Source organism: Streptomyces sp. NPDC002403 (assembly GCF_053593015.1).
In genome coordinates this window covers 1-52428 of the sequence record NZ_JBSFBQ010000026.1, presented here as the reverse complement: position 1 = coordinate 52428, position 52428 = coordinate 1, and the positions used below count along the sequence as shown (strand labels likewise).

Genomic DNA, 52428 nt, shown 5'->3' with positions numbered 1-52428 from the left:
CCGAGCAGAACGCCCACGCCCCGGAGAGGAGCGCCGCCTGATGAACGCACTGACCCCCGCAGCTGAAAAGCTGCTCCGCGCTCTCGCCCGCGCTGACAAGGGGGATGGCGTGCACGTCCGCTATCTCTCCCGTGGTCGTTACTACTGGGATGCGAGCGGCGCCGCGTACAACCGGGCCAGCTTCTATCCCCTGTACGACGCCAAGCTGTTGGCCGGCTGGGACGGCGACGGTGGCTTCGTTCGCGTCACTGAAGCCGGCCGGCAGCTGCTGACCGATCTCGACGCCGCGGCCAAGCCGAAGCGCGAGAAGAAGCCCCCGAACCCCGAGTCGCCGGCAGCAATCCGCGCCCTTCGTGTCATCGCCGCCCTGCCGCAGCCCGTCCGCCCGTACAGCGGCGCGCGGCGCGGCCTGTGGGCCCTTGGCTCCCGCGACGGACACGGCACCACCGAGGTGCTGATCTACGCCATGGGGAAAGCCGGCTACGTGCGGATCATCCACGGCCCGCACCTCAGCACGTCCATCGAAATCACCGACGCCGGCAGAGCCCGGCTCAAGTGACCGCTAGCTCTACCTGAGCACCTGATCCACCGGCCGGTCCCATTCGGGGCCGGCCGCAGCCTTCTGCACACCTGCCCATCTGGCGCCCCGACGAGGAGGAGGCGATGTCCGTGTACCCGATAGCCGTAGCCGTGTTCGCCGTCCTGACCGCGGGCGCCTGCCTGGCGTGGTGGCGGCTGCGCAACCTGCAGCGTCTGATCCGACTGGAGAGGGCCGCGGTCCGCCTGACGGAGGCCGCTCACCACCGAGACGCCGAGGCGTTCAAGCGCCGGATCCGGGCCGCGGTCGCCGAACAGCGGGCCGCCGAACTGCGCGAGCAGCTTCTCGCCGACGCCGAGCAGATCATCGCCGCCGAGTACGCCCGCACCACACGCCACAACCCGCAGGAGGGGGACACCACACCATGACGGATCCGATCGCAGCCCGGCAGCAGCTAACCGACGACCGGCACTACAAGTACCGGGGGTGCGCCCCCGACGAGGACAACCCGACCATGTCGGCCGCGGACCCGGACGTGCCTTTGGACGCGTGGGGCCCGTACACCGGTGACGGTGCCGAGCCGCAGAAGACCCGGATCGACCGGGAGAAAGCCGCCATGGCGATCTGCACGCGGTGCCCGGTCCTGGCCCTGTGCCGCACCTACGCCAACACCACGGTGGTCGACACGGAGGGTGTCGAGCACCTGGTCGAGCCGGAAGGGGTCATGGGCGGGGAGCTGGCCCTGACCCGGCACCGCGCGCTGATCGCCCGCCGGCACGCCGCTACCGTCGGCACCGCCCCGGCGGCAGAAGCGCTGGCCGTGCCGGTGGCCCGGGACCTGTCCGAGGGCCGCACCTCGCAGAAGCGCGCCGTCCTAGTCGCCCTTGCCCGCGAGACCGATCCCGAACTTGTCGCCTACCAGGCCGGGATGGACCTGCGCACCGCGAACTGGCACCGCAGCGCACTCGTCACGATGCTCGGCCTGGACAAGGAACGCGCGACCCGCGACCAGCTCCTGACCGCGGCTGTCGACCAGGGGCTACTGCCCCGCTCGACCCGGATTCGCCCGGACGGGCCGTGGGCGTACGCCGCGGCGCCGACGACGGACGGGGCCCGGCAGCGCCGCATCGCCCCCGGCCGCCCCGTCCAGCTGATCCTGCCCGGCCTGGAGGGCATGCCTCGCGGCGGCCGCACCCCGGCTCGTCCCGGCCGGCCGCCCGCACGCCGGGCCCCTGCTTCCCTGCCGCACCGTCCCGCGCTGCGCCGCCTCACCCCTGTGCGGACCGTTCTACAGACCCATATCCCGCTCGTCCCGACCACCGTGCTGGAGCCCGCCGCATGACCACCCACCACACCCCCGCCCCGGCCGCCCCCGTCACGGACCTTACGGCCGGGCCCGATGGCGACCAGGCCCTCGCCGACCGGTGCCAGTCCTCCGGGGACTACCTCGCCGGACTCATCGCCGCCGGGACCCTCGAAGCTGCGGGCACCGTCCGTAAACTGCCCGCCGACCTCTTCCCCGACTGGGACCCCGTCATGGTCGAGGCGGTGTGGCAGGCTGCCCTCCCGGTCGGGTTCCGCGCCGGCCAACTCTCCGTCCGCCCATCCTGGACACCCGACGCCCTGAACCGGCTCCGCGCCGAACTGGCGAACGCCGGATACACGGCCATGGGCAACCTGGCCGCACGCTCCGCCGCCATCCACCCACCCCGGCACCCCGCCGACCACGAACTCGACGCCGCAGCCAGTGCCATGCGGGACGGAGGCCACCCGTGACGTACACCGCCACCAACCGGGACCTCTTCGACGACAAGAAGCGGCTCCGGTACCTCGAAGCCGTAGCCGCCGGCATGACCCTCGCCGACGCGGCCGCCACCGCGGGCATCCACCACAACGTCCCGCCCCGCCACGCCCGCACCAACCCCGCCTTTGGCCGGGCCCTCGTCGACGCGAAGGCCGTGGGGAAGAAGGTGCGGCAGGAGAACGTGGAGCACGGCGAGTACCGGTACAACTGCCTCCAGTGCCGGTGTGATGTGTGCTGCACCGCCGCCACCAAAGGCCGCGCCAAGCGACGGGCCGCCGCCCAACCCGCAGAGGCTGACGGGCAGCCCGAGGCGGTGGGGCAGGTCCGGGAAATCCGGCCCGAGCCCAAGCCTTTCTCTTCCTTTTTGCTGGCCAGGGCTTCTTGAAGGGGTACCGGGCCACCCGAGCAAGATCACGTTACTTGGTGTGAATTTTTATTGGACAGAGATCGCCGCCCGCACAGCCGTGCGATGAGCTGCCTATCTGATGACAAGTCCGATCAACGACACGATTAGCAAGGGGTGAGACAAGTGGAGCGCGGAACGGGTAGGCTCAGCCTGGCGCCAGACGACCACTCAGAAATGGGAACGGCCGGACGGGGTCACCAAGACAATAGGAAAGCCCCCGCAGTACCCCAGATGTTTGCCGCATCTGGTGCGGGGGCGGACCGACACCACACTCCACTAAAAGAAGGTGCCAGTTCTATGGCGAAGCTTACCCGGGGATCCGGGCTATCAGACAGTGGGACCTCGCACTCCGGCGTGAACATCACACCGCCGTCGCAGCGTAGGGGCCCTGTCACCGCTACTTCACCCACCGCGTGACCGCCGTCGTCCGGCAGCTCCGTCGGACCGCGACCGCTCAGGGCACCCCCATGGTGTATCCCGAGCCGCTGGACTACTGCGAGTGCAACCGAGGCCCGGTCATCGGCGCCGTGATTGCCTACGCCGACCGGCTCCAGTTCTTCCCGCTCAGCAACAAGAAGGCCGAGTTCCCGGACAACGTGGCGTACCTCCGGTGCGTCGACTGCGTTGCCGACATCTCGATGGACATCGCCAACGGCGTCATCGAGGAGCGGATGAAGGAGATGGCCAGCCAGCGCGCCACAGAGATGGACGCCCTGATGCGCCAGAACGTGATGCGCAAGGAAGCCGGTCTTCCGATCGTCCCGTCGATCCCTTCCAGGGACTACGGCTGGACGGAGGGCGAGCGATGAGCCTCGACCGCGCCACGAAGCTGCGCTATCAGAAGCTCGAAGCCCAAATTGCCGCCCTCGGTGGCAATGACGTCCCGATGACCACCGAGGAACTGCGCGACCTCCTCGGTGCGATCATCCACGGCCACAGCCGCAAGGACTCCACGGACTGGGACCTGAACCTCGCGATGATCGGCGTCGAGAAGCACGTCGAGCTCCGCATCCAAGACTTCCTGGCCAAGCAGGCGCAGGGGCAGACCTCACCCAGTAAGGGAGATCAGGTGACGTAGCGACGTTCTAAGCGGGAGGTCCTGTGCCCTTTGACGGGGGCACTTCCTCTACCGCCGGCCGCTGGTGTTGACGCACCATGCGCGGCCACTTCCTACGGCTCGAAGTTGACGCTTCGAGCTAAGGCCCGACTCTCAGATCCGGTTTGACGACCGGGACCGAGCAGGTCGAGCGAACAACAGGTTCGTCCAGAACCACTTCACCTTCACCAGCAGTGAGAGCCCCTTCGGCGTTCTCGCGTTCAGTGAAAGCAGGTACATAGTGCCGTACGCGCACACCGCTTGTCAGCTTCCGCACGCCCGGACGGGCGATTCACCCCAAAAGTCCCCCGCTTCCGGCGGCATCCCGTGCCAGCAAACTCATGGCGACACGAACACCCCGCATGACACGTTCGAACGCGTGTGCGAGTACAGTGCGGGGTCCGGTCGTGGTGCCAGCCTGCGGGTGATCGCAGCCAGCCAGTGGCTGAACACCACGACCGGGCGCATCGCGACCTGCCCCTACTCCTGGATGCAGGCCGTCCACTGGGTAGGCGGCTCCGGCCTCTACACCCCGTCCCGCACGCACGGACCGAAATGGGGGCCGACGACCGTGCTCATCGCACAGGAGATCTCCGCCCTCGCCGAGTGCCGGCCGAGCGTCGCCTACCTCGCCCGAAAGCTCAAGCTCTCCGAACGGACCGTGCAGTACCACCTCGACATGCTCCGCGAGGCCGGGCTGCTCGTGTATCGCAGTAAGGGCACCCGGCTCACCGGTCGCATCAACCAGGCCTCCGTGTTCGAGCGGACCGTCCCCGTCGAGTTCGACGAAGCACTCGGCATCCGCACGGTCGGCGAAGGCCCCGAGCGGCGCCCTGTAGGCATCGCCGAAGAAGGCCGGAAGCTCATCGGGAAGCTCGCCAAGAAGGCCGCCCGGAAGGTACGTCGCCGCCGCTCGAAGACCCGTGCTTCGGGTAGGTCGCGTTGCACCCCAATGCAGGGTGGTACCTCAGCGTCTTCTACTGCCGGTACTTCCACATCTCCCTCTGAGACAAAGCTCGCTAGCGGGAGCCACAGTCACCCCACCCAGAAGAAGACCAGCCGCGGGCCGCAGAAGCTCAACAAGATCGGTCGCCGCTACCAGCTCGGGCAGGAACTCGTCACCAACGTGCCGTGGCTGCAGAAGGCATCCGCCCCCCGCATCTCGTGGATTGCCCGGCACTGCGCCGACGCCGGATGGACCTGGCGAGAGGTTCAGGCCGCTGCCGAGGAGCACAGCCCGATCGATCCCGCAGACACCCGCCGACCGTCCGGTCTCCTCGCCCACCGCATCAAGGGCGTCCACCTGCTTTACGCCACGCCCGGGGCCCGCCAGCAGATGGTGCTGGCATGGCAGGAGTCCACCGCGCAGGAACACTTCCGGCACTCCGGCTACGACGCACCTGCCCCGCACGCAGCCCCGGACGACGTTGAGGTCAGTGAGGCACAGGCCGCGTTCGGTGCCGCTATGCGCGCCGCGAATGCCACCCGCACTACGAGCACCGGCGGCAATGACGGGCTCATCCCAGCCGGAGAAATCGACCTTCACGCGCTCAGCCCGCACGAGATCGGCATGCACCGTGCCTTCGCCGCCGATGACCCCACCTACGTTCGCTCGTTGCTGGACACGCTGAGCGAGACCGCAGTCCGGCAGCTTCTCACCAGCAAGCTCGTCGACCAGGCCCTGGTCGCGCTTCGTCTCACCACCCCGACCCCGACCCCTGCCCCGGCGTTCTGAGGAGGACCCGATGCCAGACACCACATCCCAGCAGCCGGCCCCCGGCCGGGACCTGGCCCGTCTCGCTCTCGCCCAGTACAAGGCCAGCACCAGAACCACAAAGACCACAGGCCCAGCTCGCCGTCTCCGCCCTGCCGCACGCACAGGCAGCCGCCGGGATCCTGCAGGACTCGGCGCAGTCCTCGCCACCATGACCGGCGAACTCGGCTGGAAGCCCGGCGTCGAAGGCGGCGACATCCTCGAGAGGTGGTCAGAGCTTTGTCCGCAGTACGTCGGGAGGGTCGAGCCCGTCCACTACGACACCGAACGCCGCGTCCTGGAACTCCGGCCCTGCTCCCCCGCCTACGCCGCCCAGCTTCGGCTCCTCGGCGGGCAGCTCGCCAAGCAGATCAATGACAAGCTGGGCTCCGAGGTCGTCCGCGCAATCCGACCCCTGCCCGTCGGTCAGATTGGCGCCGCGTCCATGGATCGGCCGGCCGCCAATCCGGAAGCGGCTACTGCGGCGCCGGTGAAAACCCGGGCCACCGCCTCCCCCGGATACCAGGCCGCGCTTGCTGCGATCCAGCCAAGTGCTCTTCGAACCGTCGACCCCCGCGTCGTGGCAGCAATGGAGCGGCAGGCCCACGCCATACTCCGCGAGCCTGAAGACGCGTTCACCGACGCTGTCGTGGCCCGCCAGGAAGTCGAGGAGAGCTCCAAGGGAACAGCCGATCTACTGCTGGCCAGCATCGAGGCCGCCCTCACGTACAAGTACGGCGGCGCAGGCCAGCCTGTCCGCCGCGCCTTCGACGTTGCGTGACTACCCGTACATCCCCACCCCAGGAGCCACACCATGTCTGAACCCCGGCAGCAACAAACCGTGGAACTAACGAAGCCGGCCTACGCGAACCTATTTCGTGAGCCGATATTCGAACCTGCCGCCGAGGCGGAGCAGAGCACTGACGAGCGGCTGCACGGCGAAGACGACGCCCGCTGAGTTTTACGGCCGTAAAACAGCTCCCTCGCTCACGCACGGGCCCGTGCACGGTTCGGGCGCCCTGACGTTTTTACGGCCGTAAAACTTGGCCCCGCCCGCCCGCCGTCTCCGAAGCACGCCCGATGGTCTGAGAGACTGCCAGCAGTCCGGAGTACCGGAACATCGGGAAGTAATCGGAGACAGCAAGATGCCATACATCACCGTGCTCTTGAACAGGAAGGGCGGGGTGGGCAAATCGCTCATCACGGTCAACCTGGCCGCGGTCTATGCAGAGATCCTCGGCAGCAGCGGAGCCGGCGGCGAGAACCCGTCCGTGGCGGTCGTGTCGATAGACCCCCAGGCCACCAGCGTTGAACACGCCGAAGAGGTCAGGAAAGCCGGCCGCGACGTTCCCTTCCGAGTGGTGAACGCCCACAACAACGTTGCGCAGCTTCGCCGCCTTCGCCGTGCCAAGGCCGACTTCATCATCGTCGACACCCCTGGCTTCATGCCCCTCAACGAAGAGGATGAGAACGACGAGTCGATCGACCCACTGGGCGACGGCACCGTAGGTGACGCCCTGCGCGCCATCCTCGATGTCGCAGACGACGTCATCGTCCCCCTCGAGGCCGAAGGCGCCGCGTTCAGACCGACGAAGACCACCATCGAACGGGTACTCATCCCGCGCCAGATCCCCTACGGCGTTCTCGTCAACAACTGGGACCCGCGAGACGGCGAAGCGGACCGCGACCGGACCATCAGCATGGTCGAGCGCCGCGGCTGGAACCGCTACAACACGACGATCCGCCACTACAAGCCGCACGCACGCGGCATCATCAACGGGCGATTCTGCACCCAGTACGAGTCGAACCACACCTCGACCAAGGCCAAGCAAGACTTCATGGCCCTCGCTCTTGAGCACCAGATCCGCCGCCAGAAGCAGGCGGCCCTGTGACGATGTCCAAGCACGACGAGTTCGACGACTTTCTCGACGACGACGAAGAAGCCCCGATTGTCGACACACGGGCTGACGGCCGGCTCCTTCGTGTTCCCTTGCCGCGCCTGTCCCCCAACAGGGTCAACCCGCGGAAGGACTTTGGTTCCCTGGAAGAGCTGGAAGACTTCGGCCGTAGCTTGAAGCGTCGCCAGATTCAGGCCCTGCCTGTGGTGACGCGTACCGCCTACCTGAAGCTGTGGCCCGAGCACGAAGAGAAGGTCGGCAACGTCGACTTCGTCATCGTCAGCGGGGAGCGCCGCTTCCGGGGCGCCTCTGCGATCGGTCTTCCGACGCTCGAGTGCGTCATCAACGACGACGTGGCCGAGACCCGAAAGACGTTCCTCGACGCTGTCGTGTCGGAGAACATCGACCGCCAGAACTTCGACGCAATCGAAGAGGCAAACGCAGTCGATGTTCTGGTCGAGGCGTTTGGCACAGCAAGGGCGGTAGCCGAGCACTACGAGCGCGGTGACGCGTGGGTGTCTCAGCGCCGCGTCCTGCTCCGGCTCGCCCCCGCCGCTCAGGACCTGGTTCGCCGGCGTGAGCTTCCGCTGGAGTACGCGCGGAAACTGGGAAAGCTGGTCAAGGACCACGGCTGGGAGCAAGCGGAGCAGCTGGCCTGGTGGGAGAAGGAGCAGCAGCGGCAGCGGGAAAGGAAGAGCGCTGCCGCCGAGGCCCGGCGGACTCCTCCCGCCAAGGCTGCGGTGGCGCCAAGTTTTACGGCCGTAAAAACGCAGCCCGACGTAGGCCGGACGTCCGCCGACTCTGCCGCGGTAGAACCCGCGAACGCATCGGCTAAGCAGCCGGTCAAGGAGCAGCCGGCACGGAAGGCAGATACGGAAGCGCGCGAGTCGGAGCCGACTGAGGCATCGCTGCCGGAACCTCGACAGGGCGGCACGGCCGAGTCTCCGGCTACAGGTACACAGCCGGCAGAACTGGGCGAGACCGGTACGGACGCGGACTGGGTGCTACCGCCCGGCCTCGGGTGGGAGCCGGTGCTCCACGGGCTGATGGCGGGGATGGGGGAGCTCGACCGGCACATGCTGACACGACGGCTAGCCAAGGTCATGGAAGAGGAGCTCGCGACGGCTCCACAGCCGAGCAGCTCGTGACCATGATGCTCTGACAGAACTGCGGCCCCGTTCTTCCGCCCGGTGGCGGGAAGCGGGGCCGTTGTCGTGTGCGGTCGGAACCGGTCGAAAAGTCTCGCTGCGCCAGGGTTTTTCAGTCACCCGACCGAGTGATAAGACGTCACACCCCTTCCCCGTGCACACACCACCGACTTGGCTGGATCTGTCGCCGCCCCACGAGGTGGCCGGCCGCAGGGGCGGAGGTCTCCCCTTGCCGGGATCGCAGCGCCTCCGCCCCCGCACCCCACCCACCACCAGGTTCGTGCAGCCCCTCCCAGCGTGGAGCGAGCCCGGACTACAATCACCGTCATCTGACGGGCGTGCCCGTGAGGTCTCAGGCCCTCGGCTCGAGGCGGGTCGTTGTCGGCAAAACTCCAACCCCCACGGTCCGGGGGCTTCCTCATGCCCCGACCCAGTCCCCAAGACGGAAGTGGCCGGGAGAGTACCCCGGCAGGGGTCACGACCGGATCAAAACTCAGGCACGGCTTACCGACATGGCGACATTGGTGCCACAGTGGGCACTCCCTGGTAGGCCACCGGCAGCCGAACCGGGGGAGACCCGCGGACTGCACCCACGGGTCGCCCTTCCCGATGCCGGAGGAGCGGAGACGCCCCATGCCCTCATCCGCCAAGCCCGTGCACCCCGACGGCCCCCCAGGCCCCGCGAGCAGTCACGGCACGGTCATCCGGTTCGACAGGCGCACCGCACGTAGCGGACGTGGCCGGCGCGCACCCCAGCCCGCCCCGTCCGAACCTGTGGCGGCCCGCTCACCGCTGGAGGAGCTGGCTATCACCCTTGAGGCAATGTTCCTGCACAACGGCCGGACCCTGTCCGACGAGGCGACCGCGGACGCGTTCCGTCTCACGCTCGACACTGTTCTCCTCATGCTCGACGGATCCCGCGCAGAGCACCTGGTAGGGGAGGAGGAGTACCGGCACCTCGCCGGGATGATCGACGGGATGCGGGGCGCACCCGAAGCCCTGTGAATATGCCGAGCACTAATGCAGGTTGATCTGTGACAAGTTGGCAACAGCCCCATACGCACCGTTGATCACTTACCACTTTCAGTTCAACTCGCGACCAACTCATGCCAGACTGGGGCGTCCGGAATAACCCGGAGTAACAGCCTCCGGCCCCCGGCGCGCGCTCCCCGGCACATACACCGTCACGCACCGCGCCCCCGGGCCGGCATACGGGACGGGGACAGCATGAGTTCGGGAGCAGACGACACCACCGCCCAGCGGCTCCGCCTCCTCCAGGCGGAGTTCACCGAGCATCCCCGCACCGGACCCGGCGACGGACGATCATCCCGCCCCGCCCACGCCCCCGCCCCGATCAACCTCGGTGTCGTCGACCGGATCCGCGCCGCCGTTTACGAAGTCGAGACGCACACCCGGGCCGCCTTCCCCCAAGCCCTCCCGTTCACCGGTGAGGCCGACCGCGTCTACGACTGGGCCCGCCAGCACACCGCCCACCTTGAGACCGAGCAGCAGAACGCCCGCGAGGCGATCATCTACCGGCAGGGTCTCGAGCACGCCATCGCCGCGGGTGACACCAGCGTGATCCGCCGCCACCCCTGCCCCCAGTGCGGATGCTACGGCCTGTACTGGCGGGCGAAGGCCCAGCGCGCGGTGTGTGTGAACCACTTCTGCACCGACGACGACGGTGTCTCCCACATGTGGGAGCTGAAGCAGCTCGCCCAGGAGCACGTCGCCCAGAACAGCGCCGTAGCCCGCCGTGCAACCTGACCGCCCCCTCGGCGGTCTACCCACCGGAACCACAGCTTCATCACGCAACACTCGCAAGCGGATTTGCTGAATCCATCCACCCTGTATCGGCCGCCGGAGCTGCGAACGACGGCCAGCCGACACCGGGAGCACACCGTGGCCATACAGACGATCGTCCCGTACACGGTCGCCAGCGACATGATGACCCTCGAGGAGATCAGCGACCAGCTCAAAGCAACCGGGCATCCTGCCTCTGTCTCCACGATCCGCCGATGGATCGAGAGAGATGACCTGTACACCGAGCGGCATCACCGCCGGGACTACGTCAGCTTCAGCGACATCCTGATGGCCCACCAGGAGGCCGTGGCCCGCCGGGACTGACCCGCCGGCCACCGTCCGACGACGCCCCCGCCCAGAACGACTTGGGCGGGGGTTTCTTCATGCCTACCTAAATATCCATTGTGATCACCATGGAAATGTGGGTAGAGTGGCTATGCCGACAACGAGACGCACAAGCGTCCCGGAGTACCCCATCCCTGGAGGCCACCATGGCCAACGCCGTGATGACGCACGCCCCGGCCCACCCCACCACCGTCAACTACGCCACCCTCACTCCGGCAGCACAGGACACCTTCGACCGGCTGATGGAGCAGGCAGACATCACCGCCTCCGCCACCGAGTACGAGGCGCTCATGACCGCCGCCATCGCCATCACCGGCATCGGCAGGCCCCGGTACAACGAGATCTTCAGGTGCGCCTGCCCGTGCACCTGCCCCGTCATCTTCGACGCCGACGACCCGGACGCCCACGTCATTGAGGAGTCCGGCGGCTACAACCTCGGTCGTCTCCAGTGCCCCACCTGCGCCGACCAGCACCCCACCCCCGAAGAGCAGTAACCCCAGCTCCCCGGCCCCGAGTCGAGCACCACACCCGAAGGGGTGCGCAGTAGCTCCCGGGGCCGGGTGCCCACCCACACCGCGCACTCACCGGGAGACCGCCATGGACCTGCCCCGCACCAGCACCGGCACCATCCTCGACGTCACCGCCCAGCACCTCAGCTACTACGGCCTTGAGCGCACCGACCTCATCAACACCGGCCAGGACGCCCTCAGCATCGAGGCCGCCGTGTTCCGTGCCGTCACCGGCCGCATCCCGGACGCCTTCACCCGGGACCCGAAGACGGCCGAGCTCCTCCTCGAGACGAGCGAGCCCACGCAGGAAGCACTCGCCTGGATCTCCGCCGTGCTCCCCACCGACGCCCCGCACGACCCGGACACCGGCATCGACGACCACCTCGAGCACATCCGCACCTGGGTCAGCACCACCGACTTCTTCACCGGCGCCGTCCCGACCGTGCCCGAGGTCATCGGCATCGTCCTCCGCGCTCAGCAGACCGCCGAGAGCCTCGCCGCGGTCCCCGCCCAGCGCATCGCCGCCTGACCACCCGTCCTCCGCACCACCGCCCAGAACGGACCCACGCCATGACCACCATGACCATCGCCCCCGCCATCACCGGCGGCCACGACCCTGCGTTCTACGCCGGCCGCGCCGACGCCTACGACGACCACCGCGCCGGAACCAACCTGGACACCCTCATCGTCCGCCTCGGCTACCTCATCGACGACCACCCCGTCACCCAGTACGCCGCCGGGTACGCCGCCCGCGTCTGGGAGATCGACCGGGAGCAGCGCGCCGTAACGGTCGCCGAGCTCGAGCTGGCCCACATCCTTCCGGGCGGTGCCCGATGAGCCGAATCGCCGACGACCTGAACCGCATCGGATACGGCCTTATGGAGCGCCGGATGCGAGCCGCTGAAGCTGTTGCCTGGCAGGCGCTCAACATCACGCCCTACGCCAATGAGACCGCCACCGAACTGCTCGCCCGCATCCGGTTCTCTGCAGAACGGAACCACCCCGAACTGATCCTGCGGTTCGAGCACTCCCGCCAGGAGATCCTTCTGCGCGCCGAGGACTGCGGTTGCAACCCCGACAGTGACGGCTACGACGACGACCACTGCGAGTCCGACGAGGGCGGCGAGTACCTGTGCGCCCGCCAGCACCTCGGCTGGATCTGCGGGGACTGCGTCAACGAGGACGACAGCGGTCCCACCTGGCGGCCTGATCGGTACGAATGGCCCTGCCCGGCGGTGGCCGCGCTGGATCAGACCGCCCAGTGACCTGTCCCACCGCGCCCGAACTCATCGCGCTCGTGCTGGGAGCCGTAGCCATCGCCATGATCTGCGCCTCCCAGCACGGCATCGGCACCACCAACCCGCAAGACCCGCCGGACCCGGACGGAGAACTCCCGTGAGCAGGAAGACCAGCACCAAGCAGCGCCCCAGCTCCGCACCGAAGAAGACCGCAGCCCCCACCCGCGCGGTCCTCCCCGTCCGGCCCCACACCGACGCCGAGTTCATCACCGAAGCCCAGATCGCCGCCGCCTACACGGCCCGTCTCGCCGAACTCTCCCTCATCCCCATAACCGCCTGGACCCCGCAGCCCGACGGCAGCGTCCGCGCCGTATTCCCCTCCGGCGCCAGCCTCACCCACACAACCGGCACCCCCGGCTTCGACGCCCTCACCCCCTGCCCCCAAGGCGCCGTACACCACAACCACATCACCACCGGCACCCAGCTCCGTGAGGCTGCCGCAGCCGCCGCCCACTGCACCCAGCTCCACGGCCGGACCCGCACCCTCACCCTCGCCCAAGCCGCCACCACCACCGCCGACACCCAAGCCCTCACCCGCAACGACATCGACACCGGCCTCGCCGCACGCAACGCCGACAACGAGAAGCCGAAGGGACACCCCCAGTCATGACCACCCCGCCGTACACCAACGCAGACCTCCGCGCCGAAGCCGCCCGCCAGCACGCCGATCTCGCCAAGAACTCCGACAAGGGGTGCGTGGGCGACGGCATGGAGCGCGGCCGGGTGCCGTCCGTAGAGACCGAGAAGGACGGGAGCGCCCGCACCTGGGCCGAACTCCTGGACCCGGAAGGCGATGACACCGACGAGTTCCGTGCCGCGCAGCAGGAGATCCACACTCTGATCACCAGCGCCGCCGACGTGTCCACGTGGGCCATCCAGCTCGGCGCAGCAGGACTCACCCCGCACCCCGCCATGGGCTGGTACTGCACCACCAGCGGATGGGACACCGCCGTGCAGATCGCCACCCACCCGGACCTCCGCCCTGACCTGGTGGCAGAGATCCAGGCAGCGGTACGAGCCGCCATCGACAACGTGATGGCGAGCACCGGCTGCACGGTTACCCACGCCAAGGAGCCGACCCGGTGAGCACGCACCCCGACCAGACGTACATCGCGATCCTCGGCGCCGCCCTCGCCCAGGCCAACATCAACGCCCTCATCCTCGCCGAGAACGGCCCAACCCAGCTCGGCCGCCCCCACCCGCACCACCCCGGCTACCGCATCTGGAACGGCAACCTCTGCCGCGTCGGCCACCACGACCACGGACCGTTCGTCCTCGAGGTCAACGCCATTCTCCCCGGCCGCATGTACGCCGACATGGCCCACCACCGCCACGCCCACCTCAACCAGGCCGGCGAATGGGTCCGCTGCCACGCAGACGCCGACGGAGCCGTCCCCATCACCCTCACCATCACCCAGGTACGCGACCAGGACGACCCCGGTGACTGAGTACGAGATCGCCTGCCTCGGCAAAACCCGGTTCACCACCCGCCGCTTCGCCCGCAAAACAGCCAGCCGCATACGCCGCACTGGCGGCCCCGCCTTCCGCGCCTACCGATGCGACTACTGCGGCCTCCACCACCTCGGCCACCGAGCTGGCCATGCCACGTACCGCCGACACACCCCGGAGCTCACCCAATGACCCTCACCGCCCCCGACCTCACCGGCGCCTACCCCTGGAACCCCACCCCGCGCGTCTGTGTCGCCGTCTACGGCATCGCCGGACCGCAGGGCAGCAAGTCCCCCGCCGGATGGGGCAAGAGCCGCAAGACCGGCAAGACCATCCCCCTCATGCGGGAGTCCTCCACCAAGGTCAAACCCTGGCGCGACAAAGTCCAGGCCGCCATCCAAGCCGCCCTCCTCACCGGGGAAGCCCAGTACCTCGCCGGCCCCGTCCGCGCCGACATCACCTTCACCATGCCCAAGCCGCTTAGCGCCCCCAAGCGCCGCCGGACCTACCCCGCCGTCTACCCCGACATCGACAAGATCGAGCGCTCGACTTACGACGCCATCACGAAAGCCGCGGCGTGGGAAGACGACGGACGCGTCATCGAGAACCACAACCGCAAGGTCTACCCCGGCGAACACCCCGACGCCCTCGACCGCCCCGGCGCCATCATCCGCCTCTACACCCTCACCGGAGACCCGTCATGACCATTCTCAACGCGGACACGCGCCGCAGTAGGAGTTACGCCGCGCCCGCATCCCCGGACTGGAAGACCCGAAGCGTCTGCCGCGGCGAGCTCGCCGACGACTTCTACAGCACGGTCAAGTCGCGCAAGGAGCGCGCGCGTGCCCTGTGTGTCGGGTGCCCCGTCATCGTCGAGTGCCTGAACAACCAGCGGCAGTCGGACGATGCGATCTACCGGTGGGGTGTTGGTGGCGGGCTCGACCCGGAGCAGCGGCGGGCGCTGGAGTTGGAGGAGTTGCTGGGGCACGTTCCGAACTTGGCCATGGCCAGGGTGCTGGTGTCCCCGCGGTGGCTGTGGCGGCTGTGGCAGCTGAAGGCCGGCTGCCGGTCCCTGGAGGGCATGACGGCTGCGCTTCGCAAGGACGGCTTGTTCGTCGATGAGGTGACCGTGCGGGTTGCGGTGTGGTGGTCGGGCGGCGAAGGGTCGCGTATGGCCCGCCTGGCGCCCGGTGACAAGCGGACGTGGAGGGCGCAGCTCAGGGACGACTACGCGGACGTGGTCGTGGCTCTGCATGAACTGGGGGCGAGGCGTGTCGATATTGCCGCGTACCTGGGGATCCCGGGCACGAACGGCGCGAAGGGCGTCTGGGGCGTTCTGAAGGCTGCGGCGGAGACGGAGGTCGCGGCATGAGCGCCCTGACTGCCAAGCAGCGCGGCGACCTTGCCGAGGACATGCTGCCTGTGGCCGCGCACCTGGCCGTCCTGGTCCACGGAGATGGTGGCCCCGAGGACATTCGCGATGTTGTCACCGGGCTGGACGATGCGCAGCGCAACGCGCTCATCGTTGTCCTGGCCGGCCTGGTCGATCCGGAGCAGCCGATGGGGCGTGCGCTGGGCTGGCTGGACTTCAACGAGGACGGGGCGTTGACGGTCCCGCACTGGGGTGAGAACCGGCCGGTCCGTGACCTGGCTGCGGTGCCTGATCCCGACTGTGGCAGTGAGTACGTCGACCCTGTGGCTGTGCAGCGCTTCGTCGAGGGGCTGCCGGTGGATGTTTCGGACGCCGAGCTGCTGGTTGCGCTGGAGAAGTGCTTGGGCCGCGGCATGACTCTGCGCCAGGTTGACCAGTTGCGCCGTGTCCCGAAGGGGACGACGGAGAACGCGGTGAACCGGCTGCGGAAGGCGTACACGCGGGCTGGCCGGGAGCTTCCCCCGGTGTTGCGGAGTGGCGAGAAGCAGGCCGGTTTCACCAATGCTCAGGTCGTCGAGATCCGTGAGAAGTACGCGGCGGGTGGGGTGACGGACCTGGAGCTGTCGATGCAGTACGGCCGGCCCCGGAGGGTGATCACGTCTCTGCTGTCTGGGGCGAGTTACCGGCACGTGGGTGGGCCGATCAGGGTGCCGCGCAGCGTGGCACGAGCAAGCTGACGAGAGAAAAGGGACAGGACATGGCAGGCGAGACAGTGATCACGGTGGTCGGGAACCTCGTGGCGGATCCGGAGTTGCGGTTCACTCCGGCCGGCGCGGGCGTCGCGAAGTTCACGGTGGCGTCGACACCGCGGGTGTTCGACCGGCAGACGAACGAGTGGAAGGACGGCGAGAGCCTGTTCCTGCCGTGCTCGGTGTGGCGTCAGCAGGCTGAGCATGCTGCGGAGTCGCTGCAGAAGGGCATGCGGGTCATCGTGCAGGGCCGGCTGAAGCAGCGGTCGTACGAAGACCGTGAGGGCGTCAAGCGGACCGTGTTCGAGATGGATGTTGAGGAAGTGGCCCCGTCGTTGCTCCGGGCGACCGCGGTGGTGACTAGGGCGGCGGGGAAGGGTGCGCCGGAGGTTCAGCAGGCGCGGCGTCAGCAGGGTGCGGTGTCGGCGGAGGATCCGTGGGCGCAGGGGACGCCGGGTACGGGCCGGCCTTCGGGTGGCGGTGGCGGGTGGGGGAGCGGCGCGGACGAGCCTCCACCGTTCTGACGGTGCAGGTGTGTGGCTGAGGGTCCGGTTCCCGGTTCGGGGGTCGGGCCCTTTGTCGTGGGTGGGCACAGTCCCGCCATTCCTATTGTGTTCACCATGGGAATGTGGGTAGTCTGGCTATGCCGACAACGACCCACCCAGCTACAAGGGGGACCAATGATCGACAGCCTCGGCTTCAACACCGACCGCGACCTCGACGCCGAACTCGACACCCTCAACCGAGAGATCAACGCCCTCACCGGCCAGATCGCCATCAACAACTTCCACAGCCCCGAGGCCGCGTGGAACACCTCCGCCCAGCTCACCAACTACCTCGGCCGCGCGGAGCGCCTCGCCGAGGAGCTCGCCACCGAGCAGGCCGAGCTGGGCCGCCTGGCCGCCGCGATCCGCGCCGTCGGCAACCCGCACCTCGGGTTCATCGCCTACGTCGTGTTCGGTCCCGCCGCGCTGCCTACGGCGCCCCTGTACGAGGTGCGCGTCATCGAGCGTGTCGGCGGATACACGGTGCCGGGCCTGGTTCGCCGCCGGGTGGCTGCCGAGGACGTCGTCGAGACGCAGCGCGAGCTGCTGGCCGCGGTCGTGAAGCGGGGCGGTCACGCCGAGGTGTGGGGTCGCACGATCCGCGGCTACCGCACCCAGGTCACCGCGTACTGACCCCCTGACAGCCGCCCCTCCCTGGAGGGTGCGGCAAATCCGGCCGGCAGCCCACCGGCCGATGAACCACCGGTCCGACGCCTGCACCCCCGGCGGGCGCGGGCCGGTGGCCCCACACCAGTGCCCGTTTCTGAACTCCAAGATCGATCCATCGTTAGGAGCGCCGTCATGTCTCTCCCGTCCTGGCTCACCAGCCGTGTACTGGCTGACGCAGCCATCGCCACCGCCACTGCCCGACAGACTGCTACCGAGATCCACGAGCAGGGCCGCGACCACTACGACGACCCGACCTGGCGCTCCGCAGTCGCCAAAGCCCACCGCGCGACGGACAAGGCCGAGGAAATCGGGATCGACCCGCAGGACATCTTCGACGCATCCAAGGCTCGCTGAGCCCGGTGCCGTTCGCGTAAGCGTCAGTGCCGGTTACGCGAACGGCAGCCCAATCGATCGCACCACCACTGAGACCAAAACCCCGTGGAGATCTGTGATGAGGATCCGTCCCGACGTTGCCGAGCTGATGCATCAGGGCTTTAACAACGCGTACATCCAGAGGCACTGCGGGGTTTCCGCCCAGCACGTGTCCTGGGCGCGCAGCCGACTTCAGATGGCCAACGCCCCGGAACGACGTGACGCCACCGCTCTGGAACGCCTGTACGCGGAGGCTGTACCCACCGGCCGGGTCTACGACTACCAGCCGCCGGACGGCCGTATGCCGCTGTCACCGGCGCAGCAGGCCGCGAACCGGGCCACGCTCCTCGCCGCGCTGCGCGGGGAAGCGGCGTGAAGCAGCCCGCCACCGCCACGGTCCTCACCGCCCTCACCGGCGGACACACCCCGACCGCCACCTGAAAGGTATGCCGTGACCAACCTGTTCCAACTCTCCGAGCCGCAGCCCTTTGACGAGGGATACGCCGCAGGAGACGACGAATGCTCGTGCCCTAACCCGGACGACCAGTACCTGCTGGAGATCGACAACGGGGCCGTGTTTCTCTCCCACCGCGCATGCGGGAAGCAGCCCCGCGGCGACTACATGGACCTGGTGGAGATGGCCCAGATCCCGGTCACCATCAAGTCCCAGCCTTACGGCAGTTGCGACGGCAGCGAGTGGCACGGCGAGTACCGCTGTGACTGCGGCATTGCCCTTGTGGCCACAGTGAACGGTCTGACTGTTGTCCACGACGACGTGCCCTACCTCGCTCGAACTGGTGATGCCGGAATGACCGCCCGTATCCCGTCCCCGAACTCCTGCCGCCACTGCGGTATCGACCGGCGCGGCCACGCCCAGCAGTGGACGACTGAGTCCGGATGGCACACGTGGACCCCGCCCGCCCAAGACCAGATCCTCGCCCGCATGCGCGCCCGCCGCGCCGCCCCGAAGGAGTCCTGACCATGCTTGAGCTCGCCACAGCCCTCGTCGAAACGAAGGACGCCGCTGTCCGGTCCTGGTATCTGGCGGTTCGGGACCGGTATCCGTCCGCTCTGGTCCCGGACTGGCGGGTCGGTACGGCGGGGGACAGTGCGCCGCGCCTCACCGTGCAGGTGATTGGTGAGCACGCCCAGGAGGCGCTGCACCACTTCGCGTCCGCCTACCCGCTCTCCCTCGCCAACACCGGTGATCTGCGTCCCGTGGTCGAGTACCGGCCCGGTCGTGTCGTCTGCGTGTGGCGGACACGCGGGGTGTGGATCGAGATGTGGCACCACGACCTTCCCGCCGTACCCGCACCGACCCCGGCCCTCATGCCGAAGCGTCGGCAGTCATCCCCGTCCGGCCGGCTCCCGCTCAGCCGCCGCCTCACCAACATCCGTCGCCAGTACGCCACGAAGGAGATCTGACATGACCGAGACCGCCGACACGACCGAGGAAGTCCAGACGCCGGAGCAGCTGCTCGTCGACCTGTCCGAGCTGCACATGCGCACCCACGTCTCCCCGCTCCCCAAGCACCCGGCCGCCATGGGATGGCAGATGACCACCGGGGCTGTGGCCGCCGGGTTCGCCCGCACCCTGCACGCCCTGATGGAAGTGGCACCGGAGAAGGCTGCTGAGATCGCCGAGTGGTACCAGGGCCCGTTCGGGGACGGCCCGGACCCGGAGGAGCACACGGAATGGACGGCGCAGCACGTCGCGAAGAGCTGGGACGTGATGGAGCAGTGGGTTCAGGAGGCCAAGCAGCTTGCCGTGCAGGCGAAGGAAGCCACAGAGCGGCATGAGAGGGAGCAGCAGGCATGACCGCTCCCGTGCAGGTGGGCCCGTCGCCGGTCGGTGGCGGGCCCGCGGTCTCCCTGACCGAGAACGAGCTCACTGTCCTTCAGCGGGCCGCGCAGGGCGAGACGTACGCCGCCATCGCCAAAGACCTGGGGTACGCCGAGAAGTCCGTCACCAAGATGGCGCTGCGCCTGAACCGGAAGCTCGGCGCCTTGAACATCACGCACGCCGTACTCCTGGCCTGCCAGGCCGGCCTGTTGGACGGGAAGCCGCGCCGCCATGGCGACCATGCCGGGTTCGCTGCGCATCAGTACCGGGGTGAGGAGCCGTGCGAGGCGTGCTGGGAGGGGGAGCGTGCGTACCGGCGGGACCGGAAAGCCGCCCGGAAGGCCGTGAAAGTCAACGCAGCGTGACCGGATTGGGTGTCGGGTCTCTTCTCAGCCGGGGTGGAGACCCGTACCCGCTAGTACAACTCGCTTGCTCGTAACCCACCGTCACATAACGCTCTGGAGGCGCCCCGTGATCCGCAAGCACCTCAGCAGCATTGTCCACCTGGCACTCATCTTTACCACCGCCCTCCCGTACGGGCTCTTCGTCAGCCTCGTCCGGATGCCGCTCTGGCTGACCCTGCTCGCATGCGCAGTCACTGGCCTTGTCATAGCCGTCGTCACCGAGCCCGTGGCCCGCGCGATCGTGCACCGGATCCAGGACCGGGAGCGCATCCGCTCCCTTGGCCAGAGCGACGGCGATGCCCAGTGACCGTCACCACCATCACCGGACCCGGCACCTACAGCCCGAGGGAGACAGCAGCATGAACATCCAGCCTGGACAGATCTACCGCAGCCTCACTAACCGCCACGCGCACGGCGGCGGCCCGGTCAGGATCAAGGTCGTTGGCGAGCCGCACACCATCCCAGGCGGATGGAACTTCGGCAAGGTCGACGTGGTCACCCTCACCGAGACCGGCCGCGAGATCCGCCGCCGCAACATTGAGGTGACCCAGCTCCATGACAGTGCCACCACCAAGGACGGGAAGCCCCGCCGTACGGGCTACGTCCTTGAGCAGTCCGAAGGGGAAGCGGCATGACCGCCCTGAACGCCCCGCAGCCCGCTGAAGGGCTGCGCCACCACCTCGCTGAGGCCATGGCCAAGGAGGCCGGATCGAAAGCATTCATGAAGCCCGGCACGGCGTGGGAGCACGCCCGTTCCGAGTGGCTGGCCCATGCCGACGCCGCGGTGAACGCTTTGCACCGGTGGGAGCAAGAAGGGACTCTGGCCCGCCTGTGCACCATCCCCGGCTGCTTCAAGCAGCTCAACGTGGCCGAGGCTGACCCGGGTTGGCTGCAGTCGTCCGCGGTCGGCTACATGTGCCCCGACCACGCCCCGATTCTGTGGAGGAACCCGGGCGACCCGCGCGACCGGCACGTCCCAACCTGGCAGCGCCGTTTCACGGAGACGCGGCTGTACTGCTCGTGCGGGTGGGACGCCGGCCCGACCTTGTTCCGGGGCCACGGCACCACCCTCTGGCAGGCCCACGCCCTCCAGGTCTTGAAGCTGGCGGACACGGAGGATGGCCGATGACCGAGGAAACCGCGCTCAAGTGGAAACGCCGGTACCTGGTGCCCGTGGCTCGCCTCAACCTGCCTGACCAGCCCGACCTGATCCACCTGTCCGTGTACCAGTGGATGCCCGCTTTTCAGGCGTGGGCGACGGGAATGGCGATCTGTGGCTACTCCACCCAGCAGGGGCCGCTGCCTAACGCCAAGGTGACGTGCTCCGAGTGCTTGGCCTACCAGCCTCGGTACGAGCGGATGCTGGCCCCCGGGTACCGGCCGGAGAACGACGACCCGGACGTGCTGCGGAAGCGCCTCGCGGATACCGAGGATGAGCGGGACCGTGCCCGGCGATGGGCTGTGCACCTGGAGAACGAGAACCGGCGCCTGGTCAACCAGACACACGAGGCGAAGGAGCAGGCGCGGGTCGCTACGGTCGCTGCCCTGAACCTTCAGCGCCAGACCCCGGAGGCCGCGCAGCGCACCCTAGGGCGTATCCGGGAGGCCCGTACGTGGGGTGCTGTGTGGATTGAGCTGGGCCAGTACTTCGGGCTGACGGCTGAACAGGCCGGTCTGGAGGCGCGTTCGCGCCGTCTGGGGGATTCCCTGTGAGCGGGCAGAACTCGGCGGCTGCGCATGCTGCTGCTCTTCGTGCGGGTGCCCGTCGTGGCCTGTGGTGGCGCCTCCTAGCCCTCCTGGGTGTTCGTACGGCCGGTGTCCGGCGGGCGGACTCTCAGGCGGCCCGGTGGCAGCACGGCGCCGTGGGGGAGGAGGTCACGGCCCGGATGCTAACCGCCCTCGAGGCCCGCGGGTGGGTGGTGCGGCACGACCTTCGATTACGCGGCCGCCGGTTCAACGTCGACCACGGCCTCGTATCCCCTTGCGGTACGGCGGTGGTGGTGTTGGACACGAAGAACTGGCACCGCGGCCGGCCCACGGCTCTGGTCGGCGGCCGGGTGCACTGCGGGGCGGAGGACCGGCACGAGCAGGTCGAGAAGGTCGCTGGGTATGCGCGACTCGTCGAAGCGGCGCTGAACATGCCGGGCGTGGCCGTGTGGCCGCTCCTCGTCGTGCACGGGTCACCGGTGGCCGGCGGGTATCTCGAGGCCCGGGTCCAGGGCTGGGAGGGTCCGGTGTACGTGCTGGGCCCGGACCGGCTGCTCCCGACGCTGGCCGGTGCGCCGAAGGCGACGGATGCGCGGCGCGCGGCTGCAGTGGTGGCGCGGGTGGATTCGGTGCTTCGGCCGTACATGGAGCGGTCCTGAGCCGTACGGTGGTTGTGCTGAGCAGTAGCGGTCCATCGTTCCTGGGGGGACGGTGGACCGCTTTTTGCGTTTGCTGCGGGGTGGCCTCGCCGCCGGGGGTGGCGGCGAGGCCGGGGCCAGTGTGGCAGGGGTGGGCTGTGGTGGGCAGGGTTTCGGGGGTGAGTGACCTATTTTGGGGTGGTTCGGCGCGTCATTCGCATCCGATATTCGAACAGACGTACCCTTGAGGCGTGTCGAAAACCTTCCGTTTCCCGCAAGACCTCCTCGATGCCCAGGTCGCTCTCGATGACACCCGTGCCGCGTACGAGGAGTACGCCAGGTCCCTTCCGTGGTCGGCCGAGCCGATGCCAGGGTGGGAGGGCGACAAGCAGCTCCACTCCTCCTACCGGTCCCACAAGGAGGACTCTCCCGGGTACACGGAGGAGCAGGCCGCCGAGGTCACCAGTTTCCGGGCCCGGCTGCTGGAGCTCAGCATCGTTGTGTCCACGCACCCCTTCTGGGACACCGTCGACGTTGGCGACCGTGTCGAGGCCCGCATGGCGCTCAAGCGCGCACACGAGCAGGCCGAGGCGTAACCATGCCCGGCAGTGACGGGATATCCGACCTGGACAAGAACCGGGTGCTGGAGCAGTGGCTGGAGTGGCAGCTGCGGCAGGTGAAGAACCGGATCCGGGAGATGGAGATCGCGGAGCAGCAGGAGCGACGCCGCCGGGAGCAGGCGCACGCCGCGATGCGGTGGAAGATCCAGCCGCAGCGGTCATCGTCGGCAGCCCTGGTGCACCGCGGGGACTGTGCCCTGTATCCGGTCGAGGGCGGATTCCTCGACCGAGAGGAAGCATTGATCGCCTTGGCGGAGCCGGACACCGAGCCGTGCCAGATCTGCAGGCCCGAGACGGGCCTGCAGTAGCGCGACTGAACGCCCGGCTTGAGAGCATGGAGGTCCGACACGGGCCGGCCGGAGGTGCGGATGAGCCTTGATGAGCTGCAGCAGCAGGCGATGCGAGTGCATGACCTGTACGACCAGCTGAACCGGCGTAGACGGGGCCGGGTATGGACCCGGGAAGAGTTCATGCTCGGCTTCGTGGGCGATGTCGGTGACCTGGCCAAGCTGGTCATGACCGAAGAAGGGGCTCGGGACATGCCGGGCGGGCGAGCGGCGCTGGAGCATGAGCTCGCGGACTGTCTTTGGTCGGTGCTCATCCTGGCTCGCCGCTTTGACGTCGATCTTGAGGCTGCCTTTCGCCGCACGATGACTGAGCTTGAGACCACGATCAGCGCTCGGCTCGCCGACGATGAGGACCCATCGTGAGCGCGAGGACCCGCTTCGGGTACAGGCAGGCGTAGGCCGTACGGACCGCCCGGCGCGCTCCGGAAGGGCGGGGCTCGCAGGATCGGTTCTGTGGACTTCCCGATCAAGGTGGCGTTGGCTCAGGCGGCCCCGACCATTCCTGAAGGGCCGGGCTGGTGGTTCGAGCCGAAGCTGGACGGCCACAGGACGGTGCTGCGCCGCACCGACGACACCGTGATCCTATACGCCCGTTCCGGCCGGGTCGTCACCCAGCACTGGATGGACCTGGCCGTCGCCGGCATGGCCCTGAGGCCAGGCACGGTCTTGGACGGGGAGGCGGTCATCTGGCGGGACGGTCGGCTCGACTTCGCCGCAGCACAGTCCCGGGCAGCGTCCTCCATCACCCGGGCCCGCACCCTGGCCGCCCGGCACCCTGCCTCATACCCCTGCTGGGATGTCCTGCAGCACCCCGACCCGGCGATCGGGGATCTCCGCAGCCGTCCGTACATCGAGCGCCGTGCCTACCTGCTTGAACTGCTTGCCGATGTGGGGGCGCCGATCCAGGTCGTCCCGGCCACTGACGACCGGGATGTTGCCGTGCTCTGGTACGACGCTCTGCGCGAGCAGGGCATTGAGGGCATCGTCTGCAAGCGGGGCGGGGCAAGCTATCCGGTGGGGCGACGCAGGGGGTGGGTCAAGGTGCGGCACGCGGACACTGTGGACGCCTTGGTGCTGGGGTTCATCGGCCCTCGGCTGAGACCGCATCATCTGGTCCTGGCGGTGGGGGACGAGGGCGGGCCGGCCCGGGTGTCCGCCCGCCTGGAGCCGGTCCTGGCTGCCCGGATCGGCGTCGTGCTGGCTGCTGCTGAGGTGCTTGGGGAGCGACAGGCCGGGGGCGAGCCGTTCACGAGGGTGGAGACGGACCTGGTAGTGGAGGTTCTTGCTGGGACGGGGCGGCACGGGACGCTGACCGTGGTTCGGATGCGGTGAGTTCGCGGGTGTTCGTTGCGTTGACCTGGGGATTCTGATTGGCCGTCATTCTTTCGGGTGACCCCCCTTCCCATAATGCCGTACGTACGGCATTATGGAGTCATCGCAAAGGGATAGGGGAACCCGATGAACACCACCACCGCCGCCGAGACCGCCAAGGTCACCGTCGCCACCATCCGCGACTGGGCCCGCCGCGGCATCATCACCGCGACCAAGGTCGCCGGCCGGTGGGTCATCGACACCGCCTCACTCGCCCGCCGCATCGAGATCGGCGCCCGCCGCCTCGCCCGCAAGGCCAAGAAGGTCGTTCTCACCGTCGAGAACATCAAGGCCATTGGCGGCAACGAGTGGATCCGCGGCAACCACCACCGCGTCTACCTCAACGACTGGGCCGAGTACGCCGGCATCGAGGTCACCCGGTACAACACCGGCAACATCTCCTCCGCCTTCCTCGGCGGCCGCGGCATCGCCAACGGGCGGGCCTACGACCTCCTCGGCGCCGTCAGCAAGGTGTACTTCGACGCCACCGACGGCCACCTCTACGTCCAGCACCACGGCGCCGACGCCTACGAAATCCGCTACCTCGACGGCGAGCGCAACTACGTCAACCTGGTCGCCCGCATCTTTGCCGGGGTCCGCGCCGCAGTCGCCGCCCTCTGACCAACCCGCAGCACGTATCCCGAAGGAGAACGCCCTCATGACCACGACCACCAGCTACGGCACTTGGACCAACCGCATCAACACCTTCAGCACCAGCCCGGACGCTGACGTCCTCGACTTCATCAACGGCGGCGACGACGACTGGTGCGAACTCCTGGAGAAGTCGGGCGCCCTCGACGAGATCAAGAGCGCGTACCGGGACGCGATCGAAGAGGCCCTGCCCGCAGGGGTTTCTCTGTGCGGTGAAGAGTTCATCGGGCCCGCCTACCCGGACGACGACGAGTTCGAGGGATACCCGGTCGACGAGGACGGTCGCCTGGACTTCGCCGCCTGCGTCGAGGACATCGACCTCGCACAGATCGTGGAACGCCACGACCCGCTCACGCTGGAGGACATCGGGCGTGACGAGCTGAAGTCCACGGCGAAGGACCCGTCGAAGGCGGCGTCCAAGGCAATGTCGCGACTCGGCGTGAAGGCCTTCTACTACGGCCCCAACCCGGATTCCGGGCGCCCGCAGTCCTACTTTCGGGCCGGCGAGGTCCGCGATGCCCTGACCGCGCGCCCCGGCAAGGGCAACCGTGGTGAGCGGGCCACGGCGTGACTACCCGCCCCTCTCACCTCCCGCGGCTGCGACGCCAGACACTGCGGCACCTCAATGACCCCGGCTACCCGCTGCGCGAGAAAACCTCGCAGGACATCACCAAAGGCCTGGACGCGCTGGCCGTCAGCATGGAGGTAGGCGACCTGTTCTGGGTGGGGCGGGACATGGCAGCGCTGGCCATGCACTCTGGTGGGCAGTTGGCCGCCGCCCGGTGGGCAACCGCGGACCGGCCTTCCTCGAGCGGCCTGCTGTTCTGGGAGGACGGCATCGGGCACATGGACGCCCAGGGGGTGCAGATCCCGGTCGAGGCGTGCGTATGGGGCCCTTACGAGGGCGAGATGCTGCTCTGGCTGCTGATGTCCCGAAGCCGGCTCGCCGCCGAGGTGGACCGGATCGGCCGCTACACAGTCGTAACAGAACAGATCCCGCCGCTGATTCCGATCTACGGGGCAACCATTCCGATCACCACGGAACCGTTGTCGCTCGCGGAAGTCGACCCGCAGCTCCCTCAGCCAGTCGTCGCGGCCCTTGCCGCGGCATGGCTGCTGATGCAACAGCCCCAACTTGTCGGCCGGACACGGGAACGTGCGGACAAGCCCACGGCGCGCGCCTACGCCCGGGACGGTCTTCCCTCGCCCGAGGTGACGATCGTGGACCTCCGGCGCCAGCACACCCCGCAGGACCGCGACCCGGACGCAGGCACTGACCAACGGACCTACCGGCACCGGTGGATCGTCTCCGGGCACTGGAGGACGTACAAATCGGAGCGGTACAGCGAGGAGCGTCGGGCCGACAAGCAGTGGATCCCCTCCCATCCCAAGGGCCCTGCGGGTGCGCCACTACTGGCGACGGAGAAGGTGAACGTGTGGCGGCGATGACCGCCCGCACAGCTGCGCCCCCATCTGGCCTGACGGCTGGGCGGGGGCGCTGCTGCTGAGCGGCCTTGCCCGGTGGCGGCATCGGCTTCGAGGTGAGACCACCACCGGGCTGGTACAGCGTGGCATGAGGGTCTGACAACGGCTGCGGTTCAGGCGTGCCAGGTGCCGCGGATGGCTGCGGTGGTGAAGCCGGGGCCGAAGGCGACAAGTAGTCCTTCTGCTCCGGGTGCCGGCGGGGTGGTGTGTGTGCGGGCGAGGACATCGAGGACCGATGCGCCGCCGAGGTTCCCGTTCTCGGCGAGGGACGCGTACGAGTGGTGGGCGTCCAGGTCGTCGAGTCCTACGGCCTCGGCGACGTTGTGGATGATGCTGGGGCTGCCGGGGTGGATGGCAGCCCAGTCGAGGATGCGGTTGCCGAGCCACTGGAGGACGGCGGGCATTGCGTGGGATGCGGCGGTGGGGGCTCGCCGGTCGGAGTCGAAGTGCATGCCCGTGTGGTCGAGGCGGCCGCGGTACCGGTCGAGGGATTCGGGGAGCCAGTACTCGAGGGTGTCGTCGATGCGGAGCCCGGGCTGGAGGGGTTCGGCGGTGACGACGGTTGCGGCGGCACTGTCGGCGAACAGGGCCTTGTAGATCATCGATGGGACTGAGTCGTCGGCGTGGTTGTACGACGTGGAGAGGGTCTCGGTGACGACGACGAGGACCCGGTCGGAGGGGCGGGCCGTGACTTGGTCGGCGGCCCGGATGAGGGACTGGACGCCGCCGGCGCACGCGAGGGTCGTCATCGGGATGCGGCGCACCGTGGGCCGGAGTCCGAGACGGTCGATGAGTCGGACGTCGAGGTTGGGGACGGCCCACCCGGTGGCGTGCGACGTGATGATGACGTCGATGTCCTGAGGGGTGAGGCCTGTGGTGGTGAGGGCGCGGCGTGCGGCGGTCTCCGCCATGGTCAGGGAGTCCTCGAACGCGGTGGTGGTGCGCTCGAGGATTCCTGCGGTGCCGTTCACGGTGGGGGAGGAGAGAGGTCTCGTGAAGTGCCGGGTCTTCACCCCGGAGTTGCCTATGGCCCGCGCGATGACCTCGAGCCGGGGGTGGTCAGGGTGGTGGGTGCGGATGTCGTCGAGGATCGCGTCGGTGGTGACCTTGTGCGGGGGGAGGGTGACCTGCGGGAGGGTGACGTAGGCGGGCAAGGTGTCCTCCACGGGGCAGCTAGGGGTAAAGGCTTCCTCAACGTAGCTGCCAGTGGCTTGATCCTTGCCCCTGGTCGTCCGTGCTGGGGCGTGTGGGGCTGGTGTGATCAGGGAGTTTCGGGTGCGCGGAGGATGGCGTGCGGGGCCGGCCGGGCCGTACCTGGCCGGAATAGGAGGATCATCAGCCGGGCGCCGGGGGACCCTTCGGGGGTTGCGGAGCACATGGTGACCCAGCCGCGGCCGAGCAGCGGGTGGTCGAGGGGGCGCTCGTCGCCGTCGGGGTGGATGACCGCGCCGCGTGCTTCGTAGAGGGGCCCGGCGACCTGGTCGGCCATCACGTCGGTCTCGAGCTGCTTGACGGTGGCGTCGTGGTGGATCGCTACGGCGGCACGGAGCTGGGGGAGTATGCGGGGCGCCCACTGTGTTTCCCAGTCCGCGAGGACGGTGCGCGCTTCGGGGTCCAGGCACATCCACCGCATGATGTTCTGCGGGACTCGCCGCCCCGGGAACATGTCCGGGAGGTGCTGGTTGTGGCACACCATGTTCCACGCGGCGTCTGTCACGTATGCCATGTGCTCGATCCCGTCGACGGCCTGCTGCCATGACGACGGAACCTGGAACCCTGAGTCCGTGTAGAGGGGGGCGGGGGGTTCCTGGCCGAGCGCGTACCGGTTGAGGAGCACCCAGGCGTGCTCGTCCATTCCGAACAGTGCCGCTACGTCCCGCAGGAGGTCGGTCTTCGGGCGGGGGTTCCTGCCGGACTCCAGGAGCCGGTAGGTGCCCATTTCCCGGTTGAGGAGCTGGTCGACCTGGTGCTGGGTCAGGCCGGGGGCCCGGCGGCCCTGGCGGCTGAGCCGTTCGTAGCCGTGGTCCTCCGGATTTATGTGGTCGCGGTGGCTCTTGAGGAGATCTCGCAGTGCTTCCTTGTGCATGTTGTGCAGGCCCCCGTGTATGTGGCATCCAGTGCGCGCCGCGATCCTATTTGGCGGTACTGGATTTAGCGATAAGAATCCGACCTAGAAAACGGTTTGTTTACCCTCCATGCTGGTCCTGTGAGGCCCTGAACTGCGGTTCTGCGTAGCCGATATGACGGTGCCTCATGTGCGGGATTCCGTGCCGTCGTGTCTTGGCGGCTGTTGCAGCCGGAATTCTGTACCCGTCTGAATCGGGGCGGGAAGGGCTTGATGGGCAGACCGTATTCCGTCCCCTAACGGTGGGGTCGGGCTTCGCAGCACGGTCTGCCGATCAAGCCCTTCCCGTTCTGGTTGCCCCTGGTTTGCGCTGCGGGTTGGGCGGATCTGGTGCGGCCGGCAGCCCCCCTGCCGGCCGCACCTTCGCGTGCGCGCGGGGCCCGCGGGAGGGCGCGGGTCCAGGCAGGACGGACCTCGGTGTCACTCACAAGCCTGAGTAGCGCGCTACTGCGACTGCTCGTCGAGGGCGGCACGGAGACCGGCTTCAGCGATCCGCTCGACGTGGATGGTGCCGAGGTCGTGGCCGAGGCGGGTGAGAGCTTCGTCGCCGATGGCTTCGGCGGCAGCGCGGATGCCTGCGGGAGACAGCACGCGTTCGATGGCGGCCTCAGCCTTCTCAGCGCGGGCTACTGCCTCGCACGTGGCGTCGTTGTGCTCGCGTGCTTCGGCAAGTTCCCCAGTGGCGTCGGCCGGATGCTGCTCCAGCTCGGTGACGCGCGGGTCGTCCGGGACCTGCGTTTCGTGGGTGATGGTGGCGAGCGCGGCCCGGATGCGGGCGACAGCATCACGGCGGCCTGCCAGGGCAACAGGGTTCAGCCCGGCGGTCTCGCCGTTGAGGGCGGTGAGCTCGGCACGGACCGCGTCGGTGCGGGCGCGGTACCGGTTGGCGCGGTCGCGGTGCTGGTCGCCCCATGCCTGCGTCCGCTCGGCCAGCGCCTTGAAGTACTGGATGACCTCGGTGGCGTTGTTGAGCTGCTGCTCGGCCTTCGCGTCGACCTGGGCGTTGATGGCGTCGTCCTTCTTCCGCTCGGCTACCAACTCGGCTACGCGGGCCTCGGCCTGCTCGGCGCGCTGCTCGGCCCTCTCGGCCGCTTCGAGCCGCTCGTACAGGGCGTCCAGGGCGTCGGCGGTGAGGTCGTTGAGTCGGATGCGGTCGGTCATGCGGTGCCTCCGGCAGGTACGAGGACGGGGCCGGCGGGCTTGACGATCTCGCCGCCGGACGCGATGAGGCGGAGCTTCGGGAAGGCGTGGACGGGCTCTTCGCCCGCGACGGTCGGCCACTCATCAGCAGACAGCCCGTAGACCGGCGCTTTCCAGGACGGGTCGGCCAGGGCGTACTTGGTCTCCCAGTTCCAGGCGAAGAACAGCGGGAGGAGGCCGCCCTTGTTCGGGATCGCCTCGGGGGCGGTGGCGTTGGAGCGCTGCGCCCGCTGGTAGATGGTCTTGCCGTATGCCTGGCAGCGTGGCCGTGAGCAGAAGCCCCACATACGGGTCCGGCCGGTGGTCGTGTCGGCCTCGGTGAACCCGTCGGCCATGCTCCGGCCGCAGAGCCGGTCGATGCGGACCATGGGGGCCTGGCAGCCGCGCGGGTCGGCGTGCCAGTCGTGCTCGTACCGGGGGGCGTCGTCCTTGAGGAGCTGCCACATGCGCTTGTTGTCGGCGTTCAGGACGTCGCGGGTCCGTTGCCACGTGCCGACGGTCGGGTCGTGGCGTCGGGGGTCGCGGAGGGTGACCCAGCCGAGGGCGAGGATGAGGTCGCGGGTGCCGGGCGGCATGCGGCGCTCGGCGTAGACCCGCTGGGTGAGTTGGTCGTATCGAAGCAGGGCGTCGCGGTCGCTCATCGGGTTTTCACCTCGGCCCCGAGGATCTGTCGTGCCACTGCGAGGGCGGCGTTGATTGTGCAGCCCCGGTCGGTGCACTGGCCGCTGTGCGACTCGGCCAGCGGCCCGGCCGCCTTGGTGTCCAAAGAATCTTGGTGGCGCGCGTCGAGCATGCGGGCGGCCAGTTCGGGGACTTCGGGCAGATCGCCGGAGGCAGGTGTCTCTCCCGGGAATCGGGACGGCCTGGGTGTCGCGGCGCGTTGCGTAAGCGCTCGTAGTACGGCAGCTCGGCGTTCGCTGAGACCTGCGGTGCTCATCGGCCCGGCTCCTCGGTCATGGCGGGGGCGGGTTCGTAGTCGTGGTGACCGTCGTCCTCGGGGCAGGCTGCGCAGATGCCGGGAGTGACGGGGTCGTCGCCTTCCTCGTGTTCATCCTCCGTGTGGCCACACTCGGTGCAGAGCGGGACGGTGAGGTGCGCGTTGATGGCCGGGTACAGGTCGGGGAAGGCAAAGCAGGCGTCGATGACCTCAGCGAGGACCGCGGAGTCCTTCGGGTGCGGCTCGCCTTCGGGGTGCGTGCGGCCCCGGACGTAGCCCATGACGGCGGCGTCCTTGATCAGGGCGCGTTCGCGGTCGGTGAGCGTGCCGAGCATCGTGGCTACCGCGTCGGCGTGGGCGGCGTCCCGCTGTTCCAGGTAGCTGATCAGGAAGTCGGGGAGAGGCTGCTGTGTCACTTCGGCTCCTGGGGAAGGGGGCTGTTCTCAGGGTGGCGCGGAATCGGCGCTGCATTGCCCCCGGTCGGGGTCAGGCGTCGAGTTCGAGCGCGGTGACGACCGGGTGCGGTTCGAGGGCGATCCAGTCGCATCCGCCTTCGACGTGGATGGAGCCGTCGTCTTCCTGGTGGGCGTCGCTGATGGTGAAGCGGTCGTTCAGCTCCTGCGCCTTGGCGACGAGCGCGCCTCGGGCGAGGTCACGGTCGAGGTAGACGCCACGGATGGTGCCGCCTTCGCCGAACTCGCCTTCGGACAGGATCCAGACGGTGGGCTGGCCCGCGGCAGAGCGGTCGGCGTTCTGGCGGTGCTGAAGTTCCGTCACGGCGGGGCTCCTCGCTGAGTGGGAATCTAACCCTACCTCAAACTCCATTGTGTGCACCATGGGAATTAGGGATTGGCGGGCTGGATTCGCCGTCCCAACTCCCACCCCACCGGGCCTCATCCGTCCGAACCGGCCCCCGCCGCCCGCAACCCGCCTACGCTGAACCGACGGCCCCATCCCGCCCCGCACCCCTGGGAGGCCCCCGTGTCGCACCCCGTGGAAGCCGGCCCGACGCCGCCGTCGTACCCGCCGAGGACCCCGCCGCCGCCGAAGAAGCCGCCGAACCCTCCCCGGCCGAACCCACAGGACCCGCCGGCCCCGAAGCCCCCGACCAGCCAGGTGATGCCGACTGCGCGGCGCGGGGTGGGCATGGTGAACCGGCGCGGGGCGAACTGGTCCCTGGACTCAGCGCCGTGGGCGGCTGGGAAGGCCCGGACCGCGGTGGTGGAGCAGCTGGGGAAGTGGCGGTACCGGCCGGCCCCGGACACGGTCACCGCGGTGGAGGCGGTGACGACGCTCCTCGTCGAGGCGGCGGTTGCCGACGGCGGGACGAAAGTGTCGGTGCATCTGTCGGATCAGGACGGGCAGGCGTGCATCCTCGCCCTCTCCCACCACACCGCCCTGACCACCGGGCTCGACGACGCGGGCGGGGACGTCCTGCACCGGATCACCGCACACCGGGCCGTCACTGGGTGCGGGACCGACACCGGGCCCGACGGGCGCCGCATCTGGGCCGTCATCACCCTCTGACCGCGCCCAGGCATAGCAACGCCCCCAACCATCGGCCAGGGGCGAGGAACGGGGCGCACTGCGGCTACATGGTGGTGTCGGCGTCCTCGAGCTTGTCGCCGTCGAAGTGTCCGCCCATGTTCGTCAGCGGGTCCGCAGCTTCCCGCATATGGCTGTGAGCGACCTGGATGGCCTGCTGAGCGTTGAGCAGGGCCCGCAGGACAACGGACACTTCGTCGCCTGTATGGGTGCCGTTCGCCATACGGATCGCCTGCTGCTCCTCAAGGTGCTGCAGTGCCCGGGATGTTTGTTCCAGGACCTGGGGGAGCCTGTCGAGCAGCGTGGTGAGCCCGTTCACGGTGTCGCTCACGTTGGCCGGCGCGGCGTTGATGAACGTGCCGTTCTCGTCCTGGCCGTAGAACGCTTCGGGCCAGCGGGTGGCATAGATCAGGTTCTCAGCCTCGTCCGCGAGACTGCTCGCGATCTTCTGTGGTTCGCGGTCGTTCGTCACCGCACCTCCCTGCGAGCCTTCATCTCTTCGTACATCTCCTCGACGGCCGGGTCTTGTGTGGGCGGTTCGAGAATGCCGCCGGCGACTGCGGCTCGTACCCAATCCCGGGCTTCGGGGATCAGGTTGCCGGGGTGGTCCTTACCGAGGGCGAGCCATGCTTCCCTGCTACCGCCGGTCTTCATCCGCCATCGGGCTTGGGCGAGGGCCCTGATGCGGTTGTCGTTGGCGTAATGGACGTTCTCGGCTGCGGCACGGTCCAGGGGGATGGTTTCGAAGTGGCCCACTGCGCTCTCCTTGGTGCGGGACGTGTCCGGCCAGTCTTACAGCGGCCACTGACAGGCCGTGGGAGAACGCAGCAGGTTCAGTCGAGGAGGTCGTACTCTCCGGGCGTCCAGTCGGCGAACAGGGTGAGCGCCTTCTCCTTCTCGGCCCGTTCGGGTGTGGTGCCGTTGGCCGGCCACCAGTTCTCGACGTGGTGGGCATCGACGAGGACGGATTCGCGGTACCCGCCGAAGTCGCCGGGGTCTTCGGCGACACCGATGTGGATGGGGGTGTCGTCGGGCAGGTCTTTGAGTGCGTCGCGGAGTTGTGCGGCGTTCCATACCTGAGGTGCGTGGTCGAAGACGTCGGTCATGGGCTCAGAGTGCCGGGCCGGGCGGCGTTGCTGGTGGAGGCACGGCTGTACCCCGGGCCAGAGCGCTGATCCGGGGTACAGGGGGCTGGGTTGAAAAGCTGATCACCGGTGGTGATGCAAGCCCAGCCGGTGGATACCGTACCGGGTGGCCGCTGTCAGCCGGCGTCGGGGAGGGCCCAGTCGTCGGGGGGGTTGAACAGGCACTGTGCTCGGCGTTCGTTCTCCTGCCGGAGCGCGGTGGTCCAGGGCCAGGGGTCTTCGCGCGGAAGGTAGGGGCAGACCATGCGGTGCGCGATCCGGCACCGGGTTCCGGGAAGCGGTTCGGCGTCCCACAGGTTCATCGCGGCCCCGTCGGAGGTGAAGACCCACCGCCGGCGCGGAGGAACGGTGTGCGCGGGGACGAGGATCCTGGGCTCGAGAAGTACCCAGTGCCCGTCGTAGAGGGTGCGGTAGCGGTCCTGGGACAGTGCGCAGTGCGGGCAGTCCGGCGGTTCGGGTGGTGGTGGGGCGGTCGCGCCTTCGAGGGCGGCCTGCAGCATGTTGTCGGGGCGGTCCGGACGGTCTGCGGTGTTCTCGGTGTCCCCCATGCTTCACAGGGTCCGGGCGGGCGGTCCGGGCGGGTAGGGCGCGATCCAGCCGGTACGCCGGGGTCTGGGGTGCCGGGGTGGCCGTGCGGCGCCACACGGGGCGTACAGGGCCCGGCTGTTGTGTATGACAGCGGCCGATCAGGAACCCCCAAACCGCTCCCCGTTGTCACACCCGGCAGGGATCATCTCCCCATAACGCAGATGAACCGCGAATGGGCGATAGGCAAACTCAGGAGCTTCTTGGCGACGGCTGGAGTCAGCCACAACGGGGCTGGGGGTTGGACCCTGCACCACCCGCTGCAAGAGGTTCAGGCAGCAGCTCAAATTGCCGAACACATCCTCGACAAGGCGTTGCGAGGCTGGAGAACTGCCTCTTGGCCAAAGCGGGCAACCCCGTTCTGGCGGGAGAGGGAAGCAGCGACCCGCGCCATTGCCCAGTTGGAGGCTGAGCAGGAACTCGCCGACAACCTCGGCTCCGGTGCGCCCCAGCTGGACGAGTCGACGATGCATCCGTGGGTGTGGGGCAGTGTCCAGGGCCTATGGGGGAGTGGGCACTACCGGCAGGCGGTCGGAATGGCTGCGGTGGCCGTGAACGCCCAGTCGCAGGCCAAGCTCGGCCGCCGCGATCTGTCGGAGTGGAAACTCCTTGGTGACGCGTTCAGTATCAAGTCGCCCTAGGCAGGGAAACCGCGGCTTCGTCTTGGCCCCGATGACGGGAGCGACACGTGGAGGAGCCGGCACGAGGGTGCGGCCGCGTTCGCCCGCGGCGTGTACGCGGCAATCCGCAACCCGCTCGCTCACGAGCAGGGGGACGAGCTGACGGAGAGCGAGACGCTGGAGATGCTGGCCGCGTTAAGTCTCCCCGCGAAGTGGATCGACGATGCGACCGTGGAGACGGCCTCGTATCATCCGCTGCGCTCAGGCGGGTGACAGGCCGCTGGTGTCCAGGTCCAGGTTGAACGGGTCCGGGAGACGCAGCACGGCCCCGAAGGGGTGGGGGCCGTCGACCCGGGTGTAGCCCAGGTGCCCGGGCTCGGAGAACAGGGTGATGCTGCCTTCAATCCGGTCGACGAGGAGGTAGAGCGGGGCGCGGTACTCGGCGTATCGGCGGCGCTTCACGATCCGGTCGGTTTCCGCGTTCGACTCCGACGTCACTTCCACGACGAGGAGTGTCTGGTCGGGGAGGAGCGCCCCGCCGCCCTTCGCGAGGTCTTCGGGGACGACGGCGATGTCGGGGACATACCAGTTCGACGACCCGGGCAGGTCCAGGTTCCCGGACCCTTCGACGCAGCCGAGTTCGTCGACGCGGTCCTCGAGCTGCCGGCGTACTACTCGGGCAGCCCGTTCGTGGTCCCAGGTCGGTGACACGGGCTCGATGATCCCCTCGATGATCTGGACGCGGTCCCCGCGGATGTGCTGAACGGCGTACTTAAGGGCGCGCTCGGAGTCGATGCCGTGGCCGTAGTCGGGCGCACTCGTCATCTGGTGGCTCCTTCCGTCCCGCTGTCCTGCGACTCAGCGTAGCGGCCTCGCCCTGGTCGGCCACCACGCACGGTGGTGGCCGGGGACATGACTGCGCCCCAGACCAGTACGGTACGGCGCATCAGTCCGCTTGGGCCGACCCTACCGGCGGCCTAGGGAGTACACGTCCGTCGAAGCCTGCCGGGGGTGCTCCTCGTACAGGCGGTCCTCAAGGCTATGGAGCGCCTCGCCGAGGACCTGGCGGGCTTCCGCGAGCTTCTTGGCCGGCACCGATTCGCGTCCAGACCTCGGGTAGGCGTTCGACAGCTGACCGGATCTCTGCGAGCCGCCCGCCGAGCTGATCGTGCTCATCGAAGGTGAGTCTCGGCTTCGTCATGATGTCATCATTTCTATTCAACGGGGGCGACGGCAGTTCGTGCGTTCTCGCGGCGGTGGCCGACCAGCGTCAGTCGGCCCAGCGTCGCGGCATGTGGGCTTCAACAGCCTGCTTCCCGGCCGACGTACGGCACAGATCACCTGCCGACGCCCCACACGATTGGCACGGAATCGCTGCGGCTTGGGTGTGGTCGAGAAGCTTGAAGCGAGGGCTGTGAGTTTTCGCGGCTGCCATCCCTGTGCCTGGGATGATGCACGCGGATCCTGGTTCGGCGGCGCAGTATGAACACGGCAACTGCTCCGCTGCTCGCATGCGCTCCTCGACGCGCCGCGTGCGTTCAGCCTCCTTCGCCTCCTGGCACCTCCGAAGCTCTGCCTCCTGCGCTCTCTTCTCTTCAAGGATTCGCTCGTACGTGTCGGGGTGGTTCCGGCACGGTCCGTTCACGACGAGGTTCCACCGGCACAACGTGTTGCCAGCTGTAGGTGCTCCGCAGCGGTTCTTGTCATTGCCGGGGCCATGATGCGGGCAAGGCTCAGAACGTGTGTCGACCCGGCACGGCCTGCCCGTGGTCGCTCCGATGGCACGGCAGCGGCCAGGCTGCATGGCAGCTTCGCCCTCCCGCGCCATCTGCTCCGCAATGGCGGGCCAGTCATCAGAATTGATCTGGCTTCGCCACCACTCCGCTGTACCCTGCAGTGAAACCCACCCTGCGTTGTCGACCTTGAACCGTGGCGCGGGCAGCGCCTTGGCCACTCTTGCCGTGTCGTGTGCGTCGTCCACGGGACAGGAACATAGCGAACCCGTCCTCAGCGTGGAGCAAATAGTCGCTTCATGTTCCGCAGCGGGTTGACGTACTCGCCGCCGACTTCCTCGAAACCCGCACCCTGCCCGGGGCGCGACTGTACGCCTTCGCCGTCATCGAGCACGCCACCCGCCGTGTCCACATCCTGGGCGCGACCGCCCACCCCACCTCGGACTGGACCACGCAATCGGCGAGGAACCTGGTCATGGACCTGAAGGACGCCGCGGTCACGATGAAGTACCTGATCCGGGACCGCGACAGCAGGTACACCCGGGCGTTCGACAACGTCTTTGAAAACGAAGGGCATCGCCATCGTCAAGACCGGTATCCGCGTGCCGCGCATGAACGCGATCACGGAGCGCTGGGTTCGGTCCTGCAGGGCCGAACCCCTCGACCGGACCCTGGTCCTCAACCAGGCCCACCTCCTGCACGCGCTCCGCGAATACGAGAGTTTCTACAACGAGCACCGGCCCCACCGCGCCCTCCAGGCCGCCGCACCCCTGCACTCACTGCCCGAACCGATCACCGAACCGGACCGACTCGACCGCCTCAACATCCGCAGACGTGATCGACTCGGCGGCATCCTGCACGAGTATCACCATGCCGCTTGAACTGCGCGGATGCAGTTATCGGCACTCACAGTGCTCAGGCCCTCCGCAGTTCCGCGGCCTCGTCGCGGGTCCGGGTCGCGGCCGGGTGGTCGCCGGCCTGGGTGTGCGCGGTGGCCAGGGTGTCGAGGGCGACGGCGAGCCAGGTGTGGGAGCCGATCTGTCGCCAGAGCCTGACCGCGGCCTCGGCGCGTCTGCGGGCGAGCGCCGGGCGGCCGGCCGCGAGTTGTGCCTCCGCGAGGGCGTACAGCGTGGCCGCCTCGCCCCAGAGGTTGCCGAACTCCCGGTACGTCCAGAGACTCTGCGCGAGCAGACGGCGCCCTGTGTGATGCTCGCCCTGGCGGACCAGGACGTCCCCGAGCCAGCAGGCGGCGTGAGTGACGGTGAGGCGGTCGCCGAGGTCCGCACTGATCGCGACCGCCTGCCGGTAGGCGTCGGCGGCGGCCGGGTAGGCGCCGAGCGCGCGGTGGCTCTGGCCCAGACAGCGCAGGGCCTGGGCTTCCCCGGGCCGGTAGCCCGCGGCCCGGCTGGCCTGCAGGCACTCCGTGAACCGCTCCACGGCGGCCTCGACGCGGCCTTGCTCGAGGTCGATGACGCCGAGGCCGTTGGTGGCGTAGACGCGACAGTTGACGTTGCCCGCCTGCCGGGCCAGCTCGGCGGCCTTCTCGAAGTGGAACACGGCCGAGGAGTACTGGCCGAGGAGGCGGTGCACGTACGCCAGCCCGGCGGTCGCCCCCGCCCGGTAGGCTGGCCCCTGCCCCTCGGCGAGCAGCAGCGCCTGCTCGAAGTGGTTCAGCGCCTCCGGATACCGGTCGAGGATAGTGGTGAGTTCGCCGAGGCAGCGGTGGAGCTTCGCGGCGCTGTGCCGGTTGCCGCTGCTCAATGCCGCCTTGAGTGCCCGGTTCTGCAGCCGCTCCCAGTCGTCGAAGTGGCCGCCGACCTGGAACAGGGTCGTCAGGGCGGTGGCCAGTCCGGCAGCGGGTGCGGCTTTTGTCCTGTCCAGCGCCTGCTCCGCCACGTCGATGAGGAACTGACGCTCGTCGGTGAACCAGGCCAGCGGGTCGGCGAGTAGATGACCGGTGTCCGCCAGGGAGAGTCGCCAGGAGGCCAGTTCTGGCTGCGAGATGCCCTGGAAGTCGACGCTGAGGGTGTCCGCGGCAAGGTCGGCGAGGTGGAGGCTGGCCCCGAGCAGCCGGGTGAGCGCGTCCGCGTGGTCCTGGTGATGGCCGTCATGATCCGCGCGCTCCCGGCCGAACAGTTTTACCAAATCGTGCAGTTGATAACGGATTCCGGTGGCGCCGATCGATCCGATCTGCACCAGGTGCACCTCGACCAGATCATCGAGAACGGCCTCCGCCTCGGACAGGTCCACGTCCAGCAGCGCGGCCAGCGCCCAGGCGGCGAAGTTGGGGCCGGGCAGCAGGGCGAGCATCCGCAGCGCGTGCCGGGCCGGCGCGGCCATCTGCTGGTAGGTGAGTTCGAGGCTGGCCCGTACGGCGATGTGGCCGACGGCCAGCTCGTCGAGCTTGCGCTCCTCGTCGGCGAGGGCGCGGGCCACGCGGGCCAGGGGCCAGTGGGCTCGTGCGGCCAGTCGCGCGCCAGCCACCCACACCGCGAGCGGAAGGCCACCGCAGGTCTCTACGATGGAGCGGGCCGAGTCGGGCTCCGCGTCGGTCCGCTCCGGGCCCAGCATCTCGCGCAGCAGGGCGAGCCCGGCCGCGAAATCCAGCACGTCCAGGGGAAGCCGCCGGCAGCCCAGCTCCGCCATCGTCGTGCGGCTGGTGACGACGGCGGCACACCGCGCGCCGCTCGGCAGCAGGTCGCGCACCTGCTGGGACCCGGCCGCGTTGTCCAGGACGACGAGCACCTGCCGTTGGGCCAGCAGGGAGCGGTAGAGATGGATGCGTCCGGTCAGTTCCGCGGGCACCGTCCCGCCGCGGACGCCGAGGGCGCGGAGGAAGGCGCCCAGGACCGTGAACGGATCGGCCGGCTCGTCGCCGAAGCCGCGCAGGTCCGCATGCAGATGGCCGTCCGGGAAACGGGAGGCGAGCCGGTGGCCCGTGCGTACGGCGAAGGCAGTCTTGCCCACCCCTGCGGGGCCGGTGACCAGCAGAGTGAGCGGCCCCGGCCCGCCCGCGCCCAGGAGCCGGCAGGCCTCGTCCACCTCGGCGTCGCGGCCGACGAACAGGGAGAGGTCCGCCGGCAGCAGCCGGGGAACAAGCTGCCGGCCCGTCACGGGGTTCAGGGCAGCGCTGCTGCCGTCTTCCACTTCCTCCTCGGCGGACGGCACGTCGACGCGGGCGGCGGCCAGGTCCGGATCCCCGGCCAAGATCCGCTCGTACAGCCGCCGCAACGCCGCGCCGGGGTCGACCCCCAGCTCGTCGGCGAGTCGCCGCCGGGCGCGCTCGTACTCCTCCAACGCCTCGGCCTGCCGCCCGCACCGACACAAAGCGAGGACCAACTGCCCGACCACCCGCTCGTCGAGCGGATGTACCTCGGCTCGGGCCACCAGCTCGCTCACCATCCGATCATGCTGCCCCCGACGTAATCGAACGTCGACCAAATCCAGTTGGGCGGCCAACCGCTCGCCGTCGAGGAGTTGGCGCTGTGCGTTGAACCACGGGGCGTCCACTCCGGCGAACGCGCTGCCCCGCCACAGCCCCAGAGCCTCCCGCCACAGCGCCTCCGCCTGCTCGTCCGTAGCCGCCTGTTGGGCCCGGTCCAACAGGCCCCGGAAGCGGTGCAGGTCCACCGCGGCCTCGCCGAGGTCGATCACGTAGCCGCCGGACCGGCGGACCAGCCGGACGCCGTGTGGCTCCAGCTCGCGGCGCAGGCGGGATAGGTACGCGTAGAGCGTGTCCCGCCCCCGGTGGGGCACGCGGTCGTCCCACACCCGGTGGAGCAGCCGGTCGGCCGGCACCGGGCGGCCGACGTCGACCAGTAGGGCCGCGAGAACACACTGCTGCCGCGCATGCCCCAGGGCCACCGGCCGCTCCCCGGCCCATGCCTCGAGCGTGCCCAGTAACCGGAACTCCAGCATGCCGTGCTCCCCCTTCACGCCGGTACCGACCCGGAAGGCACCACTGTGACCTGCCGCGCAAGGTTTCTCGCAAGGTTTCCCGAGGGTCGGCCGGACATCGTTGCCGACGTGTCCAGAACCAGGCGGCTCGCCGCCCGGGACAGCCCGGCGGTGCACCGGCACCGCCCGGTCACCTCACCGCCGACGCCGCGCGCCGATCCACTGGAGATTGCGGGACAGCCCGATTCCAGGCGTATGCGCTCCTGAGCGATTGGAGACCAAGTTCATGAATATCCGTCGCCTGGCCCATGGCCTGGCTGTCGCCGCCACTGCGGTCACCCGCGTCACGGTGATGGGCGCAAGAGCGCTTTCATGATGGTGTCGTCGGCGCGGTCAGGCCTTGTGCCGCAGCCGCGATAGTCATGTACACGTCAGTACAGGAGGGGCAGGAATGAGGAAGCTCGCACAACTCACGCTGGCGGCGGGTGCATCTGTCGTCCTCGCGTTGGGGCTGACAGGGTCGGCGTCCGCGTCGGCATGGACCAGCACCCCGTACGCGGACGCCGGGTTCATGAGCTACGGAGACGACATCTGGGTGGACCACCGCGCGTCGGGCGGCAACAGCATCGTTTGGTGGTCGACGGATTACGGCCGGACGGGGTCGTGCTCCAGCTCCGGCGGCGAGAAGTGGTGCTACTACGACATGCGAGAGACCGGCACCATCACCATCCAGCTCTGCTCCTACCCTCCGTCCTACCCGCAGGGGTGGTGCGACCTGGAGCAGGTCTCCATCATCGGGAATGAGGCGGGCTGACCCCGGTCCGGGAAGGCTCCCGGCGGGAAAGGCCGGCGCGGGAGACGAGTTCGTGGCGCTGCCGTGACACCGACGAGCGCACCCCTCGGGAAGTCCGGCTCGGCTGGTGCCGCTGCTCTCCAACGTAGCGTCCCGCTGGGGGGAAATCTCCCTCAGGAACGGCATCCTCAACCGCGCATCCGGTAGCAAAATGCTTTTAATTCGGGTGCAAAATCTGGGCCAGACAACTTCAAACCCTCCAGAGAGGCAGAACCATGCGATCAGGGTGGAAATCCACAAGTGCCGCAGGTGCTGTCTTGGCCATGGGGCTCTTTGTCCTGCCGGCTCAGGCGGCGCAGACAGTAGCCGGCAGCGCAGTCACATCAGCTGGCGCTGGAAGCCTGTGGTTGGACCGCCGCAGAGGTGGTCACCGCGGAGGGCCGTGTCACTAAGTCCAACGCAGCAGTCCACGATGGTCCAGGCGCAGAGTGCCACGTCACAAGGTACCTCGCTCTCAACAGCGGAGTAGAGATTTTCTGCGTGTATTTCAACGATTTCGGCAATCGCTGGTAATACACCACCGCGGGATGGGTCTACGGCAACTACGTGACGGTCACGCGAACGTCGCAGCCTGGCGGCCTCGCGCGTTGTTAGCCTTGATCTTTCGTGAGGGGGCCGTCAGTTTGCTGACGGCCCCTCTTCAGTCGTGGTGTGGGTGTTTTCGGTGTTCGGGTAGACCGGGGCCAGGCTGTCGCGTCGGGTGGGCGCCGGGTTCCACGGCTCCGGTCGGGTGGTGCTGCTCCCAAGGGCTGGAGTCTGCTGGTCAGCCGGGGTTCGGCAGCGTGTGCAGCCGGTCGAGGGCGCTCGTGATCACGTCAGCCCAGGGCCAGTGCCGGGCCAGGCGGAGGATGCGGCGCCGTCCGCTGGTGACCAGCTGGGCTGCGGTAGAGAACAGCCGCAGGCGGCGGGGCTCTCACAGCCGGGCGGGGCCGGTCAGGGCAAGCATCGGCATCCACGCCAACAGGTCCAGGGCGGCGAGGTGCAACCGCTGCTTGCCGAGCGAGTGCGGCAAGGCCGCCCTCGCCTGATCGGCTTGGGGCGGCCTTGTGCGGTTCTCGGTCAGACTCCGGCGAGGCGGTTCGAGAGGTCGAGAGCATTGGTCGCGAACCCGAGAGCGGCGCACGGGCCGATTGCCTCGTGGACGGTCGTACGGACCAGAAGCGGCCAGTCGTCCGGGGCGGCGGGCCAGGAGCCGAGGTGCACCGCGGTCGTGGCCACGCCCAGCTGAGCGGTGACGTCCCAGCCGACGAGGGAGGCGGGCTCCCAGTGCAGACGAATGCGGCCAAGGGGGAGTCTGGGAGTTTCGGCAGCGAGCCACGTGACGTCGAGCGGACCGTCGGGCCGCGCGGAGTCGCGCTGGACCAGCGCGCCACGTACACCGTCCGGCATGGGGCGCACAGCGACGCCGTGCAGCCGGAGGAGCGGCAAAGGCTGTGAGCGCGACGAGATAGCAGCCTCCGTGGTGCTGAGGGAACTGGTTAGGCCCAGGCGAGGGCTTCGCGCGCTGCCGTCGAAAAGTAGCCCTCCTGGCCGTCGTCGGTGATAGACGCCGTGTCAATTTAACGGCTGACCTTGGTTGTTGAGGTTCAGTTGTTGGCCGGGGTGAGCCAGCCCTCGAAGGCGATCTGGAAGGCGTTCAGGGGTGTCTTCCAGCGCATGGTCCACCTCTTGCGACCCTTCCCGGTCAGGTCGAGGCTCATCAGTGCCATGTAGACGCATTTGAGGGCAGCGGATTCCGACGGGAAGTGACCGCGAGCGCGAACGGCCTTGCGCATCCGTGCGTTGACGCCCTCGATCGCGTTCGTGCTACAGATGACCTTGCGGATCTCGACGTCGAACGAGAGGAAGGGCACGAACTCGGCCCAGGCGTCCGACCACAGCTTCACGATCGCTGGATACTTCCGGCCCCATGCCTCCTGAAACTCCAGAAACCGCGGGCTTGAGTGCCTTGGCGATCTTGTGCCGGTCCTGGCGGGCCGCGTAGCGGAAGCTGTTCCGCAGCAGGTGGACCACGCAGGTCTGGACAATCGTGCGAGGCCAGACGGTCTCGACCGCGTCGGGCAGGCCCTTGAGGCCATCGCAGACCAGCAACAGTACGTCGTCCAGGCCGCGGTTCTTCAGCTCGGTGAACACGTGCAGCCAGTACTTCGCACCCTCGCCGCCGTCTCCGGCCCAGATGCCGAAGATGTCGCGGGTGCCGTCCACCGTTACATCTTCGCTGCCTGCGCCAGCCCGAAGACGCTCCACCGACCCTGCCGAGTACTGTCGCCCTGAGAGGGGGCGTTATGGAGTCACTCGGGACCCTGTTCGTGGCCGCGGCCTGGGGTGTTCCGCTGGTCAGCCTGCTGGGCGGGGTGATTGCCGTTGTAGCCATCGCCCGTTGGCGCCGCCGTGCGATCAGCACTCTGGAGAGGAACGAGGAGGAGCAAGGCGGACCTGTCTTCCGGACATCCGGTCGGTAGGGAAGCGCGCACTCAGGGAATCGGCGCCGAGGGCATCAGTGACGCCCGATCATCCACCTCCGCAGGTCAAGGCTGTCTCGCACTTCACCATCTCAAGCTCGAACTCCTTTACGCACCAACTCATCCATTTCTCGACCCACTCCTGGTCCTTGGGTGGTACCGGGCACTGAACGATCTGCAAACTGGGGCACGGGTGTCATCGGCCGGCACCCCGGATTGCTCCTGAGATCCGAAATTCGTTCACGTTGCCCCACGAGTCCCGGGACCGGTGGGATCTTCACAGGCAAGGGCAAACTGGGTGCCTTTTTGCGGTTTCCGCCCGTTTGGGTGCTTTTCCAGTTCTACGTGGTGCGCTGCGGCCAGACCTGGAGCAGGTAGTGCTCCGCGATCGGCTCGTCGTCGTCCTGCACGCCATCGGGGTTGATGTCCCGTCCTCTGGCGTGCAGGCGCAGGCGGTACTGGCCTGGTCCTGCGTAAGCGAGGTTGGTCTCGTACGGCTCCTGCGGGTCTTCGCCGGTATTGCCCATGAGGGCGGTGTAGCGGAAGTCGCCGGTTGATGAGGTGAGGTCAGTATCCTCGGTCTCGTCCCACGATGCGGGGTCCGGGCCTGGGTCGGCGTCGGTCTGGAGGACGGAGAGCAGGATGGTTCCGCAGTTGATGCCAGCCAGTACGCACGCGATGTCCTTGCAGGACCCGATCAGGCCTGCGTTCTTGTAGGCGTGGTCCAGTGCGCGTTCCATACGCTTTTCCGGGACTTCGGTGCAGTTGCCGTCGGGGGCGATGTAGAACTGTCCTTCATCGACACGGACGGGCCAGGGGCCGAAGAGTCGAGTCATGGTTGTCTACTTCTTTCCGTGCATCCATGTCTGGACGAGGTACTCCTCGCCGTCGGCTGTGCGGCGGGCGTGGACGCGGATGCCGTACTGGCGGGAGCCGTGCAGGGCGGTGTCCTCGTGGTCCTTGGTGGGCCCGGCGGCTGTGCACAGTAGCAGTTGGCCGGTGGTGGAGCGGACGACAGCTTCGGCGGTCTCGTCCCATGGAAGGGGATCGGGTCTTGGGTCGCGGTCGGTGGGGTGCAGGGTGACCGTGATGGTGCCGGTCGATGCTTTGGTGGAGATCAGGGCCCAGTCCTTCTCGGTGGAGATGAGGCCGGTCGGCTGCGGCCTGGTCTGCGCGTCTGGGTCCTGCAGGGAGAACGTCCCGTCGGTGACGTTCAAGGTGAGGGGGCCGACCCAGTCGTCCAGAGACCACTTCGCGCCCCGCTCGGTCATCGTCGCAAGTCGGGTGCGCAGTGTGTGGCCGACGGTGTCGGTGGCCTTGTGCACGGTCTCAGGGGCGGCCGGGGCGGGCCAGATGTGGAACAGGTAGTGCTCTGCGGTGGGCTTGGAGTTGCGGCGCCAGCTGGCCCCGGGCTGGGAGTCGCGGCCCCTGGCGTGCAGGCGCAGCCGGTAGGTTCCCGGGCCCTGATGCGCGACGTTGAGGTCCATGGCGTGCTCGTAGGACCCGATGCGGGCGTAGCCGGTGGTGGAGGTGAAGGTGGTGTCGATCACCTCGTCCCAGTCGCTGGTGTCGAGGGTGGGTTCGGTGTCGAAGAGGCAGGTGTCGAGGTGGACGTTGCCTTTCTTGATGCCGGTGTGGATGGCGGCGGCGTTGTTGGTGACCGCGATGAGCCCGTTGACCGGCTCGCCGAGTGGCGGCTGGATGTCGGGGCTTTCGTCTGCGTCCGGTTCGGTGGGGTCGATCTCGAACCGGCCGTTTTCTACGAAGAGCGTCATGGTCTGAGACGCGTGGGGCATCGCGGCCACCCTTCAGCTTGGTTCGGGCAGAGCCTACGTGGCAGTGGTGACAGTGTGGCGGTCTTCCGATGCCGGGACCTGCAGGGCTACTTCACCTTGACGAAGAAGCCGTCGCCATCCATGATCCGGTTGTTGCCGTAGAACTGATTGAGCCGGGTTCCTGCCTTGCTGTTCTGCTTGGCGTTGATCATGCGGTGGCTGCTCAGCTTCTTGGACTCTTCCTTGCCGCCCTCGCGGGTGGATGCCATGGGGTACTCGTCGCAGGATTTGCCCTTGGGTCGCGTGTACTTCTTCTTGCAGACGACCGCGCGGTTCTTGTCGATCTTGCTCTTTCCGGTCAGGCGGTGCAGCGGCTTCGAGAGGCCCGGCTTGCCCTTGACCTTGTGCTGGGCGTCATAGACGTGCTTTGCAGCTTCCTTGACCGCCTTGTCCTGGCGGGAAAGGGTGAAGCTCGGCAGCCAGGAGTTGTAGACACAGCCGGGCTTGCCCAGGTACTTCACGCTGTCGCAGCGCACACCTCGCATAGTGACCGGTGCGCTGTTGTCCGGGGTGGCGCCGGGAACGGTGATCGTGGCGACGGGGACCGGTTTGTGGGTGACGGTCTTGTTGCCCGGCGAGTGGATCTTCCAGCTCGCGGTGTAGGTTTTGCCCTTCTTCAGGGTGCCCTTGACCGCCTTGGAGGGCTGGCAGCGGCGGGAGCTTTTGCCGCAGGAGATCTTCGTGCTGATCTTCGCACCGCCCTTGGCGGCACCGGAGGCACTGGTGATCTTGATCTTGAAAGTGCGGCTCCAGTTGTGCGACTTGGAGTTCAGCTTCTCCGACTGGGTCGCCGTGCCTGTCATCTGGCCGCGGACCTTGCCCCGTGTGTCGATCACCGTGAGCACGAACGGCTCGCTGGTACTGCCGCGAGTTCGCGTGTAGCTGGTCTTCGCCTTCTGGGCGGAGACACCAGTGGCACCGAAGGCAATGACGGAGCGCAGCCCGTCACCGTCCTGTGGCACGGCGGCCGGGACGGGACCCGCAGTGAAGCCGGTGATCACGAGGGCTCCGGCCACCGCCAGGAGCGGTGTTCGGCGGAGCGTGGCCTTCAGAGACATACGAGCAAAAGTCCTTTCGGTGGCATCAGCAGTTCGGCCAGGGACGCGCTCCCGCAGCCGGCGATGAATCCGTTCGCCGGCGGGATATTGGCGACCTGTTCGCCGAGCGCCTCACCGCGGCATGACGGTGCCGCCGCTGGAGGCGGCCCGAGACTTCCTGACTCTTGAGCGCGGACAACAGCGTGACGAAACTACGGCCGCCACGACGCCATGTCGCGATCTTCACACCCGAACGTCTAAATAGCGTTTGTGAATGTCCAATTCCTGGCACCCGCAACAAAACGCACCTTCCCTCCTCGAACGAGGGAGCGTCAGTGTTGGCTTCGACAAGCTAATTTCGTGTGTTTCGCTTGACGGATCGGGGGTTTCGCATGGCTCGCCGCACATCCTCGCAACCCGTGCAGCATAGTTGCCAATGCGAAGTTCTGATTGCTGTTGGACAGCCAGCCTTCGCCGGGCAGACCTCGCAGGGGCGCAGCCAGCCCTAGCAAGCGGGCTGCGAGCCCATCGGTTTCCTCCAGCCAGACCGCCTCGGCAACGTGACGCCGGGCTCTGGAGAAAACGGTCGGCGCCATACCGACAAGCCGGGCGAAGTCGGCGCTGCTGATCAGACCACACCCACCATTCAGCCATCACCGGCCTGCCCCGGACTCAGCCCTACGGCTGCCGTCGAATCCCTCTGCGCCCGGAGTGAAGCCACAATCGGGCCCGCAGGCCCGCGCCCCGCTCCCATCCCTAGCCCAGTTCGTGCGACTGCCGGTCCTTGATCCACAGGACGCCTACTGGCGGCGTGTGAGCGAGGCGGCCAGACGGTGGCTGCAGAAGACCGGAAACGGTGTGCTGCGGGTGCCGTACACGGTCGTCACTCCGGAGGACTGGGGCAGGGTCGGTTGGTATCCGCTCGGGCAGCGGATCGCCCACCAGCGCCGCGCCTACACGGCCAGGACGCTGACGGCAGGGCGTGATCGCCGAGGGCGGGGCCTCCCGGCGGGGCCCCGCCCTCCCTGGTGAATGCGACCGGCCCGGGCTCCTCTTACGGCTGGAGGGATTCGGGGCACGAGTCGGCCGACTGCATGATCGTCCAACCGTCCCCGAACACACGGACGCTCGACTGTGCGGAAGAGCGTTGCGCGGTGTCGGGAGGAGCCGCGGAGGCACCGTCCTGATTCCCGTCCGCCGGCGCCACGGCAAGCGACGGAGCCATGTGCGCCACCGTGCACGCCAACTGCAGCATGGCCGGGTGGCTGAGGGGAGGAACATCTTTGGGGAGGTGGACGGAGAGGGCGTCGTCGCCGATCGCCACCTCCAGTGTGTCCGTCAGGCGTGGCAGCTCCGTGGTGATCGTCGCGGCCTCGCTCGTGGTCGGTCCGGCGAACAGGAGGCGCACGACCGCCCCGAAGTCCCCGGGCTCGGCGATCTTGCGCAGATAGGGCCTCAGCTCTCCGTTGTGCAGGAAGTAGAGGGCGGTGGCGGCGGGCACCGGGGGCTTCGGACCGGGAGAGAGGATGCCGCTCGCCGGTTCGCCGGCCTCGATGACGCCGGACGGGGGAACTCCGCACGCCGCCAAGGTGAGAGCTGCCGTGAGCCCGGCCAGCAGCGCCCCTGCGCGCGAGCCCTTCACCGGGCACCCGCGGCGATGTCGTCGTCAAGGGCTGCGGAGTCGCGGTGCAGGGGGAGCTCGACCGTGAACACCGCACCGCCCCCGGGCAGGTTCGCCGCACGGATGCGTCCTCTGTGCAGGTGCACGTTCTCGGCCGTGATGGCCAGGCCCAGCCCGCTGCTCTCACTTCTGGTCCGTGATGTGCTCGCCTTGTAGAAGCGCTCGAAGATGTGCGGCATGGCTTCCTCGGCAATCCCCGGTCCGTTGTCCGTCACCTCGATGACGGCCCACGCCACGTCTGCTCGCTCCTCCCTCACGCCCATGGTCAGCCGTACCGGCGGCGCCCCGTGCCACAGCGCGTTGCCAACCAGATTGGCCATCACCACGTCAATCCGGACCGGATCCACGCGCGTCCTGAGCACGCCCTTTCGGGGCAAACGGGTCTCCACCCGGCCCTGCCACCCGCGAGAGGCGAGGGTGCGCTGTACCGACTCGGCCAAGTCGATCTCGTCCGGGTTGAGTTCGACCGCGCCCGCGTCGAAACGGGAGATCTCCATCAGGTCGTTCACCAGCCTGCTGAGCCGACTGGTTCCCTCGCTGATGAACCGCAGCGCGTCACCGGTTTCCTCGTCCAGGTGCCGTGTCTTCTCGTCCAGCATGTCGGTGACCGCCGACATCGCCGCCAGCGGCGTGCGCAGTTCATGGGAGACGTCCGCGACGAATCGGCGCGCCTGGGCCTCCAAGCGGCGCGACTCCGCGACCGACTGCTCCAGGGCGGCCGCCATCTCGTTGAAGGACCGTGAGAGGTCGGCCAGTTCGTCGGAACCGTTGACGGCCAGCCGAACGTCGAGGTGCCCCTCGGTCATCCGGCGCGTCGCCCGGCGCAGCGCCCGCACGGGACGGAGCACACCGCTCGCCGCCAGCAGCGCCAGGACGACGGCGAGGCACAGTGCCACCAGGGTGGCGCGCTCGATGCCGCTGATCATCGCTCGCACATAGGCCTCTTCGGTGTTCTGTGGCACCACCAGATACATCACCATCCCCGAGAGCCTGGATTCCTCGCCCTCGCCGGCGGTGTACGTGACTGGCATTCCGACGACGAGACAGGGATGCCCGTCGGCGTTGATCCGCTGGAACACTGCGGCGCGCTTGGTCTGCACGGACCGGCGTAGTTCGGGGCTGAGCCTGTCGAATTCGGCGTTCGGCGCGTAAGCGCGAAGGCCGTCGTACGTGGCCATGACCTGCCACCCTTGTGTCCGGTTGGCGCCGAGCACCTGGTTCACCGCCGACTGCAGCTCCGCCTGGTCCGGCGTAGCGGACGTGTGGACGGCCGCGGCGTTGACGCTCGCCCGGAACTGCCTGATGACGGAATCCTGGCTCTGCTGCAGCACTCCCGTGCGCGCCTCCCGGAAGGCGAGTGCTCCGGTGCCCAGGGCACTGGCCATGGTCACCAGGACGAAGGCCGCCACCAGACGGGGGCGCAGCCCCCGCAGCGGAAGCGGGACTCGGGCCAGGGCCGTCCCGGGGAACCGCCCAGGCCCGGCGTCCCGCCCGTCTGCGGCGGCCTCGCGTCCCCGTAGGGCGTTTTCTGTCGGCACGGTTCTCCGGTCGTTCACGAGACGCCGAAGCGGTAACCGAAGCCGCGTGCAGTCTGCACGTACCGGGGGCTCCTGCCTTCACCGAGCTTGCCGCGCAATCGCTTCACACAGGCGTCCACAAGCCGTATGTCGCCGTGGTAGCTGTGCTCCCAGACCGCTTCCAGCAGCTGCTGGCGGCTGAACACCTGGCCGGGCGAGGCCGACAGGACCAGCAGCAGCCTCAGCTCGGAGGGGGCGAGCACGACGGGTTCGCCACGGTGTGTCACCGCGAGCCCCGCCCGGTCGATGACCAGCTCACCGTGCGACTCCGCCCGGGGCCTGAGGCCGTCCGAGACCGACGCGTCCAGTCTGCGGAGCACGGCCCGTATGCGCGCGTCGAGCACCCGGGCCTGCACGGGCTTGACCACGTAGTCGTCCGCGCCGGCCTCCAGCCCCACGACCACGTCGATATCGTCCCCCCTGGCCGTCACCATGATGATCGGCACTTGGTCGCGAACCCTTATCCGCCGGCACACGTCGAGGCCGGACATGCCGGGCAGCATGAGGTCGAGCACGATGACGTCGGGCTGGAAGAGGCGGAGCTGTTCCAATCCCTCTTCACCGGTTCCGGCGGCGAATACGTCATGCCCCTGATGCCGTAGCGCCAGCTGGACGGCCTTACGAACATCTGGGTCATCTTCGACAATCAGGACTCGTGACACTTCGCCAGTGTAGGCCGATCGGATGAGGCGCCCGCCCTGGGAGGAGCCCCCCGCGAGTGCTGTTACCGAATGATCACAACGGGCCGGGGTACCGGCGGCCCCCTCCCGAGCCGTGGGAGTCCCCAGCAATCCGCCGTTACCATTTCGTCATCATTCGAGCTCATGATGATCATCTGAAACGACCAGTCTGAGCTGCCATGCATTCGGCACGAGAGCGGGAATCCGCACCACCCGCCGGCAGCACCCCGGCCTCCCACCGAGGTGGCCGCCAGCGCCGGTCCTCCCACCGCCGGGTCGCTCCGCGCCGGTCCTCCCACCGCCGCAGCGCTTCGACCCGCCGGTCGCGGAGCCTTCTGATCGGCACTCTGATGGCCGTCGGCCTGCTCGGCTCGGCGCCATACCTCCTGGACAGTGGACGAAGTGACGCGTCGAACGGTGCACCGCGCCCGCGGAGCACGGTGCGCGTCACGCCCACGCCCGCCCCGACGCCCACTCCGACGCCCACTCAGCCCCGTGCCGAGATCGATGTCCCTTCGAGGGGCACCGGCTCATTCGTCACCGCGGACGCCGGTCGCGCAAAGGTCGGTCAAGGGCCGCGCCTGCTCCGCTACGTGGTGGAGGTCGAGGCCGGGCTCGAGATCTCGGCGACCGAAGCGGCGAACGAGATCGCCGACATACTCGCCGCTCCCCGGGGCTGGACCCGCAACCAGGCCTACTCCTTCCAGTTGGTGGGCTCGGGAGCTCACCACGACCTCACGGTGAAGATCGCAACACCAGGAACGGCGGACGCCTTGTGCTGGGCGGGCATCCACCAGGACACCAAGGGCGAATACAACTGCGAGGTCCCCGACGGGGTCGTGGTCAACCTCAAACGCTGGATCGAGGGCTCACCCACGTTCGACGGTCCGATCCATGACTACCGGGCGCTGATCATCAACCACGAGATGGGGCACTTCCTGGGACACGGACACATGACCTGCGCGGGTCCCGGGCAACTGGCCCCCGTGATGATGCAGCAGATCAAGGGTCTGCACGGATGCGCCGCCAACGCCTGGCCCTATGACAATAACGGTCACCTCGTCTCCGGGCCCCACGTGACATGACGCGGCGGCCGTTCCCGGAGGCACGCCGCTCGCGGGACGGGACCGGCTGTTACAGCTTGGTCGCAAGCGAAGGCGGTGGCCATGGACATCCGTCGGCTTTCGCGGTCGGCGCAGGAGCGAGTTTCTGAGCACGCCCGCGGGAACCAGCTGTAGCCAGCGCCCGCATCGGGCGCACTGACGACAGAACGTCAAAGATCTCCTGAGCCCTCACACATCACCGAACCCGCAGAGACGCACGGCCGTACTCGCCCCGACGCTGGTCTTCCCGGTCGTGGTCCTCATCCTCACCTGCCTGCTCGCGGTCATGGCCTCTGGGCGGCCCGGTGCACGAAGGCGGGCGGGAGGTTCGCCCACACCACTAGTAGTGCTTGGTCATGTTGGTGCGGGGTCTGGCATGTTGCGGTGACAGGTCGGGCAGGCGCCGGTCCACGTCGCGAGGAGTATCTGCAGCTCGCGGACGACTCGGTAGAGGCTCAGGCCGACGCCGTCTCTTTTGGGGATCGGCTCAGTCGCTGAAGGGTGCAGAAGGCGTGGGCGACCGAGACGAGGGTGACGTGGTGGTGCCAGCCTGGCCAGGTTCGGCCTTCGAAGTGGGCCAGGCCGAGGGCCTG

73 protein-coding genes and 4 pseudogenes (1 of these 77 only partly in view) are annotated in these 52428 nt (G+C 68.3%); 53 read left to right on the top strand and 24 right to left on the bottom strand.

All coding sequences use genetic code 11. The annotated features are described in order from the left end of the window. From ACWCPY_RS25760 to ACWCPY_RS25525, 48 genes are all read left to right on the top strand, one after another. On the top strand, window positions 1-41 hold the 3' end of the coding sequence (locus ACWCPY_RS25760) for an ERF family protein (RefSeq protein WP_451268687.1). It extends 949 nt beyond the left edge of the window; the window shows 41 of its 990 coding nt (coding positions 950-990); the start codon falls outside the window, past its left edge; the stop codon is at window positions 39-41. Continuing rightward, window positions 41-559 (top strand): hypothetical protein, encoded by a 519-nt coding sequence (locus ACWCPY_RS25755; RefSeq protein ID WP_451268685.1) that lies wholly within the window; start codon window positions 41-43, stop codon window positions 557-559. The genes ACWCPY_RS25760 and ACWCPY_RS25755 overlap by 1 nt, the downstream gene beginning before the upstream one ends. Before the next feature lie 104 nt (window positions 560-663). Beyond that, on the top strand, window positions 664-966 hold the full coding sequence (locus tag ACWCPY_RS25750; RefSeq protein ID WP_451268683.1) for a hypothetical protein: 303 nt from the start codon (window positions 664-666) through the stop codon (window positions 964-966). Next, on the top strand, window positions 963-1880 hold the full coding sequence (locus tag ACWCPY_RS25745; protein WP_451268681.1) for a hypothetical protein: 918 nt from the start codon (window positions 963-965) through the stop codon (window positions 1878-1880). Before ACWCPY_RS25750 ends, ACWCPY_RS25745 begins: the two co-directional genes overlap by 4 nt. Continuing rightward, complete coding sequence (locus ACWCPY_RS25740) at window positions 1877-2314, top strand: hypothetical protein (protein ID WP_451268679.1); 438 nt, start codon at window positions 1877-1879, stop codon at window positions 2312-2314. The genes ACWCPY_RS25745 and ACWCPY_RS25740 overlap by 4 nt, the downstream gene beginning before the upstream one ends. Beyond that, window positions 2311-2727, top strand: coding sequence for a hypothetical protein (locus tag ACWCPY_RS25735; protein ID WP_451268677.1), 417 nt, complete (start codon window positions 2311-2313; stop codon window positions 2725-2727). Before ACWCPY_RS25740 ends, ACWCPY_RS25735 begins: the two co-directional genes overlap by 4 nt. A 434-nt stretch (window positions 2728-3161) precedes the next feature. Continuing rightward, window positions 3162-3557, top strand: a complete 396-nt coding sequence (locus tag ACWCPY_RS25730; RefSeq protein ID WP_385543254.1) for a hypothetical protein — start codon at window positions 3162-3164, stop codon at window positions 3555-3557. Continuing rightward, window positions 3554-3826, top strand: coding sequence for a hypothetical protein (locus ACWCPY_RS25725; RefSeq protein ID WP_385543252.1), 273 nt, complete (start codon window positions 3554-3556; stop codon window positions 3824-3826). The genes ACWCPY_RS25730 and ACWCPY_RS25725 overlap by 4 nt, the downstream gene beginning before the upstream one ends. Before the next feature lie 259 nt (window positions 3827-4085). Continuing rightward, window positions 4086-5579 carry a transcriptional regulator gene (locus tag ACWCPY_RS25720; RefSeq protein ID WP_451268675.1) on the top strand — a complete coding sequence of 498 codons (1494 nt, stop codon included), beginning with the start codon at window positions 4086-4088 and terminating at the stop codon, window positions 5577-5579. Between the two features lie 10 nt (window positions 5580-5589). After that, the gene (locus ACWCPY_RS25715; protein ID WP_451268673.1) at window positions 5590-6378 is read left to right on the top strand and encodes a DciA family protein; all 789 of its coding nucleotides are present in this window, start codon (window positions 5590-5592) and stop codon (window positions 6376-6378) included. A 33-nt stretch (window positions 6379-6411) separates the two neighbouring features. Next, window positions 6412-6555, top strand: a complete 144-nt coding sequence (locus ACWCPY_RS25710; RefSeq protein ID WP_451268671.1) for a hypothetical protein — start codon at window positions 6412-6414, stop codon at window positions 6553-6555. A 187-nt stretch (window positions 6556-6742) separates the two neighbouring features. Next, window positions 6743-7489: a ParA family protein gene (locus ACWCPY_RS25705; RefSeq protein WP_451268669.1), complete on the top strand. Its 747-nt coding sequence runs from the start codon at window positions 6743-6745 to the stop codon at window positions 7487-7489. Between the two features lie 2 nt (window positions 7490-7491). After that, a complete protein-coding gene (locus tag ACWCPY_RS25700; protein ID WP_451268667.1) occupies window positions 7492-8643 on the top strand; it encodes a ParB N-terminal domain-containing protein in 1152 nt (383 codons plus the stop codon). An 822-nt stretch (window positions 8644-9465) separates the two neighbouring features. Beyond that, the gene (locus tag ACWCPY_RS25695) at window positions 9466-9648 is read left to right on the top strand and encodes a hypothetical protein (RefSeq protein ID WP_451268665.1); all 183 of its coding nucleotides are present in this window, start codon (window positions 9466-9468) and stop codon (window positions 9646-9648) included. 222 nt (window positions 9649-9870) lie between these two features. Beyond that, a complete protein-coding gene (locus ACWCPY_RS25690; RefSeq protein WP_451268663.1) occupies window positions 9871-10410 on the top strand; it encodes a hypothetical protein in 540 nt (179 codons plus the stop codon). Between the two features lie 135 nt (window positions 10411-10545). Then, complete coding sequence (locus ACWCPY_RS25685) at window positions 10546-10770, top strand: hypothetical protein (protein WP_451268661.1); 225 nt, start codon at window positions 10546-10548, stop codon at window positions 10768-10770. A gap of 167 nt (window positions 10771-10937) precedes the next feature. Then, window positions 10938-11285: a hypothetical protein gene (locus tag ACWCPY_RS25680; protein ID WP_451268659.1), complete on the top strand. Its 348-nt coding sequence runs from the start codon at window positions 10938-10940 to the stop codon at window positions 11283-11285. A gap of 103 nt (window positions 11286-11388) precedes the next feature. Beyond that, the gene (locus ACWCPY_RS25675; RefSeq protein ID WP_451268657.1) at window positions 11389-11829 is read left to right on the top strand and encodes a hypothetical protein; all 441 of its coding nucleotides are present in this window, start codon (window positions 11389-11391) and stop codon (window positions 11827-11829) included. A gap of 41 nt (window positions 11830-11870) precedes the next feature. Then, window positions 11871-12137 (top strand): hypothetical protein, encoded by a 267-nt coding sequence (locus ACWCPY_RS25670; protein ID WP_451268655.1) that lies wholly within the window; start codon window positions 11871-11873, stop codon window positions 12135-12137. Then, window positions 12134-12565, top strand: a complete 432-nt coding sequence (locus ACWCPY_RS25665; RefSeq protein ID WP_451268653.1) for a hypothetical protein — start codon at window positions 12134-12136, stop codon at window positions 12563-12565. Before ACWCPY_RS25670 ends, ACWCPY_RS25665 begins: the two co-directional genes overlap by 4 nt. After that, entirely contained in the window at window positions 12562-12699 is a 138-nt protein-coding gene (locus tag ACWCPY_RS25660) for a hypothetical protein (RefSeq protein ID WP_451268651.1), read from the top strand. Before ACWCPY_RS25665 ends, ACWCPY_RS25660 begins: the two co-directional genes overlap by 4 nt. Further along, window positions 12696-13208, top strand: coding sequence for a hypothetical protein (locus ACWCPY_RS25655; RefSeq protein WP_451268649.1), 513 nt, complete (start codon window positions 12696-12698; stop codon window positions 13206-13208). Before ACWCPY_RS25660 ends, ACWCPY_RS25655 begins: the two co-directional genes overlap by 4 nt. Next, window positions 13205-13684 carry a hypothetical protein gene (locus ACWCPY_RS25650; RefSeq protein ID WP_451268647.1) on the top strand — a complete coding sequence of 160 codons (480 nt, stop codon included), beginning with the start codon at window positions 13205-13207 and terminating at the stop codon, window positions 13682-13684. The genes ACWCPY_RS25655 and ACWCPY_RS25650 overlap by 4 nt, the downstream gene beginning before the upstream one ends. Next, the gene (locus tag ACWCPY_RS25645) at window positions 13681-14046 is read left to right on the top strand and encodes a hypothetical protein (RefSeq protein WP_451268645.1); all 366 of its coding nucleotides are present in this window, start codon (window positions 13681-13683) and stop codon (window positions 14044-14046) included. The genes ACWCPY_RS25650 and ACWCPY_RS25645 overlap by 4 nt, the downstream gene beginning before the upstream one ends. Beyond that, window positions 14039-14239, top strand: a complete 201-nt coding sequence (locus ACWCPY_RS25640; RefSeq protein WP_451268643.1) for a hypothetical protein — start codon at window positions 14039-14041, stop codon at window positions 14237-14239. The genes ACWCPY_RS25645 and ACWCPY_RS25640 overlap by 8 nt, the downstream gene beginning before the upstream one ends. Beyond that, complete coding sequence (locus tag ACWCPY_RS25635) at window positions 14236-14751, top strand: RusA family crossover junction endodeoxyribonuclease (RefSeq protein WP_451268641.1); 516 nt, start codon at window positions 14236-14238, stop codon at window positions 14749-14751. The genes ACWCPY_RS25640 and ACWCPY_RS25635 overlap by 4 nt, the downstream gene beginning before the upstream one ends. Next, window positions 14748-15419, top strand: a complete 672-nt coding sequence (locus tag ACWCPY_RS25630; protein WP_451268639.1) for a WhiB family transcriptional regulator — start codon at window positions 14748-14750, stop codon at window positions 15417-15419. The genes ACWCPY_RS25635 and ACWCPY_RS25630 overlap by 4 nt, the downstream gene beginning before the upstream one ends. Continuing rightward, the gene (locus ACWCPY_RS25625; protein ID WP_451268637.1) at window positions 15416-16156 is read left to right on the top strand and encodes a hypothetical protein; all 741 of its coding nucleotides are present in this window, start codon (window positions 15416-15418) and stop codon (window positions 16154-16156) included. Before ACWCPY_RS25630 ends, ACWCPY_RS25625 begins: the two co-directional genes overlap by 4 nt. Before the next feature lie 20 nt (window positions 16157-16176). Next, entirely contained in the window at window positions 16177-16692 is a 516-nt protein-coding gene (locus ACWCPY_RS25620; RefSeq protein WP_451268635.1) for a single-stranded DNA-binding protein, read from the top strand. A 156-nt stretch (window positions 16693-16848) separates the two neighbouring features. Then, window positions 16849-17346, top strand: a complete 498-nt coding sequence (locus ACWCPY_RS25615; RefSeq protein WP_451268633.1) for a hypothetical protein — start codon at window positions 16849-16851, stop codon at window positions 17344-17346. A 168-nt stretch (window positions 17347-17514) separates the two neighbouring features. After that, complete coding sequence (locus ACWCPY_RS25610; protein ID WP_451268631.1) at window positions 17515-17736, top strand: hypothetical protein; 222 nt, start codon at window positions 17515-17517, stop codon at window positions 17734-17736. 97 nt (window positions 17737-17833) lie between these two features. Continuing rightward, window positions 17834-18130, top strand: coding sequence for a helix-turn-helix domain-containing protein (locus ACWCPY_RS25605; RefSeq protein ID WP_383722943.1), 297 nt, complete (start codon window positions 17834-17836; stop codon window positions 18128-18130). A gap of 75 nt (window positions 18131-18205) precedes the next feature. Then, window positions 18206-18733, top strand: a complete 528-nt coding sequence (locus ACWCPY_RS25600; RefSeq protein ID WP_451268629.1) for a hypothetical protein — start codon at window positions 18206-18208, stop codon at window positions 18731-18733. A 2-nt stretch (window positions 18734-18735) separates the two neighbouring features. After that, window positions 18736-19179 (top strand): hypothetical protein, encoded by a 444-nt coding sequence (locus ACWCPY_RS25595; protein ID WP_451268627.1) that lies wholly within the window; start codon window positions 18736-18738, stop codon window positions 19177-19179. A gap of 1 nt (window position 19180) precedes the next feature. Further along, window positions 19181-19573: a hypothetical protein gene (locus ACWCPY_RS25590; protein WP_451268625.1), complete on the top strand. Its 393-nt coding sequence runs from the start codon at window positions 19181-19183 to the stop codon at window positions 19571-19573. Continuing rightward, the gene (locus tag ACWCPY_RS25585; protein WP_451268623.1) at window positions 19570-19962 is read left to right on the top strand and encodes a helix-turn-helix domain-containing protein; all 393 of its coding nucleotides are present in this window, start codon (window positions 19570-19572) and stop codon (window positions 19960-19962) included. Before ACWCPY_RS25590 ends, ACWCPY_RS25585 begins: the two co-directional genes overlap by 4 nt. Before the next feature lie 106 nt (window positions 19963-20068). Beyond that, window positions 20069-20308, top strand: a complete 240-nt coding sequence (locus ACWCPY_RS25580; RefSeq protein WP_451268621.1) for a hypothetical protein — start codon at window positions 20069-20071, stop codon at window positions 20306-20308. A 52-nt stretch (window positions 20309-20360) separates the two neighbouring features. Then, window positions 20361-20636 (top strand): hypothetical protein, encoded by a 276-nt coding sequence (locus tag ACWCPY_RS25575; protein ID WP_451268619.1) that lies wholly within the window; start codon window positions 20361-20363, stop codon window positions 20634-20636. Further along, a complete protein-coding gene (locus tag ACWCPY_RS25570; protein ID WP_451268617.1) occupies window positions 20633-21130 on the top strand; it encodes a hypothetical protein in 498 nt (165 codons plus the stop codon). The genes ACWCPY_RS25575 and ACWCPY_RS25570 overlap by 4 nt, the downstream gene beginning before the upstream one ends. Continuing rightward, the gene (locus ACWCPY_RS25565; RefSeq protein WP_451268615.1) at window positions 21127-21714 is read left to right on the top strand and encodes a hypothetical protein; all 588 of its coding nucleotides are present in this window, start codon (window positions 21127-21129) and stop codon (window positions 21712-21714) included. The genes ACWCPY_RS25570 and ACWCPY_RS25565 overlap by 4 nt, the downstream gene beginning before the upstream one ends. Further along, window positions 21711-22367, top strand: coding sequence for a nuclease-related domain-containing protein (locus tag ACWCPY_RS25560; RefSeq protein WP_451268613.1), 657 nt, complete (start codon window positions 21711-21713; stop codon window positions 22365-22367). Before ACWCPY_RS25565 ends, ACWCPY_RS25560 begins: the two co-directional genes overlap by 4 nt. A 230-nt stretch (window positions 22368-22597) precedes the next feature. Continuing rightward, complete coding sequence (locus tag ACWCPY_RS25555; RefSeq protein ID WP_451268611.1) at window positions 22598-22942, top strand: hypothetical protein; 345 nt, start codon at window positions 22598-22600, stop codon at window positions 22940-22942. A 2-nt stretch (window positions 22943-22944) separates the two neighbouring features. Continuing rightward, window positions 22945-23274 carry a DUF6233 domain-containing protein gene (locus tag ACWCPY_RS25550; RefSeq protein ID WP_451268609.1) on the top strand — a complete coding sequence of 110 codons (330 nt, stop codon included), beginning with the start codon at window positions 22945-22947 and terminating at the stop codon, window positions 23272-23274. Window positions 23275-23334: 60 nt separating this feature from the next. Further along, a complete protein-coding gene (locus tag ACWCPY_RS25545; RefSeq protein ID WP_451268607.1) occupies window positions 23335-23676 on the top strand; it encodes a MazG nucleotide pyrophosphohydrolase domain-containing protein in 342 nt (113 codons plus the stop codon). A gap of 90 nt (window positions 23677-23766) precedes the next feature. Beyond that, window positions 23767-24645: an ATP-dependent DNA ligase gene (locus ACWCPY_RS25540; protein WP_451268605.1), complete on the top strand. Its 879-nt coding sequence runs from the start codon at window positions 23767-23769 to the stop codon at window positions 24643-24645. Between the two features lie 126 nt (window positions 24646-24771). Continuing rightward, window positions 24772-25305 carry a helix-turn-helix domain-containing protein gene (locus ACWCPY_RS25535; protein ID WP_451268603.1) on the top strand — a complete coding sequence of 178 codons (534 nt, stop codon included), beginning with the start codon at window positions 24772-24774 and terminating at the stop codon, window positions 25303-25305. Between the two features lie 37 nt (window positions 25306-25342). Continuing rightward, window positions 25343-25906, top strand: coding sequence for a hypothetical protein (locus tag ACWCPY_RS25530; protein WP_451268601.1), 564 nt, complete (start codon window positions 25343-25345; stop codon window positions 25904-25906). Further along, window positions 25903-26784: a hypothetical protein gene (locus ACWCPY_RS25525; RefSeq protein ID WP_451268599.1), complete on the top strand. Its 882-nt coding sequence runs from the start codon at window positions 25903-25905 to the stop codon at window positions 26782-26784. The genes ACWCPY_RS25530 and ACWCPY_RS25525 overlap by 4 nt, the downstream gene beginning before the upstream one ends. Before the next feature lie 149 nt (window positions 26785-26933). Here ACWCPY_RS25525 and ACWCPY_RS25520 read toward each other — a convergent pair whose 3' ends face one another. The 6 genes from ACWCPY_RS25520 to ACWCPY_RS25495 all read right to left on the bottom strand — a co-directional run bounded on the left by ACWCPY_RS25520 (window position 26934) and on the right by ACWCPY_RS25495 (window position 31859). Then, window positions 26934-27986 carry a type III polyketide synthase gene (locus ACWCPY_RS25520; RefSeq protein WP_451268597.1) on the bottom strand — a complete coding sequence of 351 codons (1053 nt, stop codon included), beginning with the start codon at window positions 27984-27986 and terminating at the stop codon, window positions 26934-26936. 95 nt (window positions 27987-28081) lie between these two features. Then, a complete protein-coding gene (locus tag ACWCPY_RS25515) occupies window positions 28082-28906 on the bottom strand; it encodes an MmyB family transcriptional regulator (protein WP_451268595.1) in 825 nt (274 codons plus the stop codon). Between the two features lie 483 nt (window positions 28907-29389). After that, window positions 29390-30106, bottom strand: a complete 717-nt coding sequence (locus ACWCPY_RS25510; RefSeq protein ID WP_451268593.1) for a hypothetical protein — start codon at window positions 30104-30106, stop codon at window positions 29390-29392. Next, complete coding sequence (locus tag ACWCPY_RS25505; protein WP_451268591.1) at window positions 30103-30786, bottom strand: hypothetical protein; 684 nt, start codon at window positions 30784-30786, stop codon at window positions 30103-30105. Before ACWCPY_RS25505 ends, ACWCPY_RS25510 begins: the two co-directional genes overlap by 4 nt. Window positions 30787-31078: 292 nt before the next feature. Continuing rightward, a complete protein-coding gene (locus ACWCPY_RS25500) occupies window positions 31079-31498 on the bottom strand; it encodes a hypothetical protein (protein WP_451268589.1) in 420 nt (139 codons plus the stop codon). 70 nt (window positions 31499-31568) lie between these two features. Beyond that, window positions 31569-31859 carry a hypothetical protein gene (locus tag ACWCPY_RS25495; protein ID WP_451268588.1) on the bottom strand — a complete coding sequence of 97 codons (291 nt, stop codon included), beginning with the start codon at window positions 31857-31859 and terminating at the stop codon, window positions 31569-31571. Between the two features lie 342 nt (window positions 31860-32201). On the opposite strand from ACWCPY_RS25495, the gene ACWCPY_RS25490 reads away from it, so the two are divergent. Continuing rightward, the gene (locus tag ACWCPY_RS25490) at window positions 32202-32609 is read left to right on the top strand and encodes a hypothetical protein (protein ID WP_451268587.1); all 408 of its coding nucleotides are present in this window, start codon (window positions 32202-32204) and stop codon (window positions 32607-32609) included. Window positions 32610-32673: 64 nt separating this feature from the next. On the opposite strand, the gene ACWCPY_RS25485 is transcribed toward ACWCPY_RS25490, so the two are convergent. The 4 genes from ACWCPY_RS25485 to ACWCPY_RS25470 form a co-directional block, all read right to left on the bottom strand. Then, a complete protein-coding gene (locus ACWCPY_RS25485; protein ID WP_451268585.1) occupies window positions 32674-33099 on the bottom strand; it encodes a hypothetical protein in 426 nt (141 codons plus the stop codon). Continuing rightward, window positions 33096-33383, bottom strand: coding sequence for a hypothetical protein (locus ACWCPY_RS25480; protein WP_451268583.1), 288 nt, complete (start codon window positions 33381-33383; stop codon window positions 33096-33098). The genes ACWCPY_RS25485 and ACWCPY_RS25480 overlap by 4 nt, the downstream gene beginning before the upstream one ends. Window positions 33384-33460: 77 nt before the next feature. After that, entirely contained in the window at window positions 33461-33733 is a 273-nt protein-coding gene (locus tag ACWCPY_RS25475; protein WP_451268581.1) for a DUF6225 family protein, read from the bottom strand. A gap of 155 nt (window positions 33734-33888) precedes the next feature. Beyond that, complete coding sequence (locus ACWCPY_RS25470) at window positions 33889-34320, bottom strand: DUF6083 domain-containing protein (protein WP_451268579.1); 432 nt, start codon at window positions 34318-34320, stop codon at window positions 33889-33891. 201 nt (window positions 34321-34521) lie between these two features. Between ACWCPY_RS25470 and ACWCPY_RS25465 the strand changes: the two are divergent. Then, window positions 34522-35250: pseudogene (locus tag ACWCPY_RS25465) on the top strand (TIGR02391 family protein). On the opposite strand, the gene ACWCPY_RS25460 reads toward ACWCPY_RS25465, so the two are convergent. From ACWCPY_RS25460 to ACWCPY_RS25450, 3 genes are all read right to left on the bottom strand, one after another. Next, window positions 35239-35802: a Uma2 family endonuclease gene (locus ACWCPY_RS25460; RefSeq protein WP_451268577.1), complete on the bottom strand. Its 564-nt coding sequence runs from the start codon at window positions 35800-35802 to the stop codon at window positions 35239-35241. The pseudogene ACWCPY_RS25465 and the gene ACWCPY_RS25460 sit on opposite strands and share 12 nt — an antisense overlap. 141 nt (window positions 35803-35943) lie before the next feature. Beyond that, on the bottom strand, window positions 35944-36153 hold the full coding sequence (locus tag ACWCPY_RS25455; protein ID WP_451268575.1) for a hypothetical protein: 210 nt from the start codon (window positions 36151-36153) through the stop codon (window positions 35944-35946). Between the two features lie 94 nt (window positions 36154-36247). Further along, window positions 36248-36781 (bottom strand): zinc finger domain-containing protein, encoded by a 534-nt coding sequence (locus ACWCPY_RS25450; RefSeq protein ID WP_451268816.1) that lies wholly within the window; start codon window positions 36779-36781, stop codon window positions 36248-36250. Window positions 36782-37270: 489 nt separating this feature from the next. Between ACWCPY_RS25450 and ACWCPY_RS25445 the strand changes: the two genes are divergently transcribed. Beyond that, window positions 37271-37591 (top strand): integrase core domain-containing protein, encoded by a 321-nt coding sequence (locus tag ACWCPY_RS25445; protein ID WP_451268573.1) that lies wholly within the window; start codon window positions 37271-37273, stop codon window positions 37589-37591. A gap of 34 nt (window positions 37592-37625) precedes the next feature. Here the strand turns inward: ACWCPY_RS25445 and ACWCPY_RS25440 are convergent, their stop codons facing one another. Beyond that, window positions 37626-40628, bottom strand: coding sequence for an AfsR/SARP family transcriptional regulator (locus ACWCPY_RS25440; RefSeq protein WP_451268571.1), 3003 nt, complete (start codon window positions 40626-40628; stop codon window positions 37626-37628). Window positions 40629-41058: 430 nt separating this feature from the next. Between ACWCPY_RS25440 and ACWCPY_RS25435 the strand changes: the two genes are divergently transcribed. Further along, window positions 41059-41421 (top strand): hypothetical protein, encoded by a 363-nt coding sequence (locus ACWCPY_RS25435; RefSeq protein WP_451268569.1) that lies wholly within the window; start codon window positions 41059-41061, stop codon window positions 41419-41421. 802 nt (window positions 41422-42223) lie between these two features. On the opposite strand, the pseudogene ACWCPY_RS25430 reads toward ACWCPY_RS25435, so the two are convergent. The 9 genes and pseudogenes from ACWCPY_RS25430 to ACWCPY_RS25390 form a co-directional block, all read right to left on the bottom strand. Continuing rightward, window positions 42224-42436: pseudogene (locus ACWCPY_RS25430) on the bottom strand (transposase); the annotation flags it as partial. An 83-nt stretch (window positions 42437-42519) separates the two neighbouring features. After that, the gene (locus tag ACWCPY_RS25425; RefSeq protein WP_451268567.1) at window positions 42520-42849 is read right to left on the bottom strand and encodes an esterase; all 330 of its coding nucleotides are present in this window, start codon (window positions 42847-42849) and stop codon (window positions 42520-42522) included. Between the two features lie 197 nt (window positions 42850-43046). Continuing rightward, window positions 43047-43671: pseudogene (locus ACWCPY_RS25420) on the bottom strand (IS256 family transposase); the annotation flags it as partial. Window positions 43672-44263: 592 nt separating this feature from the next. Continuing rightward, complete coding sequence (locus ACWCPY_RS25415) at window positions 44264-44758, bottom strand: hypothetical protein (RefSeq protein ID WP_451268565.1); 495 nt, start codon at window positions 44756-44758, stop codon at window positions 44264-44266. A 6-nt stretch (window positions 44759-44764) separates the two neighbouring features. After that, window positions 44765-45718, bottom strand: coding sequence for a hypothetical protein (locus ACWCPY_RS25410; protein WP_451268563.1), 954 nt, complete (start codon window positions 45716-45718; stop codon window positions 44765-44767). An 86-nt stretch (window positions 45719-45804) separates the two neighbouring features. Further along, window positions 45805-46815 carry a NucA/NucB deoxyribonuclease domain-containing protein gene (locus tag ACWCPY_RS25405; RefSeq protein WP_451268561.1) on the bottom strand — a complete coding sequence of 337 codons (1011 nt, stop codon included), beginning with the start codon at window positions 46813-46815 and terminating at the stop codon, window positions 45805-45807. A gap of 1033 nt (window positions 46816-47848) precedes the next feature. After that, window positions 47849-48436: a hypothetical protein gene (locus ACWCPY_RS25400; RefSeq protein ID WP_451268559.1), complete on the bottom strand. Its 588-nt coding sequence runs from the start codon at window positions 48434-48436 to the stop codon at window positions 47849-47851. Continuing rightward, window positions 48433-49860 (bottom strand): sensor histidine kinase, encoded by a 1428-nt coding sequence (locus tag ACWCPY_RS25395; protein WP_451268814.1) that lies wholly within the window; start codon window positions 49858-49860, stop codon window positions 48433-48435. Before ACWCPY_RS25395 ends, ACWCPY_RS25400 begins: the two co-directional genes overlap by 4 nt. A 167-nt stretch (window positions 49861-50027) precedes the next feature. Continuing rightward, on the bottom strand, window positions 50028-50714 hold the full coding sequence (locus tag ACWCPY_RS25390) for a response regulator (RefSeq protein ID WP_451268557.1): 687 nt from the start codon (window positions 50712-50714) through the stop codon (window positions 50028-50030). Between the two features lie 458 nt (window positions 50715-51172). Here ACWCPY_RS25390 and ACWCPY_RS25385 point away from each other — a divergent pair, with 458 nt between their 5' ends. Then, window positions 51173-51817, top strand: coding sequence for a DUF3152 domain-containing protein (locus ACWCPY_RS25385; RefSeq protein ID WP_451268555.1), 645 nt, complete (start codon window positions 51173-51175; stop codon window positions 51815-51817). A 473-nt stretch (window positions 51818-52290) separates the two neighbouring features. On the opposite strand, the pseudogene ACWCPY_RS25380 reads toward ACWCPY_RS25385, so the two are convergent. Beyond that, window positions 52291-52428, bottom strand: a pseudogene (locus tag ACWCPY_RS25380) (IS701 family transposase); the annotation flags it as partial.

Coding starts and splice junctions, on each gene's coding strand:
- ACWCPY_RS25755 (WP_451268685.1), top strand. CDS start 41: ATGAACGCACTGACCCCCGCAGCTGAAAAGCTGCTCCGCGCTCTCGCC.
- ACWCPY_RS25750 (WP_451268683.1), top strand. CDS start 664: ATGTCCGTGTACCCGATAGCCGTAGCCGTGTTCGCCGTCCTGACCGCG.
- ACWCPY_RS25745 (WP_451268681.1), top strand. CDS start 963: ATGACGGATCCGATCGCAGCCCGGCAGCAGCTAACCGACGACCGGCAC.
- ACWCPY_RS25740 (WP_451268679.1), top strand. CDS start 1,877: ATGACCACCCACCACACCCCCGCCCCGGCCGCCCCCGTCACGGACCTT.
- ACWCPY_RS25725 (WP_385543252.1), top strand. CDS start 3,554: ATGAGCCTCGACCGCGCCACGAAGCTGCGCTATCAGAAGCTCGAAGCC.
- ACWCPY_RS25715 (WP_451268673.1), top strand. CDS start 5,590: ATGCCAGACACCACATCCCAGCAGCCGGCCCCCGGCCGGGACCTGGCC.
- ACWCPY_RS25710 (WP_451268671.1), top strand. CDS start 6,412: ATGTCTGAACCCCGGCAGCAACAAACCGTGGAACTAACGAAGCCGGCC.
- ACWCPY_RS25705 (WP_451268669.1), top strand. CDS start 6,743: ATGCCATACATCACCGTGCTCTTGAACAGGAAGGGCGGGGTGGGCAAA.
- ACWCPY_RS25700 (WP_451268667.1), top strand. CDS start 7,492: ATGTCCAAGCACGACGAGTTCGACGACTTTCTCGACGACGACGAAGAA.
- ACWCPY_RS25695 (WP_451268665.1), top strand. CDS start 9,466: ATGTTCCTGCACAACGGCCGGACCCTGTCCGACGAGGCGACCGCGGAC.
- ACWCPY_RS25690 (WP_451268663.1), top strand. CDS start 9,871: ATGAGTTCGGGAGCAGACGACACCACCGCCCAGCGGCTCCGCCTCCTC.
- ACWCPY_RS25680 (WP_451268659.1), top strand. CDS start 10,938: ATGGCCAACGCCGTGATGACGCACGCCCCGGCCCACCCCACCACCGTC.
- ACWCPY_RS25675 (WP_451268657.1), top strand. CDS start 11,389: ATGGACCTGCCCCGCACCAGCACCGGCACCATCCTCGACGTCACCGCC.
- ACWCPY_RS25670 (WP_451268655.1), top strand. CDS start 11,871: ATGACCACCATGACCATCGCCCCCGCCATCACCGGCGGCCACGACCCT.
- ACWCPY_RS25665 (WP_451268653.1), top strand. CDS start 12,134: ATGAGCCGAATCGCCGACGACCTGAACCGCATCGGATACGGCCTTATG.
- ACWCPY_RS25650 (WP_451268647.1), top strand. CDS start 13,205: ATGACCACCCCGCCGTACACCAACGCAGACCTCCGCGCCGAAGCCGCC.
- ACWCPY_RS25635 (WP_451268641.1), top strand. CDS start 14,236: ATGACCCTCACCGCCCCCGACCTCACCGGCGCCTACCCCTGGAACCCC.
- ACWCPY_RS25630 (WP_451268639.1), top strand. CDS start 14,748: ATGACCATTCTCAACGCGGACACGCGCCGCAGTAGGAGTTACGCCGCG.
- ACWCPY_RS25625 (WP_451268637.1), top strand. CDS start 15,416: ATGAGCGCCCTGACTGCCAAGCAGCGCGGCGACCTTGCCGAGGACATG.
- ACWCPY_RS25620 (WP_451268635.1), top strand. CDS start 16,177: ATGGCAGGCGAGACAGTGATCACGGTGGTCGGGAACCTCGTGGCGGAT.
- ACWCPY_RS25615 (WP_451268633.1), top strand. CDS start 16,849: ATGATCGACAGCCTCGGCTTCAACACCGACCGCGACCTCGACGCCGAA.
- ACWCPY_RS25610 (WP_451268631.1), top strand. CDS start 17,515: ATGTCTCTCCCGTCCTGGCTCACCAGCCGTGTACTGGCTGACGCAGCC.
- ACWCPY_RS25605 (WP_383722943.1), top strand. CDS start 17,834: ATGAGGATCCGTCCCGACGTTGCCGAGCTGATGCATCAGGGCTTTAAC.
- ACWCPY_RS25595 (WP_451268627.1), top strand. CDS start 18,736: ATGCTTGAGCTCGCCACAGCCCTCGTCGAAACGAAGGACGCCGCTGTC.
- ACWCPY_RS25590 (WP_451268625.1), top strand. CDS start 19,181: ATGACCGAGACCGCCGACACGACCGAGGAAGTCCAGACGCCGGAGCAG.
- ACWCPY_RS25585 (WP_451268623.1), top strand. CDS start 19,570: ATGACCGCTCCCGTGCAGGTGGGCCCGTCGCCGGTCGGTGGCGGGCCC.
- ACWCPY_RS25575 (WP_451268619.1), top strand. CDS start 20,361: ATGAACATCCAGCCTGGACAGATCTACCGCAGCCTCACTAACCGCCAC.
- ACWCPY_RS25570 (WP_451268617.1), top strand. CDS start 20,633: ATGACCGCCCTGAACGCCCCGCAGCCCGCTGAAGGGCTGCGCCACCAC.
- ACWCPY_RS25565 (WP_451268615.1), top strand. CDS start 21,127: ATGACCGAGGAAACCGCGCTCAAGTGGAAACGCCGGTACCTGGTGCCC.
- ACWCPY_RS25550 (WP_451268609.1), top strand. CDS start 22,945: ATGCCCGGCAGTGACGGGATATCCGACCTGGACAAGAACCGGGTGCTG.
- ACWCPY_RS25545 (WP_451268607.1), top strand. CDS start 23,335: ATGAGCCTTGATGAGCTGCAGCAGCAGGCGATGCGAGTGCATGACCTG.
- ACWCPY_RS25535 (WP_451268603.1), top strand. CDS start 24,772: ATGAACACCACCACCGCCGCCGAGACCGCCAAGGTCACCGTCGCCACC.
- ACWCPY_RS25530 (WP_451268601.1), top strand. CDS start 25,343: ATGACCACGACCACCAGCTACGGCACTTGGACCAACCGCATCAACACC.
- ACWCPY_RS25515 (WP_451268595.1), bottom strand. CDS start 28,906: ATGCACAAGGAAGCACTGCGAGATCTCCTCAAGAGCCACCGCGACCAC.
- ACWCPY_RS25510 (WP_451268593.1), bottom strand. CDS start 30,106: ATGACCGACCGCATCCGACTCAACGACCTCACCGCCGACGCCCTGGAC.
- ACWCPY_RS25505 (WP_451268591.1), bottom strand. CDS start 30,786: ATGAGCGACCGCGACGCCCTGCTTCGATACGACCAACTCACCCAGCGG.
- ACWCPY_RS25490 (WP_451268587.1), top strand. CDS start 32,202: ATGCCGACTGCGCGGCGCGGGGTGGGCATGGTGAACCGGCGCGGGGCG.
- ACWCPY_RS25475 (WP_451268581.1), bottom strand. CDS start 33,733: ATGACCGACGTCTTCGACCACGCACCTCAGGTATGGAACGCCGCACAA.
- ACWCPY_RS25470 (WP_451268579.1), bottom strand. CDS start 34,320: ATGGGGGACACCGAGAACACCGCAGACCGTCCGGACCGCCCCGACAAC.
- ACWCPY_RS25460 (WP_451268577.1), bottom strand. CDS start 35,802: ATGACGAGTGCGCCCGACTACGGCCACGGCATCGACTCCGAGCGCGCC.
- ACWCPY_RS25455 (WP_451268575.1), bottom strand. CDS start 36,153: ATGAGCACGATCAGCTCGGCGGGCGGCTCGCAGAGATCCGGTCAGCTG.
- ACWCPY_RS25450 (WP_451268816.1), bottom strand. CDS start 36,781: ATGCAGCCTGGCCGCTGCCGTGCCATCGGAGCGACCACGGGCAGGCCG.
- ACWCPY_RS25440 (WP_451268571.1), bottom strand. CDS start 40,628: ATGCTGGAGTTCCGGTTACTGGGCACGCTCGAGGCATGGGCCGGGGAG.
- ACWCPY_RS25435 (WP_451268569.1), top strand. CDS start 41,059: ATGAGGAAGCTCGCACAACTCACGCTGGCGGCGGGTGCATCTGTCGTC.
- ACWCPY_RS25425 (WP_451268567.1), bottom strand. CDS start 42,849: ATGCCGGACGGTGTACGTGGCGCGCTGGTCCAGCGCGACTCCGCGCGG.
- ACWCPY_RS25415 (WP_451268565.1), bottom strand. CDS start 44,758: ATGACTCGACTCTTCGGCCCCTGGCCCGTCCGTGTCGATGAAGGACAG.
- ACWCPY_RS25410 (WP_451268563.1), bottom strand. CDS start 45,718: ATGCCCCACGCGTCTCAGACCATGACGCTCTTCGTAGAAAACGGCCGG.
- ACWCPY_RS25405 (WP_451268561.1), bottom strand. CDS start 46,815: ATGTCTCTGAAGGCCACGCTCCGCCGAACACCGCTCCTGGCGGTGGCC.
- ACWCPY_RS25395 (WP_451268814.1), bottom strand. CDS start 49,860: ATGGCCAGTGCCCTGGGCACCGGAGCACTCGCCTTCCGGGAGGCGCGC.